This is a genomic window from Leptolyngbya sp. FACHB-671 (assembly GCF_014695745.1).
Classification (GTDB): domain Bacteria; phylum Cyanobacteriota; class Cyanobacteriia; order Elainellales; family Elainellaceae; genus JAAUTN01.
In genome coordinates, this window is sequence record NZ_JACJOV010000048.1 from 1 (window position 1) to 57671 (window position 57671).

At 49.9% G+C, this 57671-nt stretch carries 51 protein-coding genes (1 of these 51 running past the window's edge); 21 read left to right on the forward strand and 30 right to left on the reverse strand.

Annotated elements, in window-relative coordinates; all coding sequences use genetic code 11:
* Positions 1-344 precede the first annotated feature (344 nt).
* A complete protein-coding gene (locus H6F93_RS02965; protein ID WP_190679122.1) occupies positions 345-4076 on the reverse strand; it encodes a WD40 domain-containing protein in 3732 nt (1243 codons plus the stop codon).
* Positions 4077-4230: 154 nt separating this feature from the next.
* Here H6F93_RS02965 and H6F93_RS02970 point away from each other — a divergent pair, with 154 nt between their 5' ends.
* From H6F93_RS02970 to H6F93_RS02980, 3 genes are all read left to right on the forward strand, one after another.
* The gene (locus tag H6F93_RS02970; protein WP_190679124.1) at positions 4231-6063 is read left to right on the forward strand and encodes an adenylate/guanylate cyclase domain-containing protein; all 1833 of its coding nucleotides are present in this window, start codon (positions 4231-4233) and stop codon (positions 6061-6063) included.
* 73 nt (positions 6064-6136) lie between these two features.
* Positions 6137-7051 (forward strand): PhzF family protein, encoded by a 915-nt coding sequence (locus H6F93_RS02975; RefSeq protein ID WP_190679125.1) that lies wholly within the window; start codon positions 6137-6139, stop codon positions 7049-7051.
* A gap of 183 nt (positions 7052-7234) precedes the next feature.
* Positions 7235-7888, forward strand: coding sequence for a Uma2 family endonuclease (locus tag H6F93_RS02980; RefSeq protein WP_190679126.1), 654 nt, complete (start codon positions 7235-7237; stop codon positions 7886-7888).
* Between the two features lie 46 nt (positions 7889-7934).
* Here the strand turns inward: H6F93_RS02980 and corA are convergent, their stop codons facing one another.
* Positions 7935-9095, reverse strand: coding sequence for a magnesium/cobalt transporter CorA (corA, locus tag H6F93_RS02985; RefSeq protein WP_190679127.1), 1161 nt, complete (start codon positions 9093-9095; stop codon positions 7935-7937).
* Between the two features lie 360 nt (positions 9096-9455).
* Between corA and H6F93_RS02990 the strand changes: the two genes are divergently transcribed.
* Entirely contained in the window at positions 9456-10271 is an 816-nt protein-coding gene (locus H6F93_RS02990; RefSeq protein ID WP_190679128.1) for a DUF1838 domain-containing protein, read from the forward strand.
* 28 nt (positions 10272-10299) lie between these two features.
* On the opposite strand, the gene H6F93_RS02995 is transcribed toward H6F93_RS02990, so the two are convergent.
* From H6F93_RS02995 to H6F93_RS03005, 3 genes are all read right to left on the reverse strand, one after another.
* A complete protein-coding gene (locus tag H6F93_RS02995; RefSeq protein ID WP_190644847.1) occupies positions 10300-10692 on the reverse strand; it encodes a nuclear transport factor 2 family protein in 393 nt (130 codons plus the stop codon).
* 50 nt (positions 10693-10742) lie between these two features.
* Positions 10743-11720 (reverse strand): hypothetical protein, encoded by a 978-nt coding sequence (locus tag H6F93_RS03000; protein ID WP_190679129.1) that lies wholly within the window; start codon positions 11718-11720, stop codon positions 10743-10745.
* Positions 11721-11909: 189 nt separating this feature from the next.
* Positions 11910-12056 (reverse strand): hypothetical protein, encoded by a 147-nt coding sequence (locus H6F93_RS03005; RefSeq protein WP_190644845.1) that lies wholly within the window; start codon positions 12054-12056, stop codon positions 11910-11912.
* A 117-nt stretch (positions 12057-12173) separates the two neighbouring features.
* Between H6F93_RS03005 and H6F93_RS03010 the strand changes: the two genes are divergently transcribed.
* Both H6F93_RS03010 and H6F93_RS03015 read left to right on the forward strand, forming a co-directional pair.
* Positions 12174-12491 carry a nucleotidyltransferase family protein gene (locus H6F93_RS03010; protein WP_190644844.1) on the forward strand — a complete coding sequence of 106 codons (318 nt, stop codon included), beginning with the start codon at positions 12174-12176 and terminating at the stop codon, positions 12489-12491.
* Positions 12492-12564: 73 nt separating this feature from the next.
* Positions 12565-12819, forward strand: a complete 255-nt coding sequence (locus tag H6F93_RS03015) for a HepT-like ribonuclease domain-containing protein (RefSeq protein ID WP_242043285.1) — start codon at positions 12565-12567, stop codon at positions 12817-12819.
* Positions 12820-12906: 87 nt separating this feature from the next.
* Here H6F93_RS03015 and H6F93_RS03020 read toward each other — a convergent pair whose 3' ends face one another.
* From H6F93_RS03020 to H6F93_RS03030, 3 genes are all read right to left on the reverse strand, one after another.
* Positions 12907-13404: a molybdenum cofactor biosynthesis protein MoaE gene (locus H6F93_RS03020; RefSeq protein WP_190679130.1), complete on the reverse strand. Its 498-nt coding sequence runs from the start codon at positions 13402-13404 to the stop codon at positions 12907-12909.
* A 196-nt stretch (positions 13405-13600) separates the two neighbouring features.
* Positions 13601-14107 carry a pyridoxamine 5'-phosphate oxidase family protein gene (locus H6F93_RS03025; RefSeq protein WP_190644841.1) on the reverse strand — a complete coding sequence of 169 codons (507 nt, stop codon included), beginning with the start codon at positions 14105-14107 and terminating at the stop codon, positions 13601-13603.
* A gap of 138 nt (positions 14108-14245) precedes the next feature.
* Positions 14246-15103 carry a M48 family metalloprotease gene (locus tag H6F93_RS03030; RefSeq protein ID WP_347277238.1) on the reverse strand — a complete coding sequence of 286 codons (858 nt, stop codon included), beginning with the start codon at positions 15101-15103 and terminating at the stop codon, positions 14246-14248.
* Positions 15104-15196: 93 nt separating this feature from the next.
* On the opposite strand from H6F93_RS03030, the gene H6F93_RS03035 reads away from it, so the two are divergent.
* Entirely contained in the window at positions 15197-15952 is a 756-nt protein-coding gene (locus tag H6F93_RS03035) for a DUF429 domain-containing protein (protein WP_190679131.1), read from the forward strand.
* A 58-nt stretch (positions 15953-16010) separates the two neighbouring features.
* On the opposite strand, the gene glgP is transcribed toward H6F93_RS03035, so the two are convergent.
* Positions 16011-18725 carry an alpha-glucan family phosphorylase gene (glgP, locus tag H6F93_RS03040; protein WP_190679133.1) on the reverse strand — a complete coding sequence of 905 codons (2715 nt, stop codon included), beginning with the start codon at positions 18723-18725 and terminating at the stop codon, positions 16011-16013.
* 732 nt (positions 18726-19457) lie between these two features.
* On the opposite strand from glgP, the gene H6F93_RS03045 reads away from it, so the two are divergent.
* The gene (locus H6F93_RS03045; RefSeq protein WP_190644838.1) at positions 19458-20414 is read left to right on the forward strand and encodes an RNA polymerase sigma factor, RpoD/SigA family; all 957 of its coding nucleotides are present in this window, start codon (positions 19458-19460) and stop codon (positions 20412-20414) included.
* A gap of 65 nt (positions 20415-20479) precedes the next feature.
* Here the strand turns inward: H6F93_RS03045 and H6F93_RS03050 are convergent, their stop codons facing one another.
* A complete protein-coding gene (locus tag H6F93_RS03050) occupies positions 20480-20944 on the reverse strand; it encodes a phosphate-starvation-inducible PsiE family protein (RefSeq protein ID WP_190679135.1) in 465 nt (154 codons plus the stop codon).
* 108 nt (positions 20945-21052) lie between these two features.
* Positions 21053-22567, reverse strand: coding sequence for a NarK family nitrate/nitrite MFS transporter (locus tag H6F93_RS03055; RefSeq protein WP_190679137.1), 1515 nt, complete (start codon positions 22565-22567; stop codon positions 21053-21055).
* Between the two features lie 166 nt (positions 22568-22733).
* Between H6F93_RS03055 and H6F93_RS03060 the strand changes: the two genes are divergently transcribed.
* Positions 22734-22937, forward strand: coding sequence for a hypothetical protein (locus H6F93_RS03060; protein WP_190644835.1), 204 nt, complete (start codon positions 22734-22736; stop codon positions 22935-22937).
* Positions 22938-22966: 29 nt separating this feature from the next.
* On the opposite strand, the gene H6F93_RS03065 is transcribed toward H6F93_RS03060, so the two are convergent.
* From H6F93_RS03065 to H6F93_RS03090, 6 genes are all read right to left on the reverse strand, one after another.
* Positions 22967-25192: a molybdopterin-dependent oxidoreductase gene (locus H6F93_RS03065; protein ID WP_190644859.1), complete on the reverse strand. Its 2226-nt coding sequence runs from the start codon at positions 25190-25192 to the stop codon at positions 22967-22969.
* A gap of 110 nt (positions 25193-25302) precedes the next feature.
* Positions 25303-26139: a nitrate ABC transporter ATP-binding protein gene (locus H6F93_RS03070; RefSeq protein WP_190679139.1), complete on the reverse strand. Its 837-nt coding sequence runs from the start codon at positions 26137-26139 to the stop codon at positions 25303-25305.
* Positions 26140-26562: 423 nt separating this feature from the next.
* Positions 26563-28569 carry a nitrate ABC transporter ATP-binding protein gene (locus H6F93_RS03075; protein ID WP_190679141.1) on the reverse strand — a complete coding sequence of 669 codons (2007 nt, stop codon included), beginning with the start codon at positions 28567-28569 and terminating at the stop codon, positions 26563-26565.
* A 48-nt stretch (positions 28570-28617) separates the two neighbouring features.
* Complete coding sequence (gene ntrB, locus H6F93_RS03080) at positions 28618-29460, reverse strand: nitrate ABC transporter permease (protein WP_190679143.1); 843 nt, start codon at positions 29458-29460, stop codon at positions 28618-28620.
* Positions 29461-29663: 203 nt separating this feature from the next.
* On the reverse strand, positions 29664-30974 hold the full coding sequence (locus tag H6F93_RS03085; RefSeq protein WP_190679145.1) for a CmpA/NrtA family ABC transporter substrate-binding protein: 1311 nt from the start codon (positions 30972-30974) through the stop codon (positions 29664-29666).
* A gap of 166 nt (positions 30975-31140) precedes the next feature.
* Positions 31141-32697 carry a ferredoxin--nitrite reductase gene (locus H6F93_RS03090; RefSeq protein WP_190679147.1) on the reverse strand — a complete coding sequence of 519 codons (1557 nt, stop codon included), beginning with the start codon at positions 32695-32697 and terminating at the stop codon, positions 31141-31143.
* Between the two features lie 1041 nt (positions 32698-33738).
* Here H6F93_RS03090 and H6F93_RS03095 point away from each other — a divergent pair.
* Positions 33739-35010: a HEAT repeat domain-containing protein gene (locus H6F93_RS03095; protein WP_190679149.1), complete on the forward strand. Its 1272-nt coding sequence runs from the start codon at positions 33739-33741 to the stop codon at positions 35008-35010.
* Positions 35011-35271: 261 nt separating this feature from the next.
* On the forward strand, positions 35272-35817 hold the full coding sequence (locus H6F93_RS03100) for a hypothetical protein (protein ID WP_190644828.1): 546 nt from the start codon (positions 35272-35274) through the stop codon (positions 35815-35817).
* Positions 35818-35893: 76 nt separating this feature from the next.
* Here the strand turns inward: H6F93_RS03100 and H6F93_RS03105 are convergent, their stop codons facing one another.
* Entirely contained in the window at positions 35894-36418 is a 525-nt protein-coding gene (locus H6F93_RS03105) for a protein-tyrosine phosphatase family protein (RefSeq protein WP_190679151.1), read from the reverse strand.
* Between the two features lie 167 nt (positions 36419-36585).
* Between H6F93_RS03105 and H6F93_RS03110 the strand changes: the two genes are divergently transcribed.
* Positions 36586-37827: a DNA double-strand break repair nuclease NurA gene (locus H6F93_RS03110; RefSeq protein WP_190644826.1), complete on the forward strand. Its 1242-nt coding sequence runs from the start codon at positions 36586-36588 to the stop codon at positions 37825-37827.
* Here H6F93_RS03110 and xseB read toward each other — a convergent pair.
* Both xseB and xseA read right to left on the reverse strand, forming a co-directional pair.
* Positions 37824-38114 (reverse strand): exodeoxyribonuclease VII small subunit, encoded by a 291-nt coding sequence (xseB, locus tag H6F93_RS03115; protein WP_190644825.1) that lies wholly within the window; start codon positions 38112-38114, stop codon positions 37824-37826. The genes H6F93_RS03110 and xseB overlap by 4 nt on opposite strands.
* Entirely contained in the window at positions 38111-39376 is a 1266-nt protein-coding gene (xseA, locus tag H6F93_RS03120; RefSeq protein WP_190679153.1) for an exodeoxyribonuclease VII large subunit, read from the reverse strand. The genes xseB and xseA overlap by 4 nt, the downstream gene beginning before the upstream one ends.
* Positions 39377-39940: 564 nt before the next feature.
* On the opposite strand from xseA, the gene recA reads away from it, so the two are divergent.
* Positions 39941-41017 (forward strand): recombinase RecA, encoded by a 1077-nt coding sequence (gene recA / locus H6F93_RS03125; protein WP_190644823.1) that lies wholly within the window; start codon positions 39941-39943, stop codon positions 41015-41017.
* Positions 41018-41079: 62 nt separating this feature from the next.
* On the opposite strand, the gene H6F93_RS03130 is transcribed toward recA, so the two are convergent.
* The 3 genes from H6F93_RS03130 to H6F93_RS03140 all read right to left on the reverse strand — a co-directional run bounded on the left by H6F93_RS03130 (position 41080) and on the right by H6F93_RS03140 (position 42734).
* Complete coding sequence (locus H6F93_RS03130; protein WP_190644822.1) at positions 41080-41388, reverse strand: DUF3181 family protein; 309 nt, start codon at positions 41386-41388, stop codon at positions 41080-41082.
* 94 nt (positions 41389-41482) lie between these two features.
* Positions 41483-41755: a 2TM domain-containing protein gene (locus tag H6F93_RS03135; RefSeq protein WP_190679156.1), complete on the reverse strand. Its 273-nt coding sequence runs from the start codon at positions 41753-41755 to the stop codon at positions 41483-41485.
* A 112-nt stretch (positions 41756-41867) separates the two neighbouring features.
* The gene (locus H6F93_RS03140) at positions 41868-42734 is read right to left on the reverse strand and encodes an Rpn family recombination-promoting nuclease/putative transposase (protein ID WP_190679158.1); all 867 of its coding nucleotides are present in this window, start codon (positions 42732-42734) and stop codon (positions 41868-41870) included.
* A gap of 162 nt (positions 42735-42896) precedes the next feature.
* On the opposite strand from H6F93_RS03140, the gene coaBC reads away from it, so the two are divergent.
* Entirely contained in the window at positions 42897-44135 is a 1239-nt protein-coding gene (gene coaBC, locus H6F93_RS03145; RefSeq protein ID WP_190679160.1) for a bifunctional phosphopantothenoylcysteine decarboxylase/phosphopantothenate--cysteine ligase CoaBC, read from the forward strand.
* 31 nt (positions 44136-44166) lie between these two features.
* Here coaBC and sixA read toward each other — a convergent pair whose 3' ends face one another.
* The 3 genes from sixA to H6F93_RS03160 form a co-directional block, all read right to left on the reverse strand.
* The gene (sixA, locus tag H6F93_RS03150; RefSeq protein ID WP_190679162.1) at positions 44167-44682 is read right to left on the reverse strand and encodes a phosphohistidine phosphatase SixA; all 516 of its coding nucleotides are present in this window, start codon (positions 44680-44682) and stop codon (positions 44167-44169) included.
* Positions 44683-44697: 15 nt separating this feature from the next.
* On the reverse strand, positions 44698-45969 hold the full coding sequence (locus H6F93_RS03155) for a DHH family phosphoesterase (protein WP_190679164.1): 1272 nt from the start codon (positions 45967-45969) through the stop codon (positions 44698-44700).
* Positions 45970-46336: 367 nt separating this feature from the next.
* The gene (locus H6F93_RS03160) at positions 46337-46834 is read right to left on the reverse strand and encodes an HNH endonuclease (RefSeq protein ID WP_190644816.1); all 498 of its coding nucleotides are present in this window, start codon (positions 46832-46834) and stop codon (positions 46337-46339) included.
* A gap of 229 nt (positions 46835-47063) precedes the next feature.
* Here H6F93_RS03160 and alr point away from each other — a divergent pair, with 229 nt between their 5' ends.
* On the forward strand, positions 47064-48329 hold the full coding sequence (gene alr / locus H6F93_RS03165) for an alanine racemase (RefSeq protein ID WP_190679166.1): 1266 nt from the start codon (positions 47064-47066) through the stop codon (positions 48327-48329).
* Here the strand turns inward: alr and H6F93_RS03170 are convergent.
* Positions 48281-49612 carry a glycosyltransferase gene (locus tag H6F93_RS03170; RefSeq protein ID WP_190679168.1) on the reverse strand — a complete coding sequence of 444 codons (1332 nt, stop codon included), beginning with the start codon at positions 49610-49612 and terminating at the stop codon, positions 48281-48283. The genes alr and H6F93_RS03170 overlap by 49 nt on opposite strands.
* Before the next feature lie 337 nt (positions 49613-49949).
* On the opposite strand from H6F93_RS03170, the gene H6F93_RS03175 reads away from it, so the two are divergent.
* Positions 49950-50927, forward strand: coding sequence for a PfkB family carbohydrate kinase (locus H6F93_RS03175; protein ID WP_190679170.1), 978 nt, complete (start codon positions 49950-49952; stop codon positions 50925-50927).
* 18 nt (positions 50928-50945) lie between these two features.
* A complete protein-coding gene (locus H6F93_RS03180) occupies positions 50946-52445 on the forward strand; it encodes a polysaccharide deacetylase family protein (RefSeq protein ID WP_190679172.1) in 1500 nt (499 codons plus the stop codon).
* 125 nt (positions 52446-52570) lie between these two features.
* Here H6F93_RS03180 and H6F93_RS03185 read toward each other — a convergent pair whose 3' ends face one another.
* Positions 52571-52768 carry a hypothetical protein gene (locus tag H6F93_RS03185; RefSeq protein WP_190679174.1) on the reverse strand — a complete coding sequence of 66 codons (198 nt, stop codon included), beginning with the start codon at positions 52766-52768 and terminating at the stop codon, positions 52571-52573.
* A gap of 839 nt (positions 52769-53607) precedes the next feature.
* Here H6F93_RS03185 and H6F93_RS03190 point away from each other — a divergent pair.
* The 3 genes from H6F93_RS03190 to hrcA all read left to right on the forward strand — a co-directional run bounded on the left by H6F93_RS03190 (position 53608) and on the right by hrcA (position 56254).
* Positions 53608-54606: a pentapeptide repeat-containing protein gene (locus H6F93_RS03190; RefSeq protein ID WP_190679177.1), complete on the forward strand. Its 999-nt coding sequence runs from the start codon at positions 53608-53610 to the stop codon at positions 54604-54606.
* Between the two features lie 68 nt (positions 54607-54674).
* A complete protein-coding gene (locus H6F93_RS03195) occupies positions 54675-55031 on the forward strand; it encodes a rhodanese-like domain-containing protein (RefSeq protein ID WP_190679179.1) in 357 nt (118 codons plus the stop codon).
* Between the two features lie 128 nt (positions 55032-55159).
* A complete protein-coding gene (gene hrcA / locus H6F93_RS03200) occupies positions 55160-56254 on the forward strand; it encodes a heat-inducible transcriptional repressor HrcA (protein ID WP_199313451.1) in 1095 nt (364 codons plus the stop codon).
* A gap of 32 nt (positions 56255-56286) precedes the next feature.
* On the opposite strand, the gene H6F93_RS03205 is transcribed toward hrcA, so the two are convergent.
* Positions 56287-56658 (reverse strand): hypothetical protein, encoded by a 372-nt coding sequence (locus tag H6F93_RS03205; protein WP_190679181.1) that lies wholly within the window; start codon positions 56656-56658, stop codon positions 56287-56289.
* Between the two features lie 300 nt (positions 56659-56958).
* Between H6F93_RS03205 and H6F93_RS03210 the strand changes: the two genes are divergently transcribed.
* Positions 56959-57459: a patatin-like phospholipase family protein gene (locus H6F93_RS03210; protein ID WP_190679183.1), complete on the forward strand. Its 501-nt coding sequence runs from the start codon at positions 56959-56961 to the stop codon at positions 57457-57459.
* Between the two features lie 138 nt (positions 57460-57597).
* Here the strand turns inward: H6F93_RS03210 and H6F93_RS03215 are convergent, their stop codons facing one another.
* A protein-coding gene (locus tag H6F93_RS03215) for a hypothetical protein (protein ID WP_190679186.1) crosses the window boundary here: on the reverse strand, positions 57598-57671 show its 3' portion. The gene runs 625 nt beyond the window's last position; the window shows 74 of its 699 coding nt (coding positions 626-699); its start codon lies off the right edge, out of view; its stop codon occupies positions 57598-57600.

Consider the following 57671-nt stretch of genomic DNA (forward strand, 5'->3'; position numbering starts at 1 on the left):
AATTGGATGTTTGTGAGTTGATGCAGTTTGAAGCGCAACACTGCAGAGCAATCTGCCCAGGCTGGAGCCTTGCAGGTTGCAAGCTTTCCGGTGGGAGTTGCACTGGCTGATGCTATCTGGGAGAGATTACATGCAGCAGGTTGTGGAGTGACTTCAAGCTTTTATAGAGGGAGCGGGTTGGGTTCGTTGTGTGGTTCCCGTTTCGTTCCTCATGTACATCAATGTATTCCCTAACCTCGGTGCTGACGATGCCTAAAAGTTAGGGAAAGTTATGCTGTTTCTTAAGTCGCTTCTGCAACGTTAGAAACTAGGGCAAGAAGCAGCTTTTCTAAGGTTACAGAACGCTATTTCTCGATCGCCCCTAACGCATACAGAGCCAACTTTTGAGCGGCTGTGATACCCGTCACTCCTTTGATGTTAGTGCCGTCATAGGGGCGATTGGGAGTTAACGTATTCAGGCATTCTCCAGTTGGAATATTCCAGATTTGAATGGTGCCGCTGTGACTGCCGATCGTCAATTTGTTTTGAGTGGCAAGGTTCTTTGGAGTAGGGGATGAAACTGGGCAAAAGGCGATCGCTGACCTAACAGAGCGAGAAGGTACAGACAAAGTTTTACGGCAAACGCCCGTGCTGACCTCCCATAGTTTCACGGTTTGGTCGAGGCTGCGGCTGGCAAGGGTTTGACCATCAGGACTAAAAGCAACTGACCAAACGTCGTTGTCGTGTCCGCGCAGAGTGTAGAGACATTCACCTGTATGGACTGACCAGAGCCGTACCGTTTCATCGCTGCTGCCGCTAGCCAGGAGTTGCCCATCGGGGCTGAAAGCGATCGCCTTCACTCGTCCGCTATGGTCTTGCAGCCTGTGAACACACTGAAGCCCTGTAGTTGACCAGAGGCAAATCGTCTGGTCCTCACTGCTGCTGGCTAACAGTTCCCCCATGGGGCTAAAGGCGACTGACCAAACCCAACCGGAATGGGCTGCTAAAGTGTGAAGGCATTCCCCAGATTGAACTGACCAGAGACGCAAAGTACAATCATCGCCCCCGCTAGCTAACACTTCTCCATCGGGGCTAAAGCTGACCGACTGCACCCAATGGGAATGCCCCTGCAAGGTTCTAAGACACTGTCCGCTGCTAGCTTCCCAGAGCTTAATCGTTTCGTCGGCGCTACTGCTGGCGATCAGGTGAGCTTGGGGGTGAAAGGCTGCTGAGGTCACCCAGCCCGTATGTCCCTCAAAGGTTTTGAGGCATTGTCCGGTGTTCGTGTCCCACAGTTTAATCGTCTGGTCAGTACTGCTACTAATTAACTTTTCACCATTCGCACTGTAGGCAACGGAAAAGATGGAATTGGTGTAGCCACGTAGGGTTTTAAGGCACTGTCCGGTTTGGCTATGCCAAATTCTCACGGTTTGGTCGGCACTGCCGCTCACCACCATTTGACTCTCAGAATGGCAGGCAACGGAGAAGATGGAGTTGGTATGTCCCCACAGGGTATGCAGACATTGTCCGGTGTCAACGGACCAGATTCGCACGGTGAGATCGTCGCTGCTGCTGATTAGGGTTTGCCCATCAGCACTGAAGCTGACAGAACGAACGCGATCGCCATGTTCTGAAAATGTTTTGAGGCATTTCCCCGTCTTCACCTGCCAAAGTTTGAGGGTGCGATCGGCGCTGCCGCTGGCGAGCAATTCACCATTAGGACTAAAGGCAACTGACCACACTCGGTCGGCGTGTCCCTGATAAACCTGGTGGCATTTCCCTGACTGGACATTCCATAGGCGAATACTGCTGTCTTCACTGCCACTTGCCAGCAGGAGCGCTGAGCTTTTCTCAATAGCAGCATGACAAAACGCAACCGAGAGAATGCGTCCCGTATGTCCAGCCAGTTGCTTAATACAGGTTCCCTTAGAGGCATCCCACAGCATTACACTGGGTTCGTCTCCACCGCTGGCGAGGAGTTGACCATCAGGGCTAAACGATACCGACCAGATCGAACCGCTATGACCTCGAAGCGTGCTTAGACATTCACCTGTTTGGGTGTTCCAAAGCCGAATCGTTTTGTCACTACTGCAACTGGCGAGAGTTTGCCCATCGGCACTGAAGCTGACTGACCAAACCCAGCCCTGGTGACCCTCTAATGCCAGTAATAGGCTTCCCTGATTGACCTGCCAGAGACGTAGACCGCCTTCAGCGTCTCCGGTTGCGAGAACATCACCCGTCGGACTGAGAGCGACTGCAAACACAATACCGAGGATTTCTGCAAACATGGAGCGAGACAAATCAGCATAGGCAAAATTGATCTGGTGCAGCTGCATCTGGCGCAAGTCGGCTTGCCAGAGCGTTAAGTGTGAAAAGTCATAACTACTTAAGTGAGTTTTTCGCTGACCCAAAAGATTGAGTAGATTGCCCCCCGCATACCCACTTTCTGAAGTGGATTTGCCGCGCAAGCAGGTTAACTGTTGAATCAAGTCATCTTCCAACGCATCATGAAGCGCATCCAACCGTTCGAGGATTGGAGTGAGAATCAGTCGAATTTGAGTTTCTCGAATGTAGTCTTTAGATTGAGCTTTGAGCAGGGCGTGATGTTTGAGCAGCGCGTCTTTTACGGCAATTCCCTGCACTCCTTGCTGAATTTCGGTGCAGATTTGGGTAATCAGGCGATCGCTCACATATTCCATCACCACAGGCTGAAGCGAGAATAGAGCGGATTGCTTTTCAATCAGCGATCGCTGCTCCAGCAGTTCCAGAACTTCGATTAACCGTTGCGGTGCAATGGATGGAAAGATATCCATTCTCAACTCAGCAAAAGTAGCTGGTTCACGATAAATTGCCAGCCAATACATCACCGATTTTTCAAGCACTGACAACCGTTCAAACTGCTGGTCGATCAGCGTGCGAATTCCGCCAAATACAAATGTGTCTTGTTGCAGAAACTCCGTTAGGTTGCCGTCAAATAGAGTTTGAATCGTGGTGGAGATAATTTTGAGCGCTAGCGGATTGCCAGAGTAGCCTGCGATTAAACGGTTCCAATCGGTGTCCGTGCCTTGGAAGCATCCCTTTAAACTCATTAATTCCTGGGCTTCTGTACGCTGGAGTCCGGTAAGCGTGAGCGATCGCACCGGCAAAGTTTCCCCTTCCAGCAAAGCAACTTCTGGCGGCTTTTCACGGCTGGTCAACACCAAACAGCTTTGATGGCGCGTTTCGCCAATTTGCCGAAACAGTTCTCGATAAACTCCATAGCCCTGACTGCTGACAGCGCTGAGTTCTGGTTCTTGAGCATAATGCAGAACCGTTTCAATGTTGTCGAGAATGATCAGACAACGACGCGATCGCAACTGATGTAAAAGTTGGGCAATTTGTCTTTCGATCGGCTGTTCAACCTGCTGCTGGTTAGTGAGCAATTGCAACAGGTCAGACAGCAGTTCAGTAGGGGGTAGGGCATTCCGTAGCGATCGCCAAATTACCCACTCAAACTCAGATTGGAGCCGCTGGGACAGCCGAATCACCAGCGAGGTTTTGCCCATGCCGCCCATACCCAACACTGCTACCAGTCGGCAGGGCTGTTGGGATTGACTACCCAAAATCCACTGTTCTAGACGAGTTAGCTCTGCTGCCCGTCCATAGAAGAAACTCACATCTGCGGCATCACCCCAATCCTGCCGAGGGGCAGAAGCAACCTGGGTCAGTACAGCGCTCGGTTCGACCGCAGCGTCACTCACTCGACTTGCAGGTACCGCTTCAGCCGTAGGTTGAGAAATATGTAATTGATCCGGTTTAGCGGCTTGAGTTTGTGTAGAGATCCCATCGGTGTGAGATTTACGTTCGATCGCTGCTCGAAAGCTGGTTTTGTTAACTTTTTCACCGATGACTTCAGATAGCAACCTCCAAAGTTTAGGACCGACATCGTGCTTCAAGTAGGTGGGTGAATACCCATAGGTTTCTGCAATCTGGTCATAACTTTGACGTTGCCACGACCAGGATTCACGCAGCATTGCCTGTTGCAAATCGCTTAGATGAATGCCCGCCTTGGTAAAGACGAGCGCATCCGTAAAGGCAAGGGCTTGTTCGACATCCATCGCTAACTCGTATCAGGTGAAGAAAATGGTCTATCTGCGCTCTTGCTTCCAAAAGCGTGTTTTAGTAGATTATCAGACTAGAAATGGCATGTACTAAGTTTTACTTCGAGGGGCGATCGCAATCAGACCCAAACTTGGAAGGTGATCTCGTTCAATGATGACTCGACTTTGGAATGGGTTTATGCAACTGCTGCTAAAGCAGATTGTCCTGGTGCTAACGGTGATGTTTTGCATCGGGGTAGGGGTTGCCCTATCAAACATGTTTCAACTCTCGTCAAACCTAATCCGATCGCAGGCTGTGTTAAACGCCACCCTCTACATTCAAGCGTTTAACCAGGCGATCACGCTGTATAGCGATGCAGCCGCTGACCCAGCCAAAGAGAGTGGGCTGACGGTGACTCACGCCTATGTGACTGAAGAGCAGGCAATTCCCTTACCCTCTACGTTTGCGATCGAGTTGAGCGACATGATTAGCGATCGCAACCCTGATCTATCTGTGCGCTTCTTCAGCGATTATCCATTCCCCTGGCGACAGTCGGAAGGGGGGATTAGAGATGAATTTGAGCAAGCTTCCCTCGATTTTCTGCGGCAAAGCCCTAGAGAAAAGTTTGTGCGATTTGAGGAGCGTGACGGACATACGACGATGCGCTATGGCGAAGCCAGCATCATGAAAGCAACCTGCGTCGCCTGCCACAACACTCATCCTCAAAGCCCTAAAACCGATTGGGAATTAGGAGACGTAGCGGGCGTTTGGGAAATTAAGCAGCCATTGGATACGTTCGTCCAAAAAGTAAATACCGATCTGCGGGAAACCTTTTTTATGCTGGGCGGCATTTCCGTCTTAGGACTGTCTGGGCTAACCCTGGTGGTTGGAAAACTGCGCGACACCGCCAAAGGGCTAGAAGGACGGGTAAAAGAACGGACGGCTGACCTGGCTCAAGCTAATGATGATCTGGAAAAGCGCAATCAGCTGATTCGTCAGGTGTTTGGGCGCTATTTGAGCGATGAAGTGGTAGTGAATCTGTTGGAAAGCCCAGGAGGGTTAAAACTGGGAGGCGATCGCCGCAAGATTACCATTCTCACCTCTGACCTGCGCGGCTTCACGTCCTTATCCGAAAGGTTATCGCCAGAGGAAGTGATTAATATCCTCAATCTCTACCTGGAATACATGGCAGACGTGATCAACCAGTATCACGGCACGATTGATGAGTTTATGGGAGATGGCATTCTGGTCCTGTTTGGTGCGCCCAAGGCGAGAGAAGACGATGCGATTCGGGCGATCGCCTGTGCTTGTGCCATGCAGCTTGCAATGGGAGCCGTCAACGAACACATGAAAGTACTCGGCTTACCCCGACTGGAAATGGGAATCGGTATCAACACCGGAGAAGTCGTTGTCGGCAACATTGGCTCTGAAAAGCGCACCAAATATGGCATCGTTGGCAGCCAGGTCAATCTCACCTATCGGATTGAATCTTACACGCGAGGCGGACAAATTCTGATCTCAGAGCAAACCTTCAAAGAAGCTGGTCCAAACGTGCGAATCAGCGGTCAACAGCAAGTCCAGCCGAAGGGCGTAAAGCAACCGATTACCATTTACGAGGTATATGGAATCAGCGGCTTTCACAACTTGTATTTACCCAAAGAAGAAGAGGTCTTTTTGCCACTGCCTAAACCCGTTCCTCTCCAGTTCTCACTGTTGGAAGGCAAAGAGGTTAGCAAAACTCACCTTCAGGGAAACTTAGTGCAGCTTTCAGCAACCGGAGCACAAATTCGGGTAACAACACCCAATAGCATTTCTTCAATTAATGAGTTTGCCAACCTGAAACTCACTCTGTTAGCCTCAAATCCAGCACAGAACCTCAACGATATTTACGCTAAAGTTGCAAAAACTCAAGCAAGCCAAGACGCATTTTCCATCTATTTCACCTCAATGCCACCCCATGTACAAACTTGGCTGACTAACCTTTATCAATCCTGTACTAGATAGGAAGTAAGGGATTGCATCAACAGCGCTGTGATGCTTTACTCAGGGCAGTACTCCAGCGATCGCTCCTAACACCATGCGCTACCGTTTTTACACCGCTGATGTCTTCACCGATCAGATCTTTGGCGGCAACCCGCTAGCCGTGTTTCCAGACGCTCGAGGATTATCCACTGAGCAAATGCAGCGGGTTGCTAAAGAACTTAACCTCTCAGAAACCGTTTTTGTATTTCCTCCTCAACAGCAAGGGAGCGATCGCCAGCTTCGCATTTTTACCCCTGCAAGAGAGTTACCCTTTGCCGGACATCCCACCGTTGGCACCGCCTATGTTCTCGCTACTCTGGGAGAAATCACTGCTCCTGAAGATACAACAGTAGTGTTTGAAGAAGGAGTCGGTCCCGTCTCAGTAGATATTCGAGTAGAGTCTGGTAAGCCAACCTTTGCTGCCTTGACTGCCGCCAAACTGCCCGAATTCAGATCAGATCTTCCTTCTGTAGAAAAGCTGGCGGCTGTCCTTTCCCTTGAGCCTGCCGATTTGCTTAATGGAGAAGATAAACCCCAAGCAATTTCTTGTGGTGTACCGTTTTTGTTTGTGCCGTTGAGCGATCGCGCCGCTCTCAGCCGCATTCAACTAAACCGCCAGGAGTGGCAGCAGTGCCTTGCTTCTGCCTGGGCACCCGACCTTTATGTGTTTGCCTACGACTCTCAAGATCCGTCTCATCTGTGGGCACGAATGTTTGCCCCCACAATGAACATTGACGAAGACCCGGCGACAGGCGCAGCCGCAACGGCGATCGCAGGTTATTTGTGTAACCGCAACGACCTCGCCGATGGCACATTGCGCTGGTCAATTGAACAAGGCGTTGAAATGGGTCGCCCCAGCTTGCTTCAAGTCGAAGCTGACCTGAAAAACAGCGAAATCCAAGCCATCCGAGTTGGTGGCTCCTCTATCCTGGTGAGTGAAGGCACAATGGAAATTCCAGATAGCCCTTAGAAAGAGGTAAGGATGCAAGTTGGCGATCGCCATTCTCCAAAGGTCGAACTTTAAAGTGGGAAAACAGTGCTTTGACGATGACTCAGCATTTGGAAATTTTGCTGATTCTGACACCCTGAAGAGAATCGTAGAATAGAAGTACTGGCAAGTAACAACAGGGTTGATTTCATTAGGAGATCTTTTGTGGCGATCGCAGCTCCAGAACCTAAAGCTGAACTTCAGCCTCCCCTCATTGGAGAGCGGCGGGTAGTCATTCGAGATGTCTGCTGGGAAGCATACCTGCAAATTTTGGATGCGTTGCCCCATTCTCGGAGTTCTCGCCTGCCTTATGATGCTGGTGTGTTGGAAATAACGATGCCATTAGAGGATCATGAATTCTACCGCTCTCTAATTGAATATTTCATCCGAACGTTAGTAGAGCTATTTGGAATGCGGATCAAGACAATGGGTTCAACCACAATGAACTATCCCGGTTTGAATAAGGGAGCAGAACCCGACAACGCTTACTACATCCAAAATCAACCTCTGGCTAAAGGGCGTAATGTTGATTTTGCTCAAGATCCACCTCCTGATTTGGTTGTTGAGGTAGACATTACCCATACTGATATTCAAAAGAATCGGTTTTACGCAAACATCGGCATTCCTAAGTTCTGGCGGTTTAACGGAAAAGTGTGGCACATTTATCAACTTCAGGAAAGGGTTTACGTAGAAGTTGACGCTAGCCCAACCTTTCCCCAGGTTCTCAAGGATTGGCTTTACCAGTTTTTGGAGCAGGCAAAAGAGGATGAAATTGATGCAGTACAGTCTCTGCGTGCCCAATTTCAACAATTTGATTAGCTGAGTAGACAGTATGCTAGCGAGCGCTACAAAAAACTCATCTCAGCTACTTTCTCTTCCGCTTTGGAGAGGATCGTCGATCACTCCTAATCCCTGTAAAGTTTTCAAACCAACCCTTGCGCCAAAAGAAAATAATCATACCGATAGCGATAAGTGCCATCACAGCAAGTGTCGCAACATATCCCCAGTACCAATTGAGTTCAGGCATATTAAAGGGAGAAGTTTCAGTATTAAAGTTCATGCCATAGATCCCGGCAATGAACGTTAAAGGAATAAAGATACTGGAGATGATAGTCAGAAGCTTCATCACCTCGTTCATGCGATTACTAACGGAGGATAAGTACACATCCGTTAGGCTTGCAGCAAGTTCTCGATAAGTTTCAACAATATCTAAAACTTGAACGGCATGGTCATAGCAGTCCCTCAGAAACGTTCGCACATCCTGGCTAATTAAATCACTACTGTCACGGATGAGCGCATTAATCGCATCCCGTTGCGGCCAAATAGCACGCCGAAGCTCCAGGAGTTCTCGCTTAATTTGATAAATTTCTTCCAGGGTTTGGGGAGTTGGAACAGATACAACTTCGGCTTCTAAGTCTTCAATTAACTCTCCATACATTTCTAGGATTGGGTAAAAGCCATCAATGATCGCATCTATTAAGGTGTACAACAGATAATCTGCCCCTGCCTTACGAATGAGCGATCGCCCCAATTGAATCTGTTCTCGAACGAATCCCAGGCAATCATAGTAAGGTTCCTCTTGAACCGTGAGCAGATAGTGTTTACCCAACACCAGGCTAATTTGTTCCGTCATAACGCTGCGGCCGTCTTCTCGCAGTGAGACCATCCGCGCGATCAAAACCAGTTGTTCCTCGTATTCCTGCATATGAGGACGTTGAGGAACATGGATAATGTCTTCCAGTGCCAACGGATGCAGGTTGAATACTTGCTTGATTTGTTGCCAAGTCTGTTCATCCCCCAGCCCACTCACATCAACCCAGGAAACTGATTCACTGTCTAAATAGGGAATACACTCTTCAGGTTTGTTGATGTCAACTTTCTTGACTTCCGATCGACTGTAGTCAATCAGGGTAATTTTGGGCGGAGGTGCATCAGGGTGAAAGTGAACGGCTCCAGGAAAACCTCTCCGTTCATTAAAGAATCGGGGTCGATTAGAAGAGGAGGAACGAGGGGGCTGAGCTTGCATTAGCGATTTTCTCCAAGTTGCTCACAGGCACCAATACTGACCCAACTGTAGAACCGTTTGCTGACGTTCGTTTTTCCGGCAAGGTATAAGACTCCATGCTACATAAATGCTTTATATCAAGCAAACTGATGAACTTACTAGAAATCAGAGTTCCGTTATCCTTTGCTTTCCGTCCACTGCTTTCTGTCCACTCCCTAAGTTGATACTTTAACGCGATCGCCGAATTGAAGTGATGAATATATTTTCAAAGAACGAATGAATGAAATTTTGTAAGAAGCATAGCCTCGCGTTGCTGCTCACAAAAAGCCTCCGGTTATGATCATGGTGAGAGAATTTAGTGGAATATCGAGGAATCTGTAGATGGCGACTGAAATTCAAGACTTCGACGCTCAGTATTGGGTCAAGACGCGCTCATCCCTCGATTCAAACCAATCAACCTTCTTAATTTGGTCAGGAGCAATCTACGCGTTGGTTCCCGGTGAAAAGAGAAATCGCCTCTTTAAGATGGTAGGCGTGAGTGTCAGCAGATGCATTCCTACAGAAGAGGGAAGTTGGGATTTTACCTCTCGGGAATTGACGTACTACCTTCACCCAGAAACGGGTGAAATTTTGCGACAGTGGGAAAATCCCTGGACGGGAGAATTACTGACCGTAATGCATGTTGCCAACAATCCAGTGCAGGGTCACTTTAAGGGCAAATTTCCGGCACGCACACACGGAGATAGTACAACCTTCGTGTTTGATATATTTATGGCTTACCCCAATCCTCTCGCTACAGAGCCAAAATTTGCTGATTACAGCCCCAACCCAACCTATCAGGCAGCCGAGTTATTTAAGTTAACGGTTCCAACTGAAGACCTATTGAACCCTGAAATTCTCTCGGTTTCTAAACTACAGCTTTACTGGGATCGGATAGGTCCGTGGGTTCCCTGGATGAAAATGGGCGATCGCCCAGGTCAACTCATCTACAGTGCTTATGGTGGCAAAGTCAATGGTTTCGATGAATTACCACAACTGCTAAAGGATGAAATTAATACTCGCGTCCCCCTCTACAAAAATGCGCCCCCATCTTACTTAGATACAGAAGACAGCACCTCTTGGCTATATTTTCAGAAGTACTTTGATGCTTATTTAGCGGGAGAGATGTTTCCTTTGCCACAATCAGAGGAGGTTTAACTTGGGATGACAGCTAAACTCAGTCCAATCAGTTCGATTGACCATCGCTGCCCAAGTACTCTCGGTATCCACAAATTTTGTCGTCACGGACATCAAACGAAACAGCGACTCGATTTTTGTAAGGTTTTCCCCGCATGAGTCCTTCATCACGAAACTCAAAAACAGCCGTTGTTTCGTTGCTAGTTGCCCGATCGAGCGTCAAGGTTAACCCTTCACTATAGACTTCGGAAACATAGTGGAAAAATGCGATCGCGCGTTCTTTTCCGACGTTTAAGCCCTGGAACTGACCCAGCGGAAACCAGAACGAAAAATCGTCAGTGAGCATATCGAAGAACGCTTGCCAGTCTCCGGTCGCAAGTCCATGCTCAAAGTGGGCAAAGGCTTGCCGAGCAACCGCTAATGTATTGGCTTCTGTCGTCATAACTAGAACGCGCTTTAAACTATCACCCCATCATGATAGGGCTAGAGTTATCATGCTTCGTGTCCAACAATGATCCAGGTCATTTCGTCAGGTGCCACTAAACCAAATGAGGGTTCATTAAACTCATTCGATAAAATTGGTGTTACTGATCGGGCATTGCTGCGACTGACGCGATCGCGAAACGCTTGAACATCTTTAACCTGATAGGTAAAAAGAGATACCCCTAATGCTCCAGGTTGAGCAAACTCAAGCTTATTAGGAGTTGAATATAGTGGCGTGTAAACCTGCAATACACCTACATCCGTTTTGGGTGACGAGAATGAAGATAGAAGAAATTCATTCCCTTCTTCTAACATTAAAATTTGTCGAGTTGCAGAATTTTGATAGCCCGATCGCTTTCGGGTATTGTTAGCAGGAACTAATCCAAAAACATCTGTGTAGAATGCAACGGTGTCATGATCAGCTGTAACGATACTGGAGTGAGTTCCCTCACTGACACCCAGGGGAGAAGTCGGGTCAATCACGCCATAACCCGGACGAGTATAGTTGTAGCGTTGAAAGAAAGCTTGTCGCGTTTCTGAGCCAATCACAAAGAACTCGCGCACACCCGTAAACCGCTGGTAGAAGTTGGTGCCTGGTTGACCGATAAATTCGATCCCTCGAATCGGTTCAGTGACAATCCAATCTCCGCCATTAGCGTTGTCGTCGTTAAAGGCATCGGCAACAGCATAGATATCTTGTACTAAAGAAGCAAACCAGCGGTTGCCAATCACGAACGGATGAGATTTTTGTAGACCTGCGTTGCGAGGCTGCTCCCAAACCATGACACGGACCAAACCATGATCGGCTGAGTTGCCGTTTTGCAGGCGAATCGATGTCAGGTTAGAGGCATGTCCATAGAGCGTGTGAGCAGTTTCCGCTGGCAAATGTCCTCTTTGGACTTCTCGATATCCTAACTCAGCCCAATACTGAAGCGCAGACTGGGTTTGCTCGGAACCAATGCAATTCTCGAAGATGCCACTGATCATAGTTTACGGAACACGCTCCAATCGATAGGTAGCTCGCCTGAAAGTTACTTGCCCGGACAAGCAGCGGTGAGCATATATTACTCTCAAACTGGTTGCAGAAATCTCAGCAAGCTTGTGAGGATTTATTCGTAAGCACCAGTACTCATCCAACCAAAAGATTCATCTTTTCAATGTTCTTCTTCAAGGAGATCAAGTTCCCCCACCCAATTGCGGGAACTTGATCTCCTCTGGCAATTCTGTCAATCCCATTCTATTGAGTTCGAATTCTGTAGCTCTCTCCTGGCGAGCTGTTTCAATTCGCCGTTCTGCTTCCTGATAGGCTTCGTCTCGCGCCATATTCTCCTACCATGTTTTCTGCTGACTCTGTTATAGCTTCTTGTTTTGGCAGGTCTGGTCAAGGCATAGAATAAAGGCAGAATGGCTGAACCGCCTGCTAACCTGGGAGGCTAAATTATGCTCACGCTCAACGTTCAACTTCCTGAAGATAAGCTCGCTGAGTTCTGCCAACGCTGGAAGGTTAGTGAGTTAGCCCTATTTGGGTCTGTCCTCCGAGACGATTTCCGCTCTGACAGTGATATTGATATCCTGATTACCTTTGGACCAGATGCGAAACGTGGGTTAATGACGTTAGCAAAAATGAAGTATGAGTTGGAAGACCTGCTGGGGCGTGAAGTAGACCTGGTTAGCAAATCTGCCGTTGAAACAAGTCATAACTGGATTCGGCGCGATGAAATCTTGGGAACGGCTCAGGTAATTTATGTCGCGAGATAGCACCTCGTTGGTGGATATTTCTAGAGCTGCTCAGCTTATCCTGGGATTTGCTTAGGGATTAGAGAAGACGGGATTGGCAGCAAATCTAGAAAAACAATCCGCTATTCTCTATCAAACAGTTGTCATCGGAGAAGCCGTCAAGCGATTATCCACTGATTTCCGTAACCAGCATCCAGAAGTCCCGTGGCGAGAAATTGCCGGAATGCGAGACATTCTTACTCATCAGTACGATCGCGTCGAAGTGGATGAAATTTGGGGTGTAATTCAGGATGATATTCCTCAGCTACTGTCTATGATTGAGCCTCTGCTACCTGTGCAGGAACCCTGACTCTCGTACCATAGAACGCAAAGCATTAGCTTCTGAATGCACAGAACTATTACCAACTATGGCGATCGCAACCATAGTTCAAAAAAGTTAGCAACTTTCTGGCGACTGTTCACAAGCTCCAATACTGACCCAACTAGTAGAGCCATCTGCCCAATGTTCTTTTTTCCAAATAGGGGCATTGTGCTTTAAGGTACCGATCGCATATTTGCATGCAGCAAACGCTTCTGAACGGTGTGGACAACCGACTGCAACCAACACACTAATCTCACCAACGGTCAGCTTACCCGTGCGATGGTGAATCACAACTCGCGTGACATCTGTCCAGGTTTGACGAATCTCTGCGGCAATCTGTTTGAATACTTGAATTGCCATTGGCTCATAAGCCTGATATTCCAGGGCTATGACAGGTTGCCCATCTGTCTGATTCCGCACCATGCCGCTCATCACAACGATCGCCCCATTTGCCGAATCGTCTGCCCGCGCATACACTTCCTCCAGGGAAAGTGGTGCAAAGGTAATAGCGAAGTGATCGAGAGTTTGGGGTTGAGTCGAATCCGATGAAAGGATGGGGGTAACTGAGTTCATAACAGTCTGTCACACCAGGTAAGAGGCATTCCCCTATTGTGACTCAGGCTGAACGAAATAATGGAGAGGGTAGTCAAATTGCTTGAATAAGTGGCGATCGCCACTCCATTACAACCAAAGCAGAGCAGCCATCTCTCCACCCCCTCACCCCTAACGCCCTCACTCTCTATACTCTTACGCCAGAACAACCACCTGCTTACTTCAAATCAAGCTTGACATTATCAGCCGGATTTGCCCTTTCACCTGTGGTGAGCGACTTTGCCAGACCAATGGTTTTTGCAACCCATCCAGCAGGAGCATCCCAGTATTCTGCTTTGTTTACATTTACCTTTATTAAAGCAATTCCCGGTTCCTCTAGTCCTTTGGGAAACCAGGCTTTCAGGTCAGGCTGCCACATTAGTTCTAGTCGTTTGCGATCGCGCACTAGTTCAGCTACGCCTGACATCGAAACATACTGTTGTCTATCAGGTGCCGAGAAACTCACATTCACCTGCTGGTGTTGCTGTACTTCAAGCACTTTGTGAGAATCTGCATAAGTAAAAAACCACAGATCACCGTCAAACTCAATCTGCTTATTAACTGCCATTGGACGGCTATGCAGACTGCCATCTGTATCAATCGTGGTTAACATACCATAATCAATGTCTTTAACCATGTCACGCAATTTCCGAATCTGGTCACTGCGATCGCTAGAAGTTGTCATGTTTCACCTATGTTTACTTACATCTTCCTGCCAGTTTTAAAGGTTATTTCCCGTATTACCTGAGTCTAGGGACAGAAACTCGTTTACTCAGGTGTAAGAAAGGAGTTCATTCTAAATTTGTTGTTATTTTGTGTCGTCCTATCCACCGCTAGACAGGCGAGTTCGCACATTGCTAGAAAACTCCTCTTGTCCAGACGTGAGTTCAGCCGGAATGCCATTTGGATAAGTTTCTGCAACCAGTGCCTCTAATCGTTCAATTCGGTTGCTGGGGTTCGGGTGGGTACTAAAGAATTCTGGTGCACCACCGCCACCGCCTGCTCGACCCAGCACTTCCATTAGCTCCACAATACCTCTGGGATCATATCCAGCTTCGGTCATAAAGCGAAAACCAAGGCGATCGCTTTCCAACTCATCTTCCCGCCCATACTGTAAATTGACTACCTGATTTACAGCCTGAGCGATTACCGCTGCCTGCCGACCGCCATCCTGACCATCGCTAGCCGCAACCCCCACCGCTGTTGCCAAAGACTGTCCTAACTGTTGCTTTGCTAACTGCTCTGCCGCGTGTCGCCCTACCACATGCCCTACCTCGTGCCCCAACACTCCAGCCAATTGAGCTTCTGAGGAAAGCTGACTGAGCAACGCTGCTGTAATAAAAATCGGGCCACCGGGCAGCGCAAAGGCGTTTACAGTTTGTGGATCGCTCAGCAAATAAAACTCAAACGGATAGGGCGCTTGAGATGCCGCAGACTGCTGCACGACTCGCTCCCCGACCTGATCAATGTATTGTTGCAGAGCTTCATCCGGAAACAGCCCCCCATGCTGAGCCCCAATTTCCTGGATTGCCTGCTGTCCCAATGTAATCTCTTGCTGTGGTGAAAGTGAGACTCTCTGACTCTCTCCTGTAATCGGATTTTCTACAGCACTGCTGCAATAGCCAATGAAACCAAACAGAGCAAACAGCAGTGCGATAATCAGTCTGATGGGGAATGCCACAACAGTTTCTCCCTCATTTACATGGGATGATTTTTGCAGGAGCGTACCACTTTATCAGCCGACGAAGTATCTATCTGAAGAGTAGCGTCCAGCATGAAATTTTTGGGAATTGACTTTGGTTGGCGATCGCAACCCAGCGGCTTATGCTGTCTGACTTTGCAAAACAAAACCCTACATTTGCTAGACCTAACTCGTTTAGATGAAGTTAAAGCAGTGTTGTCCTGGCTTGATGCTCAGGTTTCAGCTCAAGAGCCCGCACTCATTGCCGTTGATGCTCCCACCCTAATTCCCAACGATAGCGGCATGAGACTACCTGATCGCCTTGCCCACAAATATTTTGGTCGCTATCACGCAGGCTGCTATCCTGCCAATCTAGGCAGTCCTTTCGCCACACGGACCCTGGAACTAGGCTTAAGCTTGGAGGCACGCGGTTTTTGCCACGCTCCAACTCTGATTGCCCAGCAGCCCGGACGCTATCAAATAGAAGTATTTCCCCATCCGGCAATGGTGCATCTCTTTAAGCTAGAACGCATTCTGAAATACAAAAAAGGCAAGCTGGCAGAGCGACGAGTAGAATTACTCAAGCTGCGTCAATATATCCTCGACATTCTACCGACCCTGGAACCTGCGCTGAATTTATCTACACTCCAAGGGAACAACTCATTACCCGAAGTTCCCCAAACTAGCAGAGACTTAAAGGAACTCGAAGATAAATTAGACAGCTTAATCTGTGCCTATGTTGCAGCCCACTGGTGGTATTGGGGAATAGAGCGAAATTTGGTGTTAGGCGATCGCACCACAGGCTACATCGTCGTACCTGACCCGTTTAACCGTACCCGACCCATTTAAAAAGGTAGGAGCAAATCGCGATTCGCCCCTACCTTAAGTAAGCAGTTACAAATTCGGTCTAGTGGGTCACTGCTTCAGTCATAACGGCTTCTGGCTCCAGCACATGACCATTTCCGTTAGATTGCAAATTGATCGACACCTTCTCAGGTTCAGCCCACAACACCAAACCAGGTTCATAAGGGCTGCTGAGATAATCATGGCTAGGCAGCACTCGCAGTGACAAACCTTGTAAGCCACTGTTGGTATAGCTGATGTTGACGGTATAGAGGCTGTTACCCTGGCTGTCCTGACCCTGGTAAACCATTGTCACCGGGACACCATTAGTAATTTCTCCTGTTGCGCTCACCGAACCCTGGTACAGTTCTACCCGGACATCCTCATCAGTCAAAGCTCCTAGACTGATTTTGGCCTTCACCGCAATCTCCTGATTTACCTTGATTTCAGCAGGCTCCGAGATTTTGATGTCTTCAATTCTGATGTCATACCAGTGGTCAAATAGGTGGGTTTGCCAGTGTGCTAGTAACTTCGCTGGACTGTATTGATCTTGAATCATGTTGAAGTAGCGATCGCTTGCTGGGAAATACCCCCGCAGCGCATATTCACCTACCATACGAGCTGTGTTAAACAAAGGGCAATTCAGCCGAATCGCATCCTTCATCTTAGACACCCACCCTCTCGGCAGATCCTCATCATCGCGGGTGTAAAACAGCGGCACGACTTCCTGCTCAATCAGGTCATACAGTGCATTTGCCTCAACCTCGTCCTGATATTCCAGGTCGTCGTAGTCTTCACCATGACCAATTGGCCAACCTGTGCGAACATAGTCTGCTTCATCCCACCAGCCGTCCAGCACGCTCAGGTTAGGCAGTCCGTTCATTGCTGCCTTCATACCGCTGGTTCCAGACGCTTCACGGGGACGGCGCGGTGTATTCAGCCAGATATCACACCCCGCTACCATCAACCGAGATACATGAATGTCATAGTTTGGAATGAATACAACGGAGCGGCTCAGCGCTTCATCTCGCGTAAAGTGAATGATCTGACGAATCAGTTCCTTTCCAGGAATATCCTTTGGATGAGCCTTACCCGCTATAACGAACTGAACCCGACGCTTGCCGCCAGCCTGAGAAGAATCATGCAAAATCTGCTTAATTCGCTCCAGGTCACGCAAGAACAGAGTGGCTCGTTTGTAGGTCGCAAAACGACGAGCAAAGCCAATCGTCAGCACTGAAGGATCTAAAACCTCCTGCGCTTCCGCAATTTCAGTGACAGATGCACCGCGATCGCGCAAACTTCTTTGCAGCCGATCCCGCACAAACACCACCAGTTCCGATCGCTGCCGTTCATGGTTGCGCCACAACTCCTCATCAGGAATTGAGTTAACTCGCTCCCACAGCGGACTGTCCGTAGTCGCTTGTGACCAGCTTGGACCAAGATAACGGTCATAGAGTTCCTGGGTAGGCTTCGCCACACAGCTACGCGCATGAACTCCATTTGTGATGGACGTAATCGGCACCTCTATCACGGGCAAATTTGGCCACAAATTCTGGAACATAGAACGAGAAACGGCTCCGTGCAAACGGCTTACCCCATTCACAAAAGAAGCCATCTTAAGCGCCAGAATCGCCATACTGAACGGGGCTGCCAAATCTCCGGAGTTTTCCCGTCCGAGCGACAAAAACTCCTCTTTAGACAAGCCAAACGTGTTGGCATAGCGTCCTAAATAATAGGTAATCTTTTCTGGGGGAAACAAATCAATCCCAGCCGGAACGGGCGTATGAGTGGTAAACACCTGGCTCGACTGGGCAACTTGTTTTGCCTCTGCAAAGGTCAACCCACTCTCCTGGATCATCATGCGAATCCGCTCTAATGCTAGAAACGCAGAGTGGCCTTCATTCATGTGATAAGCCGTAGGATGTAGCCCCAGCGCCTTCAACATTCGCACGCCGCCAATTCCCAGCATAATTTCCTGGTGAATCCGGACATCAATGTCGCCCCCATAAAGCTGATCGGTGATGTCCTGGTCGTACTGATTGTTTGGCTCAATGTTGGTGTCGAGCAAATATAGCGGCACGGTACCGATCTGGACGCGCCATACCCTAGCAAACACCTCACGTCCTGGGTAATCTACGCTGATCCTCAGTTCTGAGCCATCTGGATTGCGCTCCAGATGCAGTGGCATGTTGTAAAAGTCGTTGATAGGATAGCGCTCTTGCTGCCAACCATCAGCGTTTAAGTATTGAGCAAAGTAGCCCTCTTGATAGAGTAAACCAACCCCGACCAGCGGCAGCCCTAAATCGCTAGCAGACTTTAAATGGTCTCCCGCCAACACCCCCAAACCGCCTGAGTAGATCGGCAAGCAGGAGGTTAATCCAAATTCGGCTGAGAAGTACGCATAGCAATCTTTGAAGGGAGGAGGGGTAGAGGGAGAAAGAGGAATCTCTTTGAGTTTTTCGCTGGTAAGTTTGCGATCGCGGTGTTTGCGATACCAGGTGCGCTCTGTAAGATAACCTTCTAGCTGTTGTGCAGCACGATCCATCTGAGCCAAAAAGCCCTCGTCTTCAGCCACTTCTCTCAGGCGCTCCTGGCTAATCGTGCCTAACATCAGCACTGGGTTATAGCGACTCGACTCCCACAGGTCGCGGTCTAGGCGACGAAATAGATCTGTTGTGTCGAAGTTCCAGTCCCAATGTAGGTTGTAAGCTAACTTGCGGAGCGGTTCTAGCCGCTTAGGCAGGGAGGGGGAGACATTGAATGTACGAATTGGCTTCATGCTCGACAGACTCTCCGTGTCTACATCTTCATGCAGGGTATTGTGTACTCAACTTAGTTCAAAAGTCGTTTCTCTTAACACTATTTTCTAGGGGTTGCTGTCCTGCCTTAGCTTCAGACTAAGCTGCTGTGCTGAGATTCAGCTTGCATAAGAGTATTTACTCATTAAACGTTAAGAAAATTAAAAATTCCTGCTGTCAGGGAGGTGTTACGCAAACCTAAAGTTTGCTGAAATTTGTTCCCCAGGATGCATTCAGAAGCGGGTTTACTGGGTACGCTAGAGCTATGAGTTCGATGCACGAGGGACAAACTCTAGTACTAGAGAGGTATACGAAATCCTTTCATAAATGTTACAGTTTTTAATATATTCACACACTTAAGGAGTGAGAGGAACGTGAGGCAACCGGAACATTGCTAGCCCCAAAATAGGTCTAGGAATAGTTCAAGGGAGTACTCAAGGATCTACCAGACAATGTTCAGGTATGGAAAGTCTAATCTTTCCTACGCGAGGTATCTCAAACTTCCTTAGAACCCTAAGTGTTGATTAAGCATAGTCTTTAGGTTTGGAATCGAGCTGTAAGCTGTACGCCAGTTCGGCCATTCTAGGTCGGGTTTAAATTTAATCCGGTCTTAACTCGATTTATTTGAGCCGCTTTCGAATTTTGCGTACTTGCTACGTTAATTAGATTCCCTTTTTATCCCTGCCATCTGACATTCTCTGACATTCAGTGATATGAAAACTGCTCAAACTTCCACAGATTTAGTTCGTGCTTACTTGCGAGAGATTGGTCGTGTACCTCTCCTGACCCATGAGCAGGAAATTCTCTATGGTAAGCAGGTACAGCGCTCTACAGCCCTTCAGGAAACCAGGGAGGCACTTGTCGATCGCCTTGGCTGTGAACCCAGTGATATGGAGTGGGCAGAGCACGCTGGGGTGTCGGTGGATGAGTTGCAGCAAACAATTGCCGACGGAGAAATTGCTAAGCGCAAGATGGTCGAGGCAAACCTGCGTTTGGTTGTCTCGGTTGCCAAGAAATACATCAAGCGCAACGTAGACTTGTTGGATTTGATCCAGGAAGGCACGATTGGGATGCAGCGTGGCGTCGAGAAGTTTGACCCGACGAAAGGCTATCGCTTTTCAACCTATGCCTACTGGTGGATTCGTCAGGCAATTACACGGGCGATCGCAGAGAAAGGTCGCACAATTCGCCTTCCGATTCACATCACTGAGAAACTGAACAAAATTAAGAAAGCCCAGCGTCAACTGGCTCAGCAGTTGGGACGGGCTGCAACTGCGGCAGAACTTGCCCAAGAGCTAGATCTAACTTCCAAGCAAGTGCGGGAATATCTGGAGCGGGCAAGACAACCTTTGTCTCTAGACCTGCGAGTTGGCGATAACCAAGACACGGAACTGGGTGAGCTACTAGAAGATACTGGCCCTTCCCCCGAAGACTTTGCCATGCAGTCTTCGCTCAAGACTGAGTTAGAGCAACTCATGGCTGATTTGACCCCGCAGCAGCGAGAGGTGTTGTCTCTACGATTTGGCTTGGAAGACGGACAAGCGTTGACTCTGGCTAAAATCGGCGATCGCCTTAACATCAGCCGTGAGCGGGTACGCCAAATTGAGCGGGAAGCGCTAACCAAGCTCCGCAAACGCAGAGCCGACATTCGTGAATACCTCGCTAGCTAACAAATACTAGATATCAATCTAAGACAGGCGTGTAGGCAACTGCGCGCCTGTTGGCTTTTGGGTTCTTAAGCTGATGGACGGGTGGTGTGGCGGATAATCCAATAACTGACGGAAAGGGCAAACACGGAGACTGCCAAACCAATCAATTGCAGCCCTGTGGTTTTATCCAGGTCAAGAATGATAATTTTGCGGGCGACAGCGACCAGCGATGTAGCAACTACAAGCTCTACTTGAACGACGTGCTTTCTTAAATAGGCAGTGATATTCTCCAGGATTTCTAGAGCGATCAGAATATTGAGGAACAGCCCAAAGATTTCAATGAGAGAGGTTGTAAAAAATCCGTAAGGTTCAGAAAATAGCTCCTGAGATAGAAATAGAGCTAGATCAAAGAGCGAAACTAAAATCACAACGACCATTGCCACAGATAAAACCTTGGCAACAAACCCCTCTAGTCGATGCAAAGAAGTTAAGAAGTTTTCATTGCTGCCTGCGTCCTTGGTCTGTTTGAACAGCCTTTGCAACCGCCTCATCTCGTCTGCTCCCCAATGGCTCGGCAATCCACGCCCAAGCATAGCGGATGGTAGCTACAGACGTAAACTATCCAGCAAACTTTAGAAATTTCGGTGAACGGGAATGGGTTAAGGGTCAATTTGCCCCTGACCGTAAACTTGTGCCGCTACCCCGCTGTGTGCGATCGCTTCTGGCTCATCCTCATGGGAACCGACAGGTTCTCGAAGGCAAAATGCACAGAGGCTAGCTGAAATCAAAGCCACAATTCCCAGCATTTGAAAGAAGATGCGATCGCCTACTTCTCCCGCCGGTAGCAAGCTGTAAATTGTGAGAAAAGCAACCGCCCCTACATTTCCGTAAGCACCTACATTGCCAGCAATTTGCCCCGTTACTCGACGCTTGATCAGCGGAACAATCGCAAACGTTGCCCCCTCAGAAGCCATGACAAAGAATCCGGCCGCCATTGCCACCCCGATCGCAAACATCAAACTCCAGTCTTCGTTTGCGCCACTCATGAGTAAGTAGCCCAAACCCATAAGTGCCGTCACAACGGTCATTGTCCATTTGCGACTGCCAATCTTGTCAGAAATTAAACCGCCACCCGGACGAGCAATCAGATTCATAAAGGAGTAGCTAGCCGCAATTCCACCCGCTAAAGCCGCACTCAGGCTAAACGTCCGCTCAAAAAATGCAGGCAGCATCGATACAATTGCTAGCTCTGAGCCAAAACAGGCAAGATAGCCAATCTCCAACACAGACACCTGAGAAAACTTGTAGCGTTCTTCGGCTGGGTAACGCTTTTGCCCAGTCATCAGCGGCTTGTTTGCTCGCCAGATGTTGTAAGCCTGAAACAAATACAGCGCCACCAAAAGCAGCCAGGTGACGTAAAGCCCAGTTTGGCTGAGAAAACCAACTTTGGTTAAACGCCAGGCGATTACCCCCAGGATTCCAACTAGGGGAATGTTCATCGCGAGCAACGCCCAGAAAGATTTTTGGGAAGTGACTTCCATTCCAGCACTGCTAGCTGGACGTTCATATACTTTGCCGGGTGGCGTGTCGGAAACGTTGAGGTAGTAAATCACGCCATAGATGGCAGAAACAATGCCTGTTAGGGCGATCGCCAATCGCCAGTTGACCTGCCCTGCAGCCAAAAAAGACCCAGCCATCGCGATCGTCGGAACGGTGAAGGCAGCTCCGGCCGAACCAAAATTTCCCCAGCCGCCATAGATGCCTTCTGCTAGACCAATCTCTTTAGCTGAAAACCACTCGGCGACCATGCGAATGCCAATCACAAATCCGCAGCCAACAATGCTTAGAGCTAAACGACTGATCACCAATTGCCCAAAGTCTTGAGCTAGCGCAAAGGCAAAGCAGGGAATCGCTGTATAGATTAGCAAACAGGAATAAGTTAGCCGTGGACCATAGCGGTCTAACAGCATTCCAATGATGATTCGGGCTGGAACGGTGAGCGCCACGTTACAAATAGCCAGTGTTCTAAGCTGTGCTTCAGTTAGCCCTAAATCTGCCTGCACTGCAGTAGCCAAAGGAGCAAAGTTAAACCAAACTACAAACGTTAGAAAAAAGGCAAACCAGGTTAAGTGTAAGATGCGGTGTCGTCCGCTAAAAGACCATAATCCAGCCACAGTAGATTTCCCCTCCTTAAATAAAAGCGAAAATTAACGGCTAAAACTCTAGAGTAGAAAGGTGGAATATCCAGAAATCAAGATATTTCTGTATCCAAAGCTACAGAATCTTAGGTAATCTAGTAGATGAGAATATTTAGCCATTCAGTCATCTGAAGAGTTTCAAATGAATACACAGGATCGGATTCACTGGAGTAAACCTGAGCAGCACCACAATTCCATCCTCTTAGTGCTGTTAATTGCTTTAGGATCTTTTGTGGTTGGGGTTATGCCGATTGTTTATAGCTCCTTATCGGCTGATACAGCAGCGCAGACTTCAGCAATCGCAGGTGAAACAAGCCTTTGGGGGGCATTCAGCGAAAAAGAGTAGCCACTGCCGCCGGAGTGACTTAATGCAGACTATTGAGCGATCGCCGTTGGAACCGCTCGTAGCGCTCCAAAATCTGCGGCAATTGGTACCAGTTGAACAGCACAAGCTTTCAGTTCGGGCTGCAAGGAGTCAGGACACGCTTCAGGATGAGTCAAGGCATTTGCTTCAGCCTGTTCTGCCCACAGTTCACCCCAGTGCATGGGCACGAAAACGGTATTGGGGGCGATCGCTTGCGTGACTTTGGCAGGAAAGCGAGCTGTACCTCGGCGCGATCGCACCTCTAACCAATCCCCTTCTTTTACGCCCAACGCTTTGGCGTCACGCGGATGAATTTCCAAAAATGGGTTGGGATGCATTTGCTGAGTTTTGTCAGTGCGTCCGGTCCGGGTCAGCGTATGCCAGTGTCCATAGAGTCGGCCCGTTGTCAGCACGTAAGGATACTGGGCATCCGGTGGTTCTGCCAATCCTTTGGAGTGGTATGCCCCAAATCGAGCGCGTCCGTCAGCAGTGGGAAAGCGCAGGTCGGTGTAAAGGCGTTTGGAGGGGATAGGGGCTGAGGGCTGGGGGTTAGGAGCTGGCGGGTTGGCAGTATTACGCTCTATGGCTGGGCAGGGCCACTGGAGCGGTCCTTCTTGTCTCAATCGTTCGTGGCTAATGCCAGTCATGTCGCAGGGGCGATCGCGCGTCAGTTGGACAAATTCTGCGTGAACTTCGGCGGAACTGGTAAAAGGGAATTGAGCCGCGAATCCGAGACGGCGACCCACTTCGGCAAAAACAGCCCAGTCTTCTCTGGCTTCACCCCGAGGACGTTGAAAAGCAGGGCATAGAGTGACACGGCGTTCGGAGTTAGTCATGGTGCCCGATTTTTCGCTCCACTGAGTGGCAGGCAGCAGCAAGTGGGCGTAGGCAGTTGTCTCAGTCGGGGAGTAGGCTTCCTGGTAGACGGTGAAGGGCGATCGCCGCAAAGCTGCTTTTACTCGCTCTAAGTCGGGCAAGCTGACCACCGGGTTAGTTGCAGCAATCCACAGGAAATGAACCTCGCCGCTTTCCAAGCCCGTGATCATATCCCAGACGGTGCGTCCGGGTTGGGCAGCAATTTGTCCGGGGGACAATCCCCAGAACTGCTCAACCTCGGCTCGATGCTGCGGATTTTTGACGGAACGATAACCCGGTAACAGATGCGAAAGTCCACCCACTTCGCGTCCACCCATCGCGTTGGGTTGTCCGGTTAAGGAGAATGGCCCCGCACCAGGCGTGCCAATTTGTCCGGTCATCAGGTGCAGGTTGATCAGTGTGCGCACTTTGGCAGTGCCTTCGCTAGACTGATTCATGCCCATTGACCACATCGACAAAACCCGCTTAGCATCTCCCCAATAGCGGGCGGCTGTTTCCAATGCTTTCACCTCAATGCCGCAGCGCTGAGCGACGACCTCTGGTGGGTAGTGCTGGATCACTTGAGCAAAAGCTGAGAAATCTTTGGTGCAGTCCTCAATAAACAGAGAATCGTAATCACCCCATCGCAGCAGTAAATGGGCAATGCCGTTCAGCAGGTCAATGTCAGTGCCAGGTCGAATTGCCAGATGTAAATCGGCCGCTTCCGCCGTTGGGGTGCAGCGCGGATCAACCACAATCATTTTGACGTGGTTGTTTTGCTTGTGATGTTTGCGCAGGCGGTTAAAGGCGATCGGGTGGCACTCGGCGGCATTGGTGCCAATCAGAAAGGCACAGTCGGTGAGTTCTAAATCTTCATAGCAACAGGGCGGCCCGTCAGAGCCGAGACTTTGAATGTAGCCACTCACAGCGGAAGACATGCACAGCCGTGAGTTGGCATCAAAGTTGTTGGTACCTAAGCAACCCTTAAATAACTTTTGAGCGGTGTAGTAATCCTCTGTGACAAATTGACCAGAGCCATACATGCACAGCGCATCTGCTCCATGCGTGTGGCGTACTGTCTGGATGCGTTCGACTAAGGTGTTGAGTGCCTCATCCCAACTGACTCGCCGAAAGGGTTCGTCTAGCGAGTCGCGCAGCATCGGGTAGAGCAAACGATCTTTGTGGATGGACTCAGCAATCGTTGCGCCTTTCACACAGACCATTCCCTGACTGGAAGGATGAGTGCGATCGCCCTTCACTTTCCAGATGGGAGTTCCCTGACTATCTCGATTAACTGGCTTTCCTGGCTGAGCTGGGGGTGAGACTTCAAGCCCACACCCTACGCCACAGTAAGGACACAGTGTTTTGATGCTGTCTGTCACGGTGTTAAAAGGTAGCTTTTGCAAGAGGGGCTAGGGGCTAGGGTATAAGAACCAAAAGCCAAAAGCCTTGCTTCATCCTTCATCCCTCATCCCTCATCCCTCATTCTTTCTTAAGCGTCATCATGAGCAAATCGACGGTAGAGGAAGTCGAGTGCGTGGTTCCGTAGGTCGTAGTAGTGGGGGTCTTCCATCAAGCGGGTGCGGTTGCGAGGACGGGGGAAGGGAATGTCGAGAATTTCACCAATTTGGGCAGCGGGGCCATTGGTCATCATCACCAGGCGATCGCCCAAAAACAGCGCTTCGTCAATGTCGTGGGTAATCATCAGCACGGTGACACGATGATCTGTCCAAATCTTCAGCAGCTCTTCCTGTAACTCTTCGCGGGTGATGGGGTCGAGCGCCCCAAAGGGTTCATCTAGAATTAGCACTTGTGGACGCAACGCAAGGGCACGAGCAATACAAACGCGCTGCTTCATGCCGCCAGAGAGTTCTTTTGGTTTCTTGTCGGCTGCGTCGGAGAGTCCGACCAGTGCCAGGTGATCGCGCACGATCGCCCGCTTTTCTGCCTCTGGTTTACCTGGAAAGACAGATTTCACGCCTAAGTAAATGTTCTCGAAGGCAGTCATCCAGGGCAGCAGTGAGTAATTTTGAAACACCACCATGCGATCGGGTCCGGGTTCGGTGATGCGCTTGGTCTGGAGGCGCACTTCGCCTTCGGTGGGTTTGCGGAAACCAGATACCATATCCAACAAAGTGGATTTGCCGCAGCCGGAATGTCCAATCAGGCAAATAAATTCACCCTCATAGACGGTCAGGTTAATGCCATCCAGCACTACGTATGCTCCATCCGGTGAGGGATAGGCTTTAGAAACGTTGTCGATCACCAGGTAGGGATCGCGGTTCAAAGGCGGGTTGACATTGAAGTCGGTAGGTTTAAGGGTTTGCATGGGGTTGGGGGGATGGAGGACGAAGAATAGAGGACGAAAGACGAAATTGAAGATTTGAAGTTTTGGAGTTTGAGGGTGGAGTTTCGAGTTCTGAGGTCGAAGTTTTGAGTTCTGAGTTTGGAGTTTCAGGCTTTCAGCTTGAAGTTTCGAGTTCTAAAGCCGGAGCTTTGAGTTTTGATCTTGAAGTCTGACGTTTGGGAGTCAAACTTTTGAGCTGTAAGGTCGGAGTTTTGGATTCTGAGGTCGGAGCTTTGAGTTCTGAGCTTGAAATTTGGGGTCTGAAGATTAAAGCATTAGGTTCTGAGGTCGAAGTATGAATTTATCAAGTCGCAGACTGGGTTGAAGTATGGAACCTAACAAACGCAAACCTTTGTGGCTGTTGGTTTTGCAGGCTTAACTCAATCTACGGCTCTAACCCAGCCTTTAGCTCCTAGCCCCCACTAGCTCATCCAGACTAATTTCCTCAATGTGAGTCTCACGTTTGATTGGCAGGTCTTTGAGATATTGGATAGGGTCGTCAGGGTTGAAGACGGTGCCGTCGAATAGATAAATGGGATGGCGATCGCGCCCCATATCTTGCAGTCCCAGTTCTCTAGCAGCCTGACCAAATACGTCAATTCGGCGAACTCGCTCCAGAATTTCAATCCAGTTGCGGGGGAAGGAGGTAATGCCCCAACGTGCCATTTGAGTCAGGATCCACAGCCCTTCAACGTGGTCGGGGCAGTTGGTTTTGTTGACGTAAAACTGGTTATAGTGCAAGTCCATCTGGGGAGCAGTGCCATCGCCGCGATTATAGGAATCGATGAAGCCAGGACGGGTGTAGACGGCTTCTGAACCAACGTATTCAGGTTGGCAGAGAAAGTCTAAAATTTCTTGGCGATTGCGGCGATCATCGCAATATTCGCAAGCTTCTAATAATGCTTTAACCAGTGCCAGGTGGGTTTGTGGGTACTGGTTTGCCCAGTCTTCACGTACACCCAAAACTTTTTCGCAGTGACCTTGCCAGATATCCAGATCGGTAGCAATGACAAAACCTAACCCTTCATGGACAGCACGAGAATTCCAAGGTTCTCCAGCGCAGTAGCCGTCGATGTTGCCTGCTTTCAGGTTGGACACCATCTGGGCAGGCGGAATTACGGTCAGGCTGACATCACGGTCGGGGTCAATGCCGCCTGCCGCCAACCAGTAGCGCAACATCAGGTTGTGCATGGAAGAGGGATGCACAACGCCAAGGGTAGGAACCTTGTCGGGCGTTCGGGCGATCGCCGCCTTAAAATCTGCCAGCGTTCGCACGCCCTGGTCGAATAATCTTTTGCTCAACGTAATCGCGTTGCCGTTGCGCGATAGGGTCAGGGCTGTGATCACCGGGGTAGGGGGTTTGCCGTTCATGCCGAGAGTCATACCCAGGGGCATTCCAGCAACCATTGCCGCTGCATCAAGCCGCTTTGTCGCTACGCCTTCTGCGATCGCCTTCCAGCTTGGCTCACGGCTGAGAGTAACTTCCTCTAAGCCATGCTTTTGAAAGAAGCCTTTTTCTTTGGCAACGATCATGGGCGCGCAGTCGGTCAGTGGAATGAAGCCAAGCTCCAGGTTGACTTTCTCTAAACCGTTGCGGGCGATCGCCGTGGCATGTTGCACCTTCAGTTTCTTTGCTCGTTTCTGCTGGTTGAGGAAATAAACAATCTCGCTCCGCAGGCTGTAATAGTTGGGATGGTTGACCACATCCATACGGCTGCGAGGACGCGGAAATGGCACGTCAATGATTTGACCAACATGGGCTTCAGGTCCGTTTGTCAGCATCACGATCCGGTCGGATAGCAGCAGCGCTTCGTCTACGTCGTGCGTCACCATGATGCAGGTAACATGACTTTCTTCACAGATTTTCATTAACTGTTCCTGCAAGCCGCCTCGGGTCAATGCATCGAGTGCGCCGAAGGGTTCGTCTAACAGCAGCAGTTTCGGACGAATAGCCAGGGCACGGGCGATCGCCACCCGCTGTTTCATGCCGCCAGACAGTTGCCCCGGTCGCTTATCAGCAGCATGGCGCAACCCCACCATATCGATGTGATGTTCGACAATGCTGCGCCGCTCACCTTGGGGCAATTTGTTCATCACTCGGTTGACTGCCAGAGAAATATTCTCCCGCACCGACAGCCAGGGCAGCAGCGAGTAGTTTTGGAAGACCACCATGCGATCAGGTCCAGGTTCCTTAACCTGCCGCCCTTCCAAAATTACGCCGCCGTGAGTGGGCTGATCTAGCCCTGCCACAATGTTGAGCAGCGTAGACTTGCCGCAGCCAGAGTGTCCAATCAGAGTAACGAATTCACCCTTGCGAATCTTGAGTTCAATGTTTCTCAACGCAACATAGCTATTGCCGTTGGGCATTGAGAAAATGCGATCGACGTGATCAACTTCGACGAAGACTGACATGGTTGTGGAGGGGGTTGGGGATTAGGGATGGGGAATTGGGAATTGGAGTTAGCCTTGCTTTTGTTCTTCGGGAACGACAAACCTGGCGATCTGGCTGACCAGCCAGTCGAGCAGTAGGCCGACTAAGCCGACATAGATGATGGCAATGATAATGTCGCTGATACGAGAGCTATTCCAGGCATCCCAGATGAAGAAGCCAATGCCAACGCCGCCAATCAGCATCTCGGCTGCAACGATCGCCAACCAGGAGAGTCCAATGCCGATCTTCAGTCCTGTGAAGATGTAGGGCACAGTAGCAGGCATGAGAATTTTGAAGAAGTACTCGGTGCGAGACAGGCGCAGCACTTTAGCCACGTTGTTGTAGTCTTGGGGAATTTGGCGCACCCCTTCAGCCGTGTTGATGATGATTGGCCAAATTGCCGTAATGAAAATCACGAAGATGGCAGACGGATTTGCTTGTTGAAAAGCAGCCAGGGAAATCGGCAACCAGGCTAGCGGCGGCACGGTTCGCAGAACCTGAAAGATAGGGTCGAGAGCCCGAAACATGAAGGTGCTGGTGCCAATCAAAATGCCCAACCCAATTCCAGCGATGGCGGCTAGAGTGTAACCCAGGGCGACTCGTTGCAAACTGGTTAAGACTTGCCAAAACAGTCCTTTGTCATTACCACCGTTATCAAAGAAGGGGTTGATGATCAGTTCCCAGGTTTCTTCAACGGTTTGGATTGGGCTGGGCAGGGTTGCTGATGGCAGGGAGGTGAGAGCTTGCCAGATGACCAGGAAAATGAGCAGGGCGATCGCTGGTGGATACAGCACTTTAGCCTGTTTCCCCAGCATCGAAACCAAGTTTTCGCTGCTAAAACGTTTCGGTCTTGCGTCCAGTCTTGCGGTCATCTCAATGATCTCCTGGTGGCGGGGTAATAGATTGGGATCGTGAACTCAATCATCTGCGGGGTGGGTTTCTCCCCCGGCTGGATAAGCAAGATGCCCATCCTCGAAGCGTGCAGTACTATTTGATTTCCATTCCTTAACCTTCCTGGCTTGTAGAGACGAGATTCATTGCGTCTCTGCTAATCGCGTCTCTACCAAGTGAGAAATTAAATTTTCTTGATTTCCAGGCTGTCCAAGTAAGCCGTTGGATTTTCGGGGTCAAACTGCTTGCCGTCAAAGAAGGTTTCAACGCCGCGAGAGGTGCTAGCTGGAATTGCTGCCTCCTGACCGATCGCCTTTGCCGCTTCCCGCCATAGGTCTTCCCGGTTGACGGCATCGACGAGTGCCTGAAGGTCGGTGTCAGGTGGCAAATAGCCCCAGCGCACATCTTCGGTCAAGAACCAGAGATCATGACTCTTAAAGGGATAGGACGCATCCTCATTCCAGTACTTCATCATGTGTTCGCTCTCACTTTCAACGCGACCATCGCCGAAGTCGTAGTTGCCCTTAGTCCGCTCTATGATGTCCTTCGCAGGGACATTGAACCAGGCCCGCTTGGAAATGATGTCTACCATTTCCTCTTTGTTTTCTGCCTGATCACACCAGATCTGCGCCTCCAGCACCCCTTTCAACAGTGCCTGCGTTGCTTTCGGGTTTTGGTCTACCCAATCCGCCCGCATTGCAAATGCTTTTTCAGGGTGATTATTCCAGAACTGTCCTGTTGTGAGAGCAGAGTAACCAATGTTTTGGTTGATCAACTGCGCGTTCCAGGGTTCACCCACGCAGAAAGCATCCATCGTCCCAGTTTTCATGTTGGCGACCATCTGGGGCGGGGGTACCACAATCGTTGAAGCGTCGTTGTCTGGGTCGATTCCACCTGCGGCTAACCAGTAGCGCATCCACAGGTCATGGTTACCACCCGGGAAAGTAACGGCAAATTTCAGTGGATTGCCAGCCGCCTTTGCCTCATCAATACTAGATCTGAGTAAAGAACTGTCTAGTTGAACATTTAGCTCTTTATACTTATTCGCAACCGAGATAGACTGACCATTCACATTCAGTCGCGCCAGGATGTACATGGGAATCTTTCTGCCATCCGTAACCGTGCCCTCAGAGATCAGGTAAGGCATGGGAGTGAGAATGTGAGCGCCGTCAATGCCGTCTCCTCCAGAACCCAGAACCAGGTTGTCGCGGGTGGTTCCCCAGGAGGCTTGCTTGATGACCTCTACCTCGGTCATACCGTACTTGGCAAAGAAACCTTTTTCCTGAGCAATGATTAGCGGCGCGGAGTCGGTCAAGGCAATGAAGCCTAGCCTTGCGGCTGTAACCTCTGGAGCATCTTCTGGGGCAATTTCAGCAGCAGGAACGGGATCGGAACTGGCTGTTTCGCTGTTGCTGCTACAGCCATGCAGCCAGAGACTACCTGCTGCGGTTGCGCCTGCAGTGATGATGAATTGCCGTCTGGAAAATCTTGCCATTTACGTTCACCAAGTCCTTTCGGTAAGTAGTCGTTGAGGGTTAAAAGATTTAGGGTTTGTGGAGCAATTGGGCTGCACAGACAGTCCTCTATTCCAAGAGGAGTGCAGCTTTGAGGAGGCTCGCGATGGGAAGGTGCCCGTGCCAGGAAAAATCACCCAACCAAATCTAAGTTGAAGTCACGGCTTCCTCCTTCAGTTGTGCGCCGAAGTGTTCAACCAGTAAATTCCGCAGCACGGGTTTGAGGTCATCACAGGGCACAGATTTCATCACACAGGTGCCCAAGTGAGCATCTTTGCCCACCTTGCCGCCCATGTAGATGTCAACGGCTTCCACCGTTTTGCCATCCTTGCGAGCTTTAGTGCCCATCAGACCGATATCGGCAACCTGCGGCTGTCCGCAGGAATTGGGGCAACCCGTCCAGTGAACTCGCACGGGCTGTGAGCAAGAGACCTCTGCTTCCAGTTCCCGAATTAGCCCCAGAGCACGATTTTTGGTTTCAATCAGGGCAAAGTTGCAGAACTGGCTGCCTGTGCAGGAAACGAGCGATCGCTCCAACATTGCCGGACTGACCGAAAACCGTTCCAGCAGTGGCTCCTTCAGCAGCAATTCCAGCCGTGAGTCCGACACATTAGGAATGATCACGTTTTGCTCGACGGTCAGCCGTAACTCGCCGCTGCCATAAACTTCAGCGATTCTCGCTAGTTCAGCCATGTCTTGGGCAAACAACCGACCGACGGGCACATGTAGACCGACATAGTTCAAGCCAGATTGCTTTTGAGCATAAACCCCGATGTGATCCCGCTTGTCCCAAGCAATCTCGTCTTTTTCTGCCGCCGTTTGTAGGGAGGTCCCTAATTGCTGCTCGACTGCCGCGCGGAATTTTTCAACACCCCACTCGTCAATCAGCCACATTAGTCGTGCTTTTTGCCGATTTGCCCGCAGCCCGTGATCGCGGTAAACGATCAAAATCGCCTCGCACAGGGCCACCACTTGGCTGGGATCAACCCAGACATCCATCGGGATCGCCGCTTCGCAACGCTTCGCAGAAAAGAAGCCACCGACCAAAACGTTGAAACCTAAGGCGCCGTCCTTAAAGGCTGGAACAAAGGCAATGTCGTTAATTTCAGCGTGGACGGAGTTGTCGCGGCATCCGGCGATCGCAATGTTAAACTTGCGCGGCAAGTTGGTAAATGCTGGATTTCCCTCGCCACTGTTCGTGATCATGTCCTGCACCTGCTGCACCAGGTCGCGGGTGTCGATCAGTTCGTCGGCATCAATTCCAGCAACGGGGGAACCCGTGATATTGCGAACGTTGTCCATGCCCGACTGAACGCTGGTTAAGCCTACCTGCTCGAATCGTTGAAAAATATCGGGAATGTCCTCAAGCCGAATGCCACGAAGCTGAAGGTTTTGGCGAGTCGTGATGTCGGCGTTGCCGTCCTCGCCATAGCGCTGCACGACTTCCGCTAGCGTTCGCATTTGCCCACTGGTGAGAATTCCACTAGGAATTCGCATCCGCAGCATAAACTTACCTGGAGTGACCGGGCGAAAGAAAACTCCCAGCCATTTCAGCCGATGATCCCGGTCCGTTTCATCCATTGCCTCCCAACCAATTTGGGCAAAGCGATCAATTTCCTGCTTAACCGCCAAGCCATCTTTCTCAGCTTTAAATTTTTCAAATTTATTCAGTGTTGCAGTAGGGTTTGTTGCTGCTTGAGTCACGGAACTGTCCTCTTGATGCTTGTGCCTGAAATGTAGTCCTGCATGAGTAATGAGGAACTATCAAATGGTTCTAGTTAAATCTGAAGAAACTTAGTTGTGAGAAGTTGAGTACTTTGAAATGGCCTGTATAAGGTCAAACCTAAAATGAATTCACTGTGAGAATTCTCAATAAACCTTTAGGAGAATCTGAAAAGTCAAGTTGACGACTAGACTTGAAAAAGAAAATTTTTAACAGCACACAGCAGGTAAAAGTAGCGATCGCCAAGCTCATTCAACTTTATTAAAGAATGTACAATTCAAATGCAGCTTAGCTAACACTTTAAGCTCCTAAACTCAAACTTTATTGCGCCCGTCTATGCTCGATTTCTCAATAATTTATTCGGATTCAAGCAGAGTTTTCGTATCTTTAGTTACAAAATATTTTCTAAGATGAAGTTTCTGCATAATGCTCATGCATGTCTTACATCAACGGCTGAAAACCCTCTCAAATCAAGCTTTTTCCGACCTGTTTAACTATCATTGATCTGATTCCAAGGGATAGAGAGCAAAATTTTCGCTGTTCTTTTGCTTAATTCTGTAGTTTGCTTTACCAAAACTACACAAAATGCACAGATCAGTCAGATGTGCGTTTGCTTCTTTCAATATCAATTTGGCTGCATTGTAGGAAAAGTGTTCAAGGTCTGAATCAACCTTTAGTAAGGTCACACACCACAGCAAGCCAAGATATTCTTAAATAGGGGTGTTACGTAAGTAACAACTAGAACGCTTGAAGAACAAATTAGTATTAAAAGCAACCAAATTTTCTCAAAAGGGTTCCTACTTTAATGCGGGGAGCAATTCAAACCACAATGTGCGAAAGTTAACTAAAAGCAAAAAATCGAGTGTGAATACTAGACTTCTAATTCTTTGAGTGACAGGGTATTTAGATTGGCACGGTAGAACCGTATACTCAGTTACAAAACCTATTTCAATATGTAGTGACTACATTAGCCTGATGCTCGATTGACAGGATGGTCTTGTAGATTTTAAGGAATACTAAGTTTGCTAGATACAGCTGAAAACGACACGCAGTTTAGTCACTCTTGGAGCAACTGTTCTCCGCCTTTGTCTGCTCTGGCAAACCAGTATGGCTGGGCAACTCCAGAAGACGGCATCAATCCAGAGCTATGGCTTGATCTGGCGTTAGACCTATTTATAGAAGGGGATTTTCAGACGCGATGGGATGTTGCGAAACTCTTGCCTCGCTTTGGTACAAAGGCGATCGCTCCCCTGATTGCGATTCTTGAGCACGAGGACACTGACTGGGAATTGCTCTGGTTTACTGTGCGAACCCTAGGCGAGTTTGACCATCCTGTCGTAGTTCAGGTTTTAATCAGTTTGCTAAAAACCGCTGAAGGAGAACTCAGTGCGGTTGCTGCAGAAGCTCTAGCAAATTTGGGCAATCAGGCGATTGCTCCGCTAACAGAACTGCTGTCGATGGAGCAGTTTCGGCTTTTGGCAGTGCGATCGCTCTCCCGCATTCGCCATTCTCAAACGATCGCCCCTTTGCTCAGCATTACAAACGATGCGCAGCCCGAAATTCGTGCAGCAGCAATTGAGGCATTGAGCAGCTTTCACGACCCGCGTGTCTTTCCGGTGTTGGTCAATGCGCTTCAAGATCCGGCAGCGGCAGTTCGGCGAGAGGCAGTAATTGCTGTGGGTTTGAGAGCCAACCTGCAAGCCGAGATCGACCTGGTCAATCTGCTGATTCCTCATTTAACAGACTTAAATTTGCAGGTTTGTCAGCAAGCGGCGATCGCCCTAGGGCGACTGAGCAACCCTGCCGCAGCCCAAGCTCTCGCTGACATGCTGCACTCCCCTCATACCCCTTCAGCTTTGCAGATCGAAATTGTGCGATCGCTAAGCTGGGGCATGACCGCAACCGTTCTCAAAAAAATTCAGTCCATTCTGCCTTGCGTTTCGGCAGAGGTCTATCGCGAAATGATTGCCGCTCTCGGGAAAGTGGAAGATCCAGCGCTAAAGCTTCAAGCAGCGGAAATTTTGATCACTTTGCTTAATTCTGAGTCCTCGCCGCAGTCACCAGGAAAACAAGCGATCGCCCTTAGCTTAGGACATTTAGGCGAAATTAAGGCTCTAGACCCATTGATCAGGCTGCTGTCAGAGTCAGATCCAGGAGTACAGCTACACGCGATCGCCGCCCTCAAGCAACTTGCCCCGGATGCTGCTCATGAGCAGCTAAAGATGATGGCGAAAGACACAAATTTGCCAGAAGCGCTACAGTGCGGAGTAGCAAACGCTCTCAGGGAATGGTAAGTCTTGTGTGATTGGATTAAGTTATTTGTCAGTAAATAACTTCAAATCAACAAATTAGATTGAATTATTAAATTATTACGAAAACTTTCATAGAATAACTTCAGGCCAAGTCAGTGGGATCTTTGCGATCGCAGTGCAGCTTTGCCGCCAATAAAAGCGTTAAAAGGTTTAAATCGGTAGAAATACGTTCCAAAAAGTCTAATCAAGCAGCTATGCAACGGGCGATCGCCCGTTGAAATAAGGCACCCAAGGATTTGATTGATGAGTATTACTGAAACCGATACAAAAAATGGACACGGTGGGGAACTAAAGGAGGGAGCGATGAGCAGCGAAAACGAATCTCAAACTACGGCGGTTGAATCTAACAATGATTCACAGGGGGCTGACCATGCCACTAAATCTGGACAGTCTGAATCAAACAAATCTTCAAGTCAGATCCAGTTTCGTCCATCGGGTGAGTTGGCTAACCGCCCTATTGGTCCCAGTGACATCGAAGTTGAAAATGCCCTTAGCATGTCAGGCTATCGCCCGATCGCTGCTAGCAAGCTGGAGATTTCAGGGTATCTGCTAGGCAACCGCCCAATTTCTGCTAGCCACCTGCGGGTTGTGGACGTTGACAGCCTTCCGGGTCATCGCCCCGTTTTCGCCAATGACTTTGAAGTACTGGATGTCGATACGCTGCCTGGACATCGCCCCATTGTCGCCAGCAGCGCCGATCTGATGAGAGGTAGCCACCTCCCCGGCAATCGCCCGGTCGCCTCTAACGAGATCGACCAGCCCGAAGGACTCATGGGCTTCCTCGACTAGAGATCACAAATCATTGCGATTCAAACTTCAAGCGGGAGTAAGGTTCAACCCTTCTTCCGCTTTTTTAAGTGTCGGGTTAACGGCAAGAATCCAAAAGAGCGTTCAACTGAGAGATTCCTTTCCAGGGATTTCTGCCCATCAGCGTTCGAGCGATCGCCGCTTCGTAGGGATTGCGCCCGGTTCTTTTGACAGCGGCGATCGCATCCTTATTTGATAATCCTCGTCCAAACACCAGCCAAGCAGCGAGAATGTGCCCCGTGCGTCCCACTCCACCAGAGCAGTGAACGACCACCTTTTCACGCTGCCAATCAGCTTCAGCTAAAAATGGCAGAATTCTCTGGGTGAGCATTTCTGGTTCGACCAGATGAAAATCCTTCACAGGTGCCCACAGGATTTTACCGTCCCCAAATGCTTGTCGGTAGGTGTCTAGCAAGTCTGGATACGGAGTGAGTTGCTTTTGTGGAAGTAAACAGCAAACTCGTTGAATCCCTTGCTGCTGCATAAACTGAACCCATTGCAAGACCTGCTGTTCAGAAGCTCCGGGTTTCGCTGCGCCAAACACAATCAGTTCAGATTCAGAAGCTGCTGCAAATCTGTACATCGGATCTGGGTGGAAACCATCCAATTAATTAAAGCAAATTAATTAAAGACATTTGTACTAATTTAATTCAAGTTGGGCTACGATTCTACCCAGACAGGGCGATCGCCATTCTCCAGCGTTTTCAGTGATCCCCAAATAATGCTCATTGCTCTTCAACTGATCCCTTCATGCTCGACTTGATCAAACTAGCGCGACAGATGCAGGACATTAGCCAGCATCTCTCCCATGAAGCGGCTGCAACACGACAGCGGTTAGAGTTGGCGCAGCAGTTGCTAGAGCAGGCGCGAAGTCACCAGGCAGAACTAGTGACGCTACAAGAAACCTGGGGCGATCGCCTTGGTTTTGCAGCTGCGGAACCGATTGAACCCCTCGACACGCGAATTGATCTAACCGCTGCACCTAATATCCACACCGTTTTAGCGACTGACGGGTCGCAGATTGCCCCCAGCCACCATGAAATTGCCTACTGCTATCTGATCAACGTCGGTCGGGTTGTGCTGCACTATGCCCAAAATCGCCATCCGCTGTTGGACAGTTTGCCGGAAGTGTTTTACCGTCCTGAAGACCTGTACATTTCCCGCCAATGGGGAATTCGGACTGAGGAATGGATGGGCTATCGGCGAACCGTCTCAGAAGCCACAGTGCTGGCAGAATTGGCTACTGGAACAGAAATTCAAAGTCGGGAATTAGTCAGCAAAGTTGCTTCGCCACACCTGCAACTGTCAATGCTGTCAAATGAACCTCCACCGACTCTGGCAATGGTAGACGGTTCGCTGATTCACTGGTTTCTGGAGCCGCTGCCTGCGGATGCGCGCGCGCGCATCCTACCGCCCATTCTTCACGCCTGGGATCAGTTAAAGGCTGCAAAGATTCCCCTGGTTGGCTATCTCAGCGCCTCTCGCAGCGGTGAGGCACTCAACTTTTTGCGGCTGCACACCTGCCCCTACGACACGCCCGACTGTGCTACCCACTGCCCCGGACAAACAGAACAGGCTCCCTGCCAAGTGTTTGCACCGTTGCGCGACACTGCGCTGTGGTCACTGTTACTCAGCCCCGGTCAGCGCAGTCCTCTTTGGCGCAGTTCTGCCAAAATCCTGGACCTCTACGGGGATCACGCCATCTACTTCTGCTATGCTCACGTCGGCTCAGAAGTCGCCCGAATAGAATTTCCTGCATGGGTTGCAGAAGATGCAGAATTGCTCAACATTGCCCTCAGCCTGACGCTGACTCAAGTACAGAAAGGGTACGGTTATCCTGTAGCGCTAGCTGAAGCACATAATCAAGCTGTGGTTAGGGGAGGCGATCGCGCCCGTTTCTTTGCCCTACTCGAACAGCAAATGATCCGTGCCGGATTGCGCGGCATCGGCACTTCCTATAAAGAAGCCAGGAAGCGAGGCAGCATTGCCTAGAACCCTTCTGGCTCGTCCATCAACGTTTCAACTAACACATCCATCTGCCGCTGCTGATGCGAGAGGAAAATTTCGCACTCGCGCAGATGCTCAACGGCGGTGGCAAACTGCTCAAATACGTCGGCCAACTCCAAGTCACCTAACTCAATCCGCGTGATAATTGCTTCAATCTGGGCGACCGTTTGCTCGTAACTCCAGCTTTGAGCAGTCTGAGAATCGGAGGCGATCGCTTTAGAACTTAGGCTGGATTTGGAATAGGCAGTTCCAGGGGAAGTTGAATCGCTCATAGAGAGTCCTGATGCTGTGGGTCATGGGTTGAACTAGGAATTTCTGAAACTTTAACTTTAATCTGTCCCTGAGCAAGCTGTACCGTCAGGTCTTGTCCCGGAGTGAGCTCAGCGGAGGACCGTACGACGCTCCCATTTGTCTCTCGCACAACAGCATAACCGCGCCGCAAGACCGCCTTAGGGTCCAGGGTAATCAGCTTTTGGCGCAAAAGCTGGCAATGCTGATTCGCCTGCTGAAGCTGTTGGGCCGTTCCGTGCAGCAAGCGTTGACGCATCCAGGCAATAGCCTGGGTTTCCCGCTGAATCTGGCGATCGGGCTGAAGTCGTCGTAACCGTTCTCGCAGCCGATGCAGATGGTCATAGCTGGCAGTGAGCCGATGCTCAATTGCCTGAGCGAGTGCATTGACCCGCTCTTGATGCTCACTCAGCAAATCTGCTAGCTCCGGCACAGCCTGCTCTGCGGCCGCAGTCGGCGTATGGGCGCAGACATCTGCAACCAGGTCAGCCAGCGATTCATCTCGCTGATGCCCAATCCCGGCAACAACAGGAATCGGACAGGTGGCGATCGCCCGCACCACTCGCTCATCGTTAAAGCAAGCCATGTCCTCGATTGCTCCGCCGCCTCGCGATAGAATCAGCACCTCTGCTCGCCCGTCCTGCTCAACTCGTTGGATCGCATTCACAATCGAAGCTGGAGCTTGATCCCCCTGAACCAATGCTGGAGAAAATAACACACACAATCCTGGATATCGACGTTTCAAGGTTCGTTTGATGTCGCCCCAAGCAGCCGCTTGCGGTGAAGTGACGACGGCGATCGTTTGCGGATAAGCCGGCAAAGGACGTTTCCGCTCAGCGTCAAATAGCCCTTCCGCTTCCAACCGCAGCCGCAGTTGCCGATAGCGCAATGCCCGTAACCCCTCACCCGCTGGAAGCGCTTGCCAAACAATGAGTTGATAGTTACCCCGTTGGGGATGCACATGAATGCGACCCAAAATGATGAACTGCTCCCCCTGAACAGGCACAGTTGCTAACTTGGTTAACTGGCTATTCCATATCACACAGCTAATCGCTGCTTTTGCATCCGGATCTTGCAGCGTAAAAAACAACCCGCTGCGATAGCGATTGGCACTCGATACCTCCCCTGTGACCCAAACCTGACGCAACTGGTTATCTTGTTCCAGCAATTCCTGAATGTAAGCAGTCAGTCCTGCCACTGACAGTGCTGTATCAGGAACAAGCAGATTGGGAAGATTAGTTGTCATTCTGTGTAAAAGATTGAAATCTGCAATGGGTGAAGTCTGGATCTTGAGGGAACAATCCTTCTAACGCATGTGGTTCTAAAAAATCTAAGACAACTCAATACTAAATTTTTGCTGAACTTTCTACCCGAAATCAGGCACTAGAAATAAAAAGGTAGCTAGTGGAATCTTTCCGCCTTGCAGAACCTAGAAATATCTAGACATTGGTTTGAGTTGGGCACCCGTTTAACGGCAATGCAGCCCTTTTCACTGCATTTCACTCTGGACATTGGTTAGTACATTTGTATGCAATTAAAGCTCAAATGCCTTACAATGGACAAGATGCAACTGTTTACAGCGTAACCAGATTCAGACAGATCAGACAGTAAGCTGGATTGCATAGTGCAACTCTAAGCCGTTATATTGCTGCTCTAACCTCACACCCCAACGCATTCAACTTTATATCCAACTTCAATTTACATCCGCTTATTGCATCTTGCTGGCGGAACGGAAGCCTAGAATATAAATCTGCTTCCCTGTAAATTTTATTGACCCCTGTACTCTCCACACATCCGTTTTGAGGCGCTAATGGCTAAAACCAGCAGTGAAGATTCTGAAAAAACTAAAGCTTTAAATCTGGTACTTAACCAGATCGACCGCACCTTTGGCAAGGGAACTATTGTGCGGTTGGGTGACGCTACCCGTATGAAGGTAGAAACAATTCCTAGTGGTGCCTTGACGCTCGATTTGGCGTTGGGTGGTGGGCTACCGAAGGGACGAGTGATCGAAATCTATGGTCCAGAAAGCTCGGGTAAGACGACTTTGGCGCTTCATGCGATCGCCGAAGTCCAAAAAGCAGGAGGCATCGCTGCTTTCGTCGATGCAGAACACGCCCTCGACCCTACCTATTCCAAGGCGCTAGGAGTAGACATTGAGAACTTGCTGGTATCTCAGCCTGACACAGGTGAAGCTGCCCTAGAAATCGTTGATCAGCTCGTGCGTTCTACTGCTGTCGATGTGGTTGTGGTAGACTCCGTTGCGGCGCTCGTACCCAGAGCTGAGATTGAAGGGGAAATGGGTGACGCTCACGTGGGCTTGCAGGCTAGGCTGATGAGCCAAGCGCTCCGCAAGATCACAGGCAACATCGGCAAGACTGGCTGTAGCGTCATCTTCTTGAACCAGTTGCGCCAAAAAATCGGCATTTCTTACGGCAACCCCGAAACCACAACGGGGGGGAATGCGCTCAAATTCTACGCCTCGGTCAGGCTAGACATCCGCCGCATTCAAACTCTGAAGAAAGGGACGGAAGAATTTGGTATTCGTGCCAAAGTCAAAGTTGCCAAAAACAAGGTTGCTCCACCCTTCCGCATTGCGGAGTTTGACATCATCTTTGGTGAAGGCATTTCTACTTACGGTTGCTTAGTTGACCTGGCAGAAGAAACCGGAGTCATTGCACGTCGGGGAGCCTGGTATAGCTATAACGGCGAAAATATTAGCCAGGGTCGCGACAACGCAATTAAGTACACGAAGGAAAAACCTGAATTTGCTAAAGAAATTGAGCAAAAGGTGCGTGAAAAGCTAGAGATGGGCGTTGCAGTTTCGGCAACTTCTGTGGCACCGATGAGTGAAGACGAGGAAGAGGAAGAATACGTCGAAGAAGAATAAAAATATAGGGGCTTGGCAATGCCAAGCCCCTATATTTTTTTAAGCCCACCTACTAAAGTTTTCTAAAGCTTGCGCTGATACTCTTCTAGAAGCTCGACTAAGTTGCTTTGAACCGAGGAAGGCAGCAGATCAGATAAGGGAAGTTCACGCTTACCGCCGCCTAACTTCACGGGGATATTTCTCAGCGTTTCTGTCACCTTGCTTTCATCAATTTTGCTATCTGTCAGCATCGGATAAAACCGCTCTGCCAGAAGTGTGTGTAAATGGGCATCTCTGAGATAGAGGTGCCATTTTGCAACATCAATGTAGATATTTTCACCAATTTCTGCTGCTAGCGATTCGATCGCCTCTGTTGTGCCGGAGTAAGCCATTGCAGTTTACCTAATTCGTCTGCCTGGGCAGAGACAATACTCTACTCAGTCATAGCTTTAACCTAACGCACTCTAGAAGGGCGATCGCCTTGCTCTAGGAGGATTTGGGTAGTTTGTCTAAGGCAGTTGAGTTGGAATAGTCGGCGATCGCAAAAATGTACACCGCATGGACGACTAACAGCAACAGCCACCCACCCGTCACCCAAACCGTCCAAGGCCAGTTTTGAGATTGAAGCGTACGGACAAACCAAAGTCCAGAATTTGTGGCGGCAAAGATTGCAACGTGGATTGCAAAGTTCATCCGATCATCGAGCTTACGGTAGGCAGGATCGTTGCGATCGGGTTCACGGGGCCAACGAGGAGGCATGAGCTAAATCAGGTATAGAAAGGACTAAACAGTCGAGGTCTTAGACAAACTCGTCTCTTCATTGTAGTAGTACAAGCTGTTTACCCAGAAATTCATGAGCACATGTTTGCGGCTAGTGCGATCGCTCCTCCAACCAAGCCTGTAACTCAACTACACTCGTAAAGTCTAATAATGCTTCACTCAACATTTCTAGGGTTAGTAGCGGCAAGTTGCTGACACTTGAGCGTAATTCATCAGGAAATTCTCCAAACCGCTTCTTCAGCAGTCGATTAACTAAGTTGGCAGCTTCTTCCTGCCGTCCTTCTTGTCGCCCTTCTTGTCGCCCTTCTTCCTTAATTTCTCGGTAAACCCTAGTTTCCTTCAGCGTGATGTCCAGCATTGCTTCTATCTCTACTCGACTTGGGTGCTCAAACCGGTAGGACATGATGGTTGTGACTATCTCAATTATTGCATGGCTGCTTAATTGAGATAACTCAGCACGGGTTCGACTCAGTAGATGTCGGGCTTCCTCTGGAGCTTGAGCTTCCTCTACCGTTGTTAATACCATTACTGCTACCCAGAGCGGCAACTGACGAATATTGCCTAGCTCATTCAAATACACCCGATGCACCTGATCGCTGTTTAACAGCCCTCGATGGGGATGCAAGTCGCTTTGTTCAACATTACGTGAGGGATAAATGACTACCGCTTGCCAGTCGTTAAATCGGGCACGGTTGCGGTAGAAATACAGCGCAGATTCAGCAAAGATGCGTTCGTAAAGCTGTTCATCCTTCTGAAACTGAACTTCGCAAAAGTAAACGGCTCCTATGTCCTGATCCTCCGGTAGCAGAAATACGCCATCAATTTCAAATTTCGGTTCTTTGACTGCCACGGAGTCAAATCGATAAGCTTCAGCATTGGTGGGAGGCTGAGACAAAAGCTCAAACAAAAGTGTGGGGGATTGCTGAAACAGCTTGTAGAAAATTGAATCGCGTCGCATGAAGCAGTTCTTTGAGTGTCGCGGTTAGCCCTGTTCTAATCTTGAAGCACATTCAGTTTGGCTTCTAATTGACTGACAGATCTTTGAATTGTAGGTTGAGTTGAGACCGTTTACCTCTACCATTCAAGGCTGCTGTTACAACTAATCGATGACCAGTGACACATGACAAATTACAATTCCATCCAGGGAATCAAGGGCAGGCGAATTCTAATCGGGGTAGGCGGCGGCATTGCTGCATACAAAATTTGTGAAGTAATTTCGACGCTGGCAAAGGCTGGGGCCGAAGTTAGAGCAATTTTGACTAATTCGGCACAGGAATTTATTACACCGTTGGCGATCGCCACCCTTTGCCGCCACCCAGCCTATACGGATCAAAGCTTTTGGCAGCCTACTCACCACCGTCCCCTACACATTGAACTGGGCGAGTGGGCAGAGATATTTGCGATCGCCCCCCTCACTGCAAACACCCTGGCAAAGCTCACCTATGGTCTGGCAGACAATCTGTTGACCAATACTGTCCTGGCTTCTGCCTGTCCCGTGCTGCTGGCTCCAGCTATGAATACGGAGATGTGGCAGCAGCAGTCTGTTCAGCGAAATTGGCAGCAGGTGCAGACGGACAAACGTTATCACACGGTTGGTCCGGCAGCAGGAATTTTAGCGTGCGATCGCATCGGCAACGGTCGCATGGCAGAACCCAGTGAAATTTTGGCGCAGTTGCGATCGCTCCTACACACTGGTGGCAAACGAGATTTGACTGGAAAGCAAATTTTGATTAATGCAGGCGGCACCCGTGAACATTTCGACCCTGTGCGGTTTATTGGCAACCCCTCAACCGGAAAGATGGGAGTGGCCCTGGCACAAGCTGCGCTGCATCGGGGCGCGGCGGTGACGTTAGTGCACGCGCCAATAGAGGCTGAGTTGCTAGCTGATCTGTCAGGGGTGCGGCTGATTCCGGTTACCAGTGCCGCAGAGATGCACCAGATGATGCTGAATTACTTTACGGCTGCTGACTGGACGTTTTTGGCGGCAGCAGTGGCAGATGTGAAGCCAACCGACTATAGCTCTATGAAATTGCCGAAGCGATCGCTCCCTACTGCTTTGCCGCTATCGCCCGTACCTGATATTGCAGCAGACTTAGGCGATCGCAAACGTCCTCATCAGCACTTGATTGGCTTTGCGGCTCAGACGGGCGACATTCTCCCCCCTGCCCTAGAGAAGTTGCAGCGCAAGAGGTTAGATGCGATCGCTGCCAATCCAGTTGACCAACCCGATAGCGGCTTTGGTAGCAACCAAAATCAGGCGATCTTTTTGGACAAATCAGGCAATAAGCAGGCGATCGCTCCGTGCAGCAAGCTAGAAATGGCGCACCACCTGCTAGATTTTGTGCAGAGGATGTCTTGATAGGCTATTGATCATAGTGCCAGTTACTCAATCAAAGCAAAAATTTGGGAGGCGTGAGCCAAAAGAGCTGACTTTGACCCACTGGAGTTTTTGCTTGGGGTAGAAGCAAACCAATCACTCCTGCTTTTTTGAAAACAATTTGCTGTTTAGACTCGCCCCAAATTAAAGTTTCTGCCCAATCCCCTAAATCAGGCTGATGGCCAACTAATGCCAACTGCTTCCCGCCTGCTTGCCATTGGTTAAGCCAGGTTAGCCAGTGATCAAAGTCTCCTTCTGGGGCGAGATCGTCTGATTCTTCCAGGCGATCGCTCAATCCCACAGACTGCAAAATTTTGGCAGTTTGCTTTGCCCGTACCAGCGGACTGGTCGAAATCAGGTCGAAGCGCACGCCCAATTCGTACAGCCGTTCTGCGACCTTTGTGGTTTTGTGTCGCCCCACCTCAGTTAGGGGGCGATCGCCATCTTCCTGATAGGTGCCTCGCTCTGCCGCAATGCCGTGGCGAATCAGGTAAAGTTCAGTCAACTCAGTTGAGTCAGTCACGCTCATCAAACCGCCTAAACATTAAGCTGTGCGAATTACGCCATCTTCTGGGTCAACCAGCCTCAGCAGCTTTTGCTTAACCTGAGCATCAAACACTTCCCACTTGATTCGGGTGTATTCAGAATTTTCGTTGAAGCCAGAAAGAAAGCCCATCGGAATCTCAAAACCACCCGCCATCGCTCGACCGCCACCAAAAAAGCGACCCTGTGTGTCTTGTCCAAACGCTTCTTTAATGAATTCGTCAGGGTCAAGGGTAATCTTGCTGGTGCGGAGAGAGCCAATCACAACTTCCAGATCTTCATCTTCGTCATGGACGATGCCATAGACGACGGCCGTATGCACGTTTTCTTCTGTCACCAGAAAGTCTGCCGCCTGCGGAATCGCATCTCGGTCGTCATAGCGCAAATAGCCGACCCCAGCAATTGAGAAGCTGTTTTGTAGAATGCGGTTTCTGAGCGATCGCTCAATTACATCCATCACTCGCTTGGAGCGGGAAGCCTGCAGCACAGAGTTGAGCAACTGGCTGTCATAAAATCGGCTGAGATAGCCTGCTGCCAGGAAATCTTCTTCCTGAGCCTGCATCAGTCGATTTGTATCAGACCGCAAACCGTGCATTAGGGCAGTTGCACACTTGATGTGCTCCCCGTTGCTGTTGTCTAACTTAAGTAGACCAGCTTGCAGATATTGGGTCAGGATTGTTGCAGTAGCGCGAGTTTGAGAACGAATATCCGAAAACTCCGCCTCCAAATCTCCTTGGGAACTGTGGTGATCAATCACAACGGTCACAGGAATGTTGGCTTGCTGCACCAAAGGCATCAGTTGTGTTGTTGTGCCCTGGTTGTCAATAAAAACAGATCCCTGGTAAACCGAAAAGTCTTTCTCGCGAGCAGCTTGTACTGACCAACGCTGTACAGGTAAGGCTGTGAGCTTGACCAGAGCGATGTTTTCCTGATGGCTCAAAGTACCTGCATAGACGATATCGCAGCGAATGCCAAATTGCTGTGCAATCAGCTTGTATGCCCAAGCACAAGAAAGCGCATCAGGATCTGGAAAGTCTTGCAGAATTACCAAGTGGCGATCGCCCCGACGCTTTTCCAAGACTTGTCGTAATGCTTCTACTTTCTGTTCAGAGAACCGTCGTCCTGGAGAGTTTAGAGGTGCCTGACTGATCTCTACTCCCGAATATTCTACGTCTTCATAATCAACTACCCGGCTCACTGACTTAGAACCTTTCAAGTTAGGTTCTGTCACTGTGGATAATCCATCACTAGAGATGAGCGAGTTGGATTGCATAAGTACAGGTGTAAAAAAAGCGGGCTGGCGCTTTCAGCAAGGTGATGTTTCAGCTTAGCAACAGCCCAGTTAATATTTTTAGTTGCATTTACGATCTTCGCAAAAAAAAAGAAATCTGACACCTCATCTTTAGGAGCATATCAATGGCAGCTTTTGTGAATAAATCCCGTATCCTATGACTGAAACCGCATCTATCGCAGGTTTGAAACTATCCTTTTCTGCCGCCTTGCAACTTAACCACAACTTAATCTCCAATTTGATTGAGTGTTCCGGCATTTAAAGGGGTGCAAGAGCAACTTAATCAACCCTGATGCGGCTAAAGTAGCGCTGTGTACCTATGCTGTAGACTAGCCTAAGTAAATTCCCGTTATATGCCGATGACGTACTTCTGCCATTCCTGGTGTACGCCACTCTTGATGTGCTTGGTGACTTCAAAGTAAAGTCCGCTGTAGGGCTTGTGTGGAGGGTGCCGCAGCGGCATATTCGCTTCTTTGGGGGTGCGACTGCCCTTCTTGACATTGCAACGCACACAAGCAGTGACAATGTTTTCCCAGGAATCGCCCCCGCCTCGCGACCGCGGGATCACATGATCTAGCGTCAGGTCGTCTCCGGTGTACCCACAATATTGACAGGAATGACTGTCTCGGTGGAGGAGATTTCGGCGGGTTAAAGGAATTTCCTTGTAGGGTACCCGCACATAGTGACGAAGCCGGATCACCGTTGGCAGAGGCAACTCAGCATAAACTATCTTGCCATTATGCTCGACCTGCTCTGCTTTTCCCTTAATCAACAGCACAACCGCCCGTCGCCAGCTCGTGATGTTGAGCGGCTCATAGGAGGCATTCAGCACCAATACCTTGCCCATTATGGCTCAGTGAGAAGAGGGTTTCACAGATGGTAACACGGACGGCCAAATTCTGGGGGGATGCTGGGATCATCTCAACCGAAGGAAATACGAAATTTCCAGTTGTTTACAATCTTTGACATTCGTAGGTAAATATAGCAACCCTGTCCGGGTTGTAGAAGAAATTCTTTAGACCTCTTACATTTTGTGTGAGTGGTGATTGGTGTGAGTGACAGAGGAGGAAATTGAGATGTTGAGTTGGGAGCAATCTTCGAGTGTTGCTTCGATGAAGCGAGAGCGAGCCTGGGTAGAAATTGACTTGGCTGCGCTGGCTCATAATGTGCAGCAGTTAAAGCGGCTGCTATCACCTGGAACCGAGCTAATGACGGTAGTGAAGGCTGATGCCTATGGACATGGAGCCATAACGATCGCCCAAACCGCTTTACAACATGGCGCAACCTGGCTGGGAGTGGCGACGATTCCAGAAGGAATTGAACTGCGAGAGGCTGGGATCACGGCTCCAATTTTGCTATTAGGGGCAACAAATACGCCAGAACAGGTACGGGCGATCGCTCGCTGGCAGCTTCAGCCCACCCTCGCTACGCCCAAACAAGCTTTGGTTTGTGCTGAAACCTTAAGTCGTTCTCAGAACCAATCTGCTCAACGCTCTCCACTTCCAGTTCACTTGAAGCTAGATACAGGGATGTCTCGGCTGGGCGCACCCTGGCAGCAAGCGGCTGAGTTTGCACAGTTGGTGCAGCGGTTGCCCCAGTTGCAGATTGCCAGCGTTTACTCTCACCTGGCAACGGCAGATGATCCTGATGAAACAGTGATGCGGCAGCAGCAAGCCCGGTATCAGCAGGCGATCGCCCAAATCCATGCCACCGGCATTTCCTTACCCCGGCTGCATCTGGCAAACTCTGCTGCGACTTTGGCTGACACAAGGTTGCACTACGATTTGGTGCGGGTTGGACTGGCGACCTACGGACTTCACCCAGCCCCTCACCTTCAACCTAAAGTTGACCTGAAACCTGTACTGCAAGTGAAGGCGCGGGTGACTCAAGTAAAAGCGCTTCAACCTGGAACAGGCGTTAGTTATGGACATCAGTTCATTACCGATCGCCAAATGCCACTCGCAGTCATTGGGATTGGGTATGCCGATGGCATTCCTCGCAACCTGTCTAACCGAATGAACGTACTGATTCGAGGACAGCGGGTTCGGCAGGTGGGAGCGATTACGATGGATCAACTCATGCTGGACGTAACGAACCTACCTGATATACAGGAAGGGGAGATTGTCACCCTGTTAGGGCAAGATGGCAAAGAACAAATTTCAGCAGACGACTGGGCGACCCTACTGAATACGATTTCCTGGGAAATCCTGTGCAGCTTTAAGCATCGCCTCCCTCGACTGACGGTAAATCAGCCTGCTTTGCCTCAAATCGAGGAGCGGGAAGGTTTTGAGGCTCACTTTGAACCGGAAACTGTGGCTCGATCTAACTCTTTAGATAGCTGATTGGCAACCGAATTAGCAGATGAGCTGGTTTTTTCGCCAGCCATTTGATTGATCAGTAAGCGACTGTATAAACCACTCAGTTGGGAGGCAACCCCATCCCAACTGAAGTATTGCTCGACGCGAGTGCGAGCAGCTCGACCCAGGCGATCGCCTAGTCCGGGTTCGGACAGAACGCGATCGATCGCTGCTGCAAACGCTGCGTCATCTTTCACCGGAGCCAACAGCCCCGTTTCTTCTGGGATCACTGTGAACTGAAACCCGCCCACATCGCTAGCTACTACCGGAATACCGCAAGCCATCGCCTCGATCGCCACTAGCCCAAACGGTTCGTAGTGGCTTGGCGTGACGCAAACATCCGATGCAGCGTAGTAGATCGGTAGTTCAACCTCACCGACTCGACCAGGAAAATGGGTAAACTCAGTCATGCCCAACTCGGCGACGATTCCTTCAATGCGATCGCGCTCAATGCCATCGCTGTGTCCAGGACGACTGCCACCGCCGATAATGAGCTTTAGTTTTTCCTTGCCGCGCAGTTGAGAACGTCCCACTGCCCGCACAAGTGTCTCAATTCCCTTGCGGCGATCGAACCGTCCCACATAGAAAATGACCTTCGTATCAGGATCAATGCCTAATTGCTGCCGTGCTTCAGCGCGAGAAACGGAGCCAAATTTGCAAATATCTGTGCCGCAGGGAATGATCTCGATGTTGCCCTCGATGGAAACGAGCGATCGCAAATGCTCTTGTTCCTGGGGACTGGTTGACACGACACGCTCCACCGTTTCCACGCACGCTTTCTCGGTAGCTAAGCGAGTAGAGGCGATCGGCGGAATCTGGTCAACTGCCTGATACTTTACCGCTCCAACTGAGTGGTAAGTATGCACCTGCTGAATTGGCTGAAACTTCTTCAGCTCCATTCCAACCCAGGATGACAGCCAATAGTTGGTGTGAACAAGGGGATAGTAGGTGTTCGCCTGCTGCTGAAAGTTGAGAAACTCCTGCACAAAGGCTGGCAGATATTCAAACAGTTCGTCTCTAGGAACAAACTCAGCCGCTCCAGCAGTCAGGCGAATCGTGCGGCAGTTGGGAGTGTGTTTAACAATTGCAGGCTGATCGGGGCTAACCCGACGGGTAAACATATCAACCTGCCACCCCAATCGCGATAGAGCTTCGCCAACCTGACGAACGTAAACGTTCTGCCCTCCAGCCTCTTCCCGGCCAATATCAATCGCGGGGTCACCATGAACCGAGATCAGGGCGATGCATTGCTTGTTTGGAGAAAACATGATTCGTTTTGTTGAATTCTACGATCGCCCTGAAGCGGCTAAGTACCTAGCTTCCACGACTTAGAAACTAAAGTTTGAAACCCAGCTTAGAAGCTGATGAAAGCCGCAAATTCAAAGTCTGAATCTGAGTTAAAAACACACTTTGAAAGGAAGTACGTCTCTGCTTCGGAGATTACCTTAACATTGCTTAGTACCTTTGTATAGCAGGGGATTAGCTAAATTCCTCTGACAAAACCAAAACCCAAAACCGAAAAACTTTCCGTAAATGTGATTCACCTAAAGCGCGACGAGAATCGGTCTGATAGGCTGGGATGAGGTTTAAGAGAGATTGATAGCTGTGACTAACCCCCGTGTCCTCTGTCTCGGCGAAATTCTATTTGACTTATTGTCTGATCAACCTGGACGACCGCTCGAACAAGTTACCTCCTGGACTCCCTATCCCGGCGGCGCACCTGCAAACGTTGCTTGCTCACTGGTGAAACTAGGCACCAGTGCTGGATTTATTGGCTGTGTAGGTGAAGATGAGCCAGGGCAAACGCTGGTCGATTTGCTCAAAGAGATTGGCGTTAACGGAACTGGGATTCAGCGTCACCCGACCGCCCCAACTCGTGAGATCTATGTAGTTCGGACTGATACCAACGATCGCATCTTCGCTGGGTTTGGCGATCGCGATACGGCTGAGTTTGCAGATACTCGCCTCCAGGCAAGTTCCTTGCCCGTCTCCTTATTTGATGCTGCCGATTTTTTGGTGTTAGGGACACTAGAGCTCGCCTATCCTGAAACACGGCAGGCGATCGAGCAGGCACTAGAGTTGGCAGAGCAGCATTACGTCAAGATTATGGTTGATGTAAACTGGCGACCGATGTTTTGGCAAGACCCAGAAGCCGCTCGATCAATCATTCAAGACCTAATCAAGCGCGTTGACTTCCTCAAGCTCTCTGACGAAGAAGCCGAATGGCTGTTTGATACGCAAGATCCAGGCATCATCGCTCACCGACTGGATGATGTAGAAGGCGTGTTAGTAACAGCAGGTAGCCAGGGCAGTGCCTACTGCCTGAGCGAAAACGAAGGGAAGCTGCCCGCTTTCTCAATCGAGGCAGAAGACACTACTGGAGCAGGAGACAGCTTTGTAGCTGGCTTCTTACATCAGGTCTGCCAAAACGGAGTTCAGTCGCTCAGTGACCCTGACCAGGCAAAGCGAACTGTCACCTATGCTAGTGCGGTAGGAGCATTAACCACAGTGCGGGCGGGGGCGATCGCCGCTCAACCCACTGCCGCCGAGGTAGAGGCTTTTCTCTATCTGAATCAGCAATAACTCAACAGGTTTATTCTTATGGCTTCTATCCAGACTGCTCCATCCGTCTCAGCCGATTTTCCAGAGCTAATTGAGGGCTTGCCCAACATCTGCGGCTGGGAGTCACAGGTGCAGGAGGTGACCCAGCAGAATCAGCCTGTTTTCCTGCCCCATACCAATATTCGGCTAGAAGATGTCTCAGCGGCATTTGCAATCGCCCTGCATATGCATCAGCCCACCGTTCCCGCTGGCGCAAATGGTGAGCTGATCGGGCATCTGCAATACATGTTTGAACACACCCACGAAGGCGACAACCACAACGCCGGGCCGTTTTCCTGGTGTTATTCCCGCATCGCCGACTTCATTCCCGAACTGGTATCTCAGGGCTGTAACCCTCGCGTCATGCTCGACTACTCGGGCAATCTGCTTTGGGGGCTGCGGCAAATGGGACGGGGCGACATTTTAGAAAACCTGAAGCGTGTTGCCTGCGACGCAACCTATCAGCCCTACGTGGAATGGCTGGGAACCATGTGGAGCCATGCAGTTGCGCCATCTACCCCGATTCCTGACCTGAAGCTGCATATCCAGGCGTGGCAGCATCACTTTGCCGCAATTTTTGGTTGGGATGCGCTAGCTCGTGTCAAAGGCTTCTCACCGCCAGAGATGCACCTGCCCAACCATCCCGACACACTATATGAGTTCGTCAAAGCGTTAAAGGAATGTGGCTATCGTTGGCTGCTGGTGCAGGAACACGCTGTAGAAACGCTGGCTGGACAACCACTGTCTGACAAACATTTGCCTCATCGTCTGGTTGCCCGTAATGCTCATGGCGAGACAATCAGCATCACGGCTCTGATTAAGACCCAGGGGTCGGACACCAAGCTGGTGGCGCAGATGCAGCCTTACTATGAGGCAAAAACGCTGTCTCGGCAGCAGTTGGGCGGGGTGACGATTCCACCATTGGTGTCGCAGATTGGCGATGGCGAGAATGGCGGCGTGATGATGAACGAGTTTCCCTCCGGGTTTAAGAATGCCTGGTATGACATGAGGCAGTCAGGCGGCGGCAAAACGGGCGTAGTGGGGCTAAACGGGACTGAATATCTGGAGCTAATTGAGGCGGCAGGGGTTCAACCAGCAGACTATCCTACCTGTCAGGCAGTGGGGCAGCACCAGATCTGGCAGCAGATTGGAGACGCGGTTAGTCCAGAGGCAGTGAGTGGGGCGATCGCCCGCCTCAAGCAAGCTAACCCCAACTTTCACATGGATGGTAGCTCCTGGACAAACGACCTGAGCTGGGTGAAAGGCTACGAAAACGTCCTCACGCCAATGAATCAACTCAGTGCCCTATTTCACCAGACGATTGATCCGCTGCTGGCAGACGATCCGTCGCTCACCCGGCAACCCCGCTACCGTAACGCGCTGCTGCACAATCTGCTGTTGCAGACTAGTTGCTTTCGCTATTGGGGTCAGGGCACCTGGACGGAGTATGCACGAGAACTGTATCGGCGTGGAGAAGCTATTTTGCAAGCCGACTTTTGAATCGCACCAAGCTTTGGCGGTTGGAACTGCCGCTGTTGAAACCAAACCAACCTGCTTCGGTTCGTTACAGCACCACTTGGATAGACCACAAATCCCTGTAGGGCAGTTCGCGAACTACCCCTACGCTAGGGCTCACCCATCCGAAAGTGGCTGTAAGACCAAATACCATCTGTAAAGTAGCGGTAGCGGTAGGGGCGAAGCGTTCGGCAAAAGAATTGTGCTTCAGTGGCAAGGATTATGACCGAATGCTTCGCCCGTACACCCAATAGTGCTTCTTTACGAAACGGATTCCATATAAGTTCTGGGTCTTCAGTAGCCTGCAAGGCAGGTTGATTCCTGCGGCTACGAATTAGATTCGTTAGACGCTTGATCTCTAACTGCTGTGAACTTGATTCAACATGTCAGGTGAGCCAGCTTCATGGTCGTCTAAGCGAACTTCACGGCTGGCTAGGCTAACTTCCCGGTAAGTGAAGCTGGCTTTATGGCTAACCGGGCTGGCTTCGTAGCCGACTAAGCTAGCTTAGTGGCTGACTAGGCTGGCTTCCCAGTAAGTGAAGCTGACTTCATGGCTAGCTAGGCTGGCTTAGTGGCTAGCTAAGCTGGCTTCGTAGTTAGTTAGGCTGGCTTCGCAGTTAACTAGGCTGGCTTCATGGCTAGCTAGGCTGACCTCTTATTCAGCGAGGTCAGCTTTGATTAGAGCCTAGAGGCACATCATTTTGTAGAGAGAGTCAGTTTAGTTTTAGATGCAGGTGAGTTGGGGGCGTGAGGACTAGTCGCAGTCAGACCCGTCGCATTCAAGGGACTGTTGGGTTCTGCTTTGCTTCACCCAACCTACGAATTTAGGACCAGAGGTTTAGGAGAATGCACGACTATGGAAGTAGGCTTACACAGCTATGCTCAATTTCCATAGAATGAGGCTCGTTTTGACGAAAGTTGCTGTAATAGGGAAGAGTGGAAAAGGCGATCGATAAGCCAGCCATACTAAAATCAAGACATTGCTTGCAACAGTAAGACAGGGCTGTTGCTCAACTGGCAATCAGAGCCAAAATTGCTTGCAAGGGACATAATCCTGTCCGACTTCTAAAGGAAGTATTCTATTTAACTCATGTTTGGCTACTTCGGATTAATGTAAGTCCAATGGCTTGCGAAAGGTGGTGATATCTTGTTAAGAAAGAACGACTTGGAGCGTTGCTATCGAGTGCTAGACCTGGAGCCTGGAGCCTCACTGGAAGAAGTGAACCAGGCTTACAAGGATTTGGTTTTTATCTGGCATCCCGATCGCATTCCGCAAGACAACCCACGTTTGCTGCAAAAGGCACAGGAAAAGCTGAAGGAAATTAACCAGGCGCGCGATCGGTTGCGATCGCACCACAGTACCCAATCCAGTCAATCCAAATCGTCCAGCTCGTCCAATTCATCTCAAACCACCCAGACGCAAGCTCGACGCGAACCTATCCATCCTCGCTATTACTACCAGCCACCGCCCCGACCTTACTATCAGCCGCCCCCAACCAGTTCCCAATCCAATAACCAGACTGCTTCTAACAACCAGACTGCTTCTACTTATAGACAAGATGCTTACCAGCAGCCTCGCGACCAGCAGCCCGCTTCTGAGTCGCAGCAGTCTCGTCACAGTCCATCCCGAACTAATCAGTCAACCTATCGTCAGTCTCAGTCATCCCCAACTCACTCCCAAGCTCAGCCTCCTAGCTCAGCGCAAGCTCATTCGTCTTCGGCTCACCACACCTATCAGCCCGCTCCACGTCAGCCCAAACCACAGGCTCCTGACCTGAGTGGGTCAAACCTGAGTGGGTCAGACCTGCGAGAAAAAGACTTGTCCGGTAGAAACTTGAGCAACTCCGACCTGAGCGGGGCTAACCTAACCGACGCATTTCTACACAATGTCAACTTAAACGGTGCGAATCTCCAGAAAGCAAACCTGTTTCGAGCGAATCTACTTCAGGCTGATTTGAGTAACGCTGATTTGAGAGAGGCGAATTTGATTGGGGCTGATTTGAGTGGCGCTGACTTGAGTGGCGCTGATTTAAGTGGTGCTCGAATTGGATTTAGCGATCGCATCATGGTCAAAATGACAGGGGCAATCTTGACTGGGACTCGGATGCCCGATGGCAGTTTGTATGGCACGAAGAACGGGGGATGAAGGGAAGACAACGTGCTAAGTTTGTATGCATAACTATATACAACTTAGAACTGTTTTAAGTTAACCCGATGACTGCTCAAGCTTCGAATCTACCGCTCGCCCACATCAGCGTTGAGGAATTAGCTGAGCGCTTGGCTGCTGGCGATCGCCTGCAACTGATTGACGTCAGAGAGCCTGAAGAACTGGCGATCGCTAGTCTAGACTCGTTTCACAGCCTGCCGCTGAGCCAGTTTGCTCAGTGGTCAGGGCAGGTTCAGACGCAATTTTACCCTCACGCAGAAACCGTCGTCATGTGTCACCACGGGGTGCGCTCTGCCCAGATGTGTCACTGGTTGCTCAATCAAGGCTTTACCCATGTCAAAAACTTGACGGGTGGCATTGATGCTTACTCAACCGCTGTTGATCCAACTGTTCCTCGTTATTAACCTTACGGTTTAACCCGATTTAACCCTGTTCTCCCTGCGCTGCTCGGCTCGGTATTAGCCCCTACCAACTAGGCAACGACAGGTCAGCTAAATTACGATCAGTAAACAGCACTTTAGCTCTGGCTCAAATGTCAATACAACTCAAGCTTAGCGATCGCCAGCAGCAAGTTCTCTGGGCAACGGTGCGTCACTACATCGCTACTGCTAAGCCCGTCGGCTCTGAAGCGCTGGTGGAAGGATTTAATCCCAGGGTCAGCCCCGCTACGATTCGCAACGCAATGGGCTACCTGGAAAAGGCAGGCTTGCTCTATCAGCCTCACACCTCAGCAGGACGAGTTCCCTCTGACTCTGGCTATCGCATCTATGTCGATCAGCTAATTACGCCCTCAGAAGCGCTGGCTCGTCGAGCCGACCAAATGCTCTCAGACCAATTGAACTGGGACAATTGCAGCTTTGAGGCACTGATGCGCGGTGCGGCTCAAATTCTCTCAACTTTGAGTGGCTACATTGCGCTAATCACCATGCCCCAAGCCAGCACGGTGCAGCTGCGTCACCTGCAACTGGTGCAAATTGACCCCGGACGGGTGATGCTGATTGTGGTGCTAGATTCCTACGAAACTCAATCCACATTGGTCAACTTGCCCAAACTGAGCAGCGATACGCAGCCCGACGCCGAACTGCTCGACCGGGAACTGCAAATTCTCTCCAATTTCCTCAATAGCCATCTACGGGGGCGATCGCTCAGTGAGATCTCCACACTGGACTGGAGCGACCTTGGACGAGAATTTGAGCGCTACGCGGACCTGTTGCGCGTATCTCTTCAAGAATTAGCAAGCCGCAGTCAGGTGCCCGTTTCTACCCAAATTTTGATTAGCGGCGTTGCTGAAGTGTTGCGCCGTCAGCCAGAGTTTTCAGAGTTACAGCAAGTTCAAACGATCATTCAACTTTTAGAAGAAGAGCAAGACCAGCTTTGGTCGCTAATCTGCGAGTCTACTGAACCTGAAAACCCTGGCAAGCGAGTCACCGTTAGAATCGGCTCTGAAAATCCGCTGGAGCCGATTCGCACATGCACCCTGGTTTCTGCAACCTATCAACGGGGAAATACCCAGGTTGGCAGCGTGGGAATGTTAGGGCCAACGCGAATGGTGTACGAAAATGCGATCGCCCTCGTCGAAGCTACCGCCGATTACCTTTCGGAAGCTCTTAGCCAGTCTGGACAATAAAGTCTAGACAAATAAAAACAACTGCCTCACTGTTAAGTATCCGTACCGCCAAAAGTAATCAAGCGGCTATCTCCCGCAAATCGATGCGCCCCATGTTCGCCAACAACGGCAGGAAACCGTCCTGCCCGCAGAATCACCTGGATTGATTCCAAATCCCAGTTGTCTGCTGTTTCTGTGCCTTTCTCCTGAGAAACATGCTGCAATTGGAAAAACTCCACCTGATTAGGGTCTGTCAATTCAGGAACCTCCACTTGAGTAATGGTCTCCGAACCTCCCCCCAATCCTCCAACCAGTCTCGTAAACTCTTTGACCGGCGAATTTTGCAGTTTGACGTAAAAGTTTGCGTGGCTGCCGCTGCGTAGATCATCCCCACCTGTCTTAATAGTGACATCCAAAGTTGCCATAGCTTTACTTCTCCTGTTCTACGTTTTGTTGTTGCAAGTGTATTGAACAGGTCATAAAAAGCTGCCTCTATGAATAGGAATTGCAACTTTTTTTACCTGTCAAATTCACGTTTTTATCCTAAGCAAGCAAGCTAAATGGCAGCATTACCCTAGAGGGTACTGATAGCGTTTTAGTGGCGATGTTCTAGCGACAGTGTTCTAGCCCATTTCAACCTGATGATTCGTGGTTTCCGTTAATGCAGAGTTAGCCTTTGTATCCCGTCAATATCACTGATCTAATCTTTCAGGGAGGCATTGTCGATGGCGTGGAAATCCGACCACATTTTGGCAGAACCGGGACTGCGGCTGGCATCTGAAGAGAAGGCAGACATCTTAAGTCGAATGCCTCCTCCTGCTTCGATAGATGGTCAAATTTACGTAGATGGGGTATTTGAAGGGGGAGGTGTACGGGGAATCGCTTTCCTAGGTGCGTTGCGCTGCTGCGATGACTTGGGCTTTCGCTGGCGCAAACTGGCAGGCACTTCGGCTGGAGCAATTACAGCGGTACTGGTAGCGGCTAATTTTCAGATTGATGAGTTGGAACAAATTGTAGGCGGACTGAATTACATGGAGTTCCTAACTCAAAAGACAAGTTGGCTGATTCGGAATGGCAACCCGGCTGATGATTTGCGATCGCCCGTCCGTCTCATTCTTAACTTATTAATAGCCCGTCGCCTGGGAGAGTACAATTTCCTTAGCAATGAGAATTCTCTTAACCAAACTAATCACTCAAGCCAAAACAGAAAATGGGGCAAGGTCTAGCCTTGCCCCATTTTCTATCTCAACTAATGTGACTCTACTCTTCCCTCCAGGAAGAGTTTTCAAACGTGTCCCTACTGGAAGGAGGTAGGAAGCAGGTTCAAGTCCAACAATCGAGTTTAGAAGTAGATATTATCTGCTCTATTGCACAGGATTAGCAGCAGGAGGTGCCGGCTCAGATACTTCTGGCTGTGCTGGATCGGGCTGCACGGCTT

Excerpts from the sequence above, each read along its gene's own strand:
- H6F93_RS03195 (WP_190679179.1), top strand. The coding sequence starts at position 54,675 with ATGACTGCTCAAGCTTCGAATCTACCGCTCGCCCACATCAGCGTTGAG.
- alr (WP_190679166.1), top strand. The coding sequence starts at position 47,064 with ATGTTGAGTTGGGAGCAATCTTCGAGTGTTGCTTCGATGAAGCGAGAG.
- H6F93_RS03010 (WP_190644844.1), top strand. The coding sequence starts at position 12,174 with ATGCTCACGCTCAACGTTCAACTTCCTGAAGATAAGCTCGCTGAGTTC.
- H6F93_RS03210 (WP_190679183.1), top strand. The coding sequence starts at position 56,959 with ATGGCGTGGAAATCCGACCACATTTTGGCAGAACCGGGACTGCGGCTG.
- H6F93_RS03160 (WP_190644816.1), bottom strand. The coding sequence starts at position 46,834 with ATGGGCAAGGTATTGGTGCTGAATGCCTCCTATGAGCCGCTCAACATC.
- H6F93_RS03155 (WP_190679164.1), bottom strand. The coding sequence starts at position 45,969 with ATGCAATCCAACTCGCTCATCTCTAGTGATGGATTATCCACAGTGACA.
- H6F93_RS03020 (WP_190679130.1), bottom strand. The coding sequence starts at position 13,404 with ATGAACTCAGTTACCCCCATCCTTTCATCGGATTCGACTCAACCCCAA.
- H6F93_RS03110 (WP_190644826.1), top strand. The coding sequence starts at position 36,586 with ATGCTCGACTTGATCAAACTAGCGCGACAGATGCAGGACATTAGCCAG.
- H6F93_RS03060 (WP_190644835.1), top strand. The coding sequence starts at position 22,734 with ATGAATACACAGGATCGGATTCACTGGAGTAAACCTGAGCAGCACCAC.
- hrcA (WP_199313451.1), top strand. The coding sequence starts at position 55,160 with ATGTCAATACAACTCAAGCTTAGCGATCGCCAGCAGCAAGTTCTCTGG.
- H6F93_RS02995 (WP_190644847.1), bottom strand. The coding sequence starts at position 10,692 with ATGACGACAGAAGCCAATACATTAGCGGTTGCTCGGCAAGCCTTTGCC.
- H6F93_RS03130 (WP_190644822.1), bottom strand. The coding sequence starts at position 41,388 with ATGGCTTACTCCGGCACAACAGAGGCGATCGAATCGCTAGCAGCAGAA.
- recA (WP_190644823.1), top strand. The coding sequence starts at position 39,941 with ATGGCTAAAACCAGCAGTGAAGATTCTGAAAAAACTAAAGCTTTAAAT.
- H6F93_RS03045 (WP_190644838.1), top strand. The coding sequence starts at position 19,458 with ATGAAAACTGCTCAAACTTCCACAGATTTAGTTCGTGCTTACTTGCGA.
- H6F93_RS03075 (WP_190679141.1), bottom strand. The coding sequence starts at position 28,569 with ATGTCAGTCTTCGTCGAAGTTGATCACGTCGATCGCATTTTCTCAATG.
- H6F93_RS03025 (WP_190644841.1), bottom strand. The coding sequence starts at position 14,107 with ATGACAACTTCTAGCGATCGCAGTGACCAGATTCGGAAATTGCGTGAC.
- corA (WP_190679127.1), bottom strand. The coding sequence starts at position 9,095 with ATGCAAGCTCAGCCCCCTCGTTCCTCCTCTTCTAATCGACCCCGATTC.
- H6F93_RS02990 (WP_190679128.1), top strand. The coding sequence starts at position 9,456 with ATGGCGACTGAAATTCAAGACTTCGACGCTCAGTATTGGGTCAAGACG.
- H6F93_RS02970 (WP_190679124.1), top strand. The coding sequence starts at position 4,231 with ATGATGACTCGACTTTGGAATGGGTTTATGCAACTGCTGCTAAAGCAG.
- H6F93_RS03135 (WP_190679156.1), bottom strand. The coding sequence starts at position 41,755 with ATGCCTCCTCGTTGGCCCCGTGAACCCGATCGCAACGATCCTGCCTAC.
- H6F93_RS03140 (WP_190679158.1), bottom strand. The coding sequence starts at position 42,734 with ATGCGACGCGATTCAATTTTCTACAAGCTGTTTCAGCAATCCCCCACA.
- H6F93_RS03005 (WP_190644845.1), bottom strand. The coding sequence starts at position 12,056 with ATGGCGCGAGACGAAGCCTATCAGGAAGCAGAACGGCGAATTGAAACA.
- ntrB (WP_190679143.1), bottom strand. The coding sequence starts at position 29,460 with ATGACCGCAAGACTGGACGCAAGACCGAAACGTTTTAGCAGCGAAAAC.
- H6F93_RS03105 (WP_190679151.1), bottom strand. The coding sequence starts at position 36,418 with ATGTACAGATTTGCAGCAGCTTCTGAATCTGAACTGATTGTGTTTGGC.
- H6F93_RS03205 (WP_190679181.1), bottom strand. The coding sequence starts at position 56,658 with ATGGCAACTTTGGATGTCACTATTAAGACAGGTGGGGATGATCTACGC.
- H6F93_RS03035 (WP_190679131.1), top strand. The coding sequence starts at position 15,197 with ATGAAATTTTTGGGAATTGACTTTGGTTGGCGATCGCAACCCAGCGGC.
- H6F93_RS03100 (WP_190644828.1), top strand. The coding sequence starts at position 35,272 with ATGAGTATTACTGAAACCGATACAAAAAATGGACACGGTGGGGAACTA.
- H6F93_RS03050 (WP_190679135.1), bottom strand. The coding sequence starts at position 20,944 with ATGAGGCGGTTGCAAAGGCTGTTCAAACAGACCAAGGACGCAGGCAGC.
- H6F93_RS03170 (WP_190679168.1), bottom strand. The coding sequence starts at position 49,612 with ATGTTTTCTCCAAACAAGCAATGCATCGCCCTGATCTCGGTTCATGGT.
- H6F93_RS03070 (WP_190679139.1), bottom strand. The coding sequence starts at position 26,139 with ATGCAAACCCTTAAACCTACCGACTTCAATGTCAACCCGCCTTTGAAC.
- sixA (WP_190679162.1), bottom strand. The coding sequence starts at position 44,682 with ATGAGCGTGACTGACTCAACTGAGTTGACTGAACTTTACCTGATTCGC.
- H6F93_RS03180 (WP_190679172.1), top strand. The coding sequence starts at position 50,946 with ATGGCTTCTATCCAGACTGCTCCATCCGTCTCAGCCGATTTTCCAGAG.
- H6F93_RS03085 (WP_190679145.1), bottom strand. The coding sequence starts at position 30,974 with ATGGCAAGATTTTCCAGACGGCAATTCATCATCACTGCAGGCGCAACC.
- H6F93_RS02965 (WP_190679122.1), bottom strand. The coding sequence starts at position 4,076 with ATGGATGTCGAACAAGCCCTTGCCTTTACGGATGCGCTCGTCTTTACC.
- H6F93_RS03000 (WP_190679129.1), bottom strand. The coding sequence starts at position 11,720 with ATGATCAGTGGCATCTTCGAGAATTGCATTGGTTCCGAGCAAACCCAG.
- coaBC (WP_190679160.1), top strand. The coding sequence starts at position 42,897 with ATGACAAATTACAATTCCATCCAGGGAATCAAGGGCAGGCGAATTCTA.
- H6F93_RS02975 (WP_190679125.1), top strand. The coding sequence starts at position 6,137 with ATGCGCTACCGTTTTTACACCGCTGATGTCTTCACCGATCAGATCTTT.
- glgP (WP_190679133.1), bottom strand. The coding sequence starts at position 18,725 with ATGAAGCCAATTCGTACATTCAATGTCTCCCCCTCCCTGCCTAAGCGG.
- xseA (WP_190679153.1), bottom strand. The coding sequence starts at position 39,376 with ATGACAACTAATCTTCCCAATCTGCTTGTTCCTGATACAGCACTGTCA.
- xseB (WP_190644825.1), bottom strand. The coding sequence starts at position 38,114 with ATGAGCGATTCAACTTCCCCTGGAACTGCCTATTCCAAATCCAGCCTA.